The organism is candidate division TA06 bacterium (assembly GCA_016235665.1).
Lineage (GTDB): Bacteria > Edwardsbacteria > AC1 > AC1 > EtOH8 > UBA5202.
This window is the reverse complement of sequence record JACRJI010000012.1, coordinates 115,344-173,014: the sequence shown is the minus strand read 5'-3', so window position 1 is coordinate 173,014 and position 57,671 is coordinate 115,344. Positions and strand designations below refer to the sequence as shown.

Genomic DNA, 57,671 nt, shown 5'->3' with positions numbered 1-57,671 from the left:
ACGCCCAGCACATCGCCCTTGGCCAGCTGGTTATCGGCGATCAGCTTCAGTGTGGCCGGCTTCATTTTTACCTGCCCGCAAGCCCGGGCCATCCGGTCAGTCTTGGCCTTTTCTGTGACATCGACCATTCGGACCCGGCCCTTGGCATTCACATGGGACAAACTTGGCGAATTTTTAATTTTTAATTTTTCATTTTTCATTTGGCGTTCACCCTCCCACTTCCGCCATATGCCGCGCGATGTCCACGCCCCCCTGGTCCATCTTGTGGCAGGCCGGCTTCAAACGGAGAGCCTCGTAGAACACCCTCCGCAGCTCCGTCCCGGCCAGCCCGCTGCGCACCGGCACCCGGATGTTGACCTCGCTCTTGGAGCCCAGGCAGGGTTTGAGGAACCCGTCGGAGGTCAGCCGCAAGCGGTTGCACTTTTTGCAGAATTTACCTGAGAGCGGCGAGATGAACCCCACCGTGGCCGGAGAACCTTCGATCTGAAACTCTTCGGCTATGCTGTTTTTGTTATTCACCGGAACAAGCTTTACGCTTTCAGCTATAAGCTTCTTTATCTCTTCTGTGCCCAGCATTTTGGAACTTTCCCAGAAAGCATTGCCCACCGGCATGAACTCGATGAACCTTAGTCCTATGGGCTTGTCCTTGACGAAGGTCACGAAATCCGCGATCTCGTCCTGGTTGTATCCGGCAATGGCCACCACATTCATCTTGACCTGCTGAAAACCAGCTCCCAGCGCGGACAGTATCCCGTCATGAGCCTTCTGCCAGTCGCCGCTGCCGGTCATCTGCTTGAAGCGCTCCGGCTTCAGCGTGTCCAGGCTGACGTTCACCAGCATGATGCCGGCGGCTTTCAGGTCTTTGGCCATGGGGCCCAGCAGGACGCCGTTGGTGGTCAGGGCCAGGTCCTTGATGCCCGGAATGGCCGCCAGTTTTTTCACCAGGTCCAAAATACCCTTGCGCAGCAGGGGCTCGCCGCCGGTCAGCCGCACCTTCTCGATGCCCAGCTCCGCCCCGGCCCGCACGATGGTCTCGATCTCCTCGAAGGTCAGCAGGTCCTCGTGCTTCTTCAGCGGCACGCCCTGAAGCGGCATGCAGTAGCGGCAGCGCAGGTTGCAGCGGTCGGTGACCGAGACCCGCAGGTAATTTATTTTTCTTCCGTATTGGTCAGCTAACATTGTTGCACTAACTTTTATACATTTACAACTTAATGACTATCTAACTTGCTCAGAAAAGTAGAATGAAGATGGTGGATTTGGTTTAAAAAGTAACTTTAACCCGGTTATGTTCTTTTTCTTTTTTGTGCCGCCAACTAAGAAAAAGAACCAAAAAGAAAAAAGCTCGTCGCTTAAAACTCTCCGGGCGTTGCGCTTCTCGTTGCTGACTGGCTTGTCTGAACTCGGGCTTTGGCAAAGCCCTCAAACAGGCCAGACAAGCTTTTTCCGCCATCAACTGCGATGCTCGCTGATCGTTTTAACGCGACATACCGGGGTTGGCACCAATTGTTCAACTAGTTTTCTGAAGTTGATGGATAAGCATTTACAACTTCTACAACATTTACTCCATTTAAACTTCGGGCCTCACCCTCCCGTTATCAGATGTATCGCCTCCACATTGTCCCCGTCGCTGATCACGGTAGCCTGGTACTCCTCGGGCGGAACGAACTTCTCGTTTATCCGCACGATGATGGCGTGATAGACGTAATTCTTTTCCTTCAGCAACTCTGTTATATTCAGCCCCTGCCGCCAGGGATGCTCTTCACCATTGACTTTGATCATAGTGCCGCGATTCACGTATTACAATTCACGATTCACTTTGTTTGATGCGCGGATCCGGCCCCAGCAGTATCTCCAGCGCCTGGTTGGCCTGCATGCAGGCGGCCATCCCCACCCGGGGGGCCATCAGCCCGAAGCCCGGCCCGGCCTCGCTCCGCTCGTCCCCGCAGATGTAGAGGTTGCCTGTCCTTCTGGTCCTTAAAAGATCGTTGGCCCCGTAACCCGCCATGCCGCTGCCGATCACGATGGGCGTCTTGGGCAGCTTGGCCAGCACCGTCTCCACCAGCATCTGCTTCTGGTCGGCCATGTCGAAGGCCTCGATGACGGCGTCGCATTTGCCGAACAGTGTTTCCACGTTCTCGGGCACGATCCGCAGGTGGTGGGATTCCACCTTGGTGAAGGGGTTGGCCTTCTTGATCACTTCCTTCAAGGCCTCCACCTTGGGCAGGCCGATGTGCGAGACAAAATACTGCTGACGGTTCAAATTGGAAGGCTCCACCACGTCGTAATCGGCGATGACCAGCCGGCCCACCCCGGCCCGGGCCAGAGCGATGGCTGCGGTCGAACCCAGGCCCCCGCAGCCGGCGATCCCCACGCAGGACTTTTTAAGCTTGTCGGCGATGCCCGGGGTGTGGCGGGCGGACAGCAGGTGCTCCAGGTCGTTCTTGGAAGGCACCTCGCCCTTTTTGATCAGCACCAGGCGGTCGCCCTCCTCCACAGTATGCTCCATGAGGCATGGGAAACCGTTAAGCACGCAGACCTCGGCCCCTGGCTTGTGCTGCTTGACCAGGTCGGCCACCTTGGCCCCCTTCTCGGTCTTGATGTGCTTTTCGTTGAGGTAGATCTTCATATTTCTCCTAACATTCCCTCTCCGCATCGGGGAGGGTAGGGAGGGGTCAAATAAGCTCGACCTTTTTCTTTCCCTTAACCACTTGCCCTATCACATAAGCCTTGGGCGAAAACCCGTTCAAACCTTTTAACCCCCTTAAACACTTCAGCGCTGCGGCGGCATCGGGCTGGGCCACGACCAACACAAACCCTATCCCCATGTTGAAGGTGCGGTACATGTCATCCTGCGGCACTTTTCCCTTTTTCTGCATCAACTCAAAGACCGGCAGCACCGGCCAGGAGCCCAGTTTGATCTCCACATTGCAGTCCTTGGGCAGCACCCGTGGGATGTTATCCAGGAACCCGCCCCCGGTGATGTGGGCCATGCCCTTGACAAGATTTTTGTCCAGCAGCGGAGTGACGGGTTTTAAGAACGAAGGATGCACTTTGAGCAGGGCTTCTCCGACCGTGGATCCAAACTCCGGCAGGTATGTAATTACTTTGTAATTACATTTTTCGAACAGAATCTTCCGGGCCAGCGAATAGCCGTTGGTCTGCAGGCCATTGGTGGAGAGTCCTATCACCACGTCCCCGGGCCTGATGGTCTTTCCGGTGATAAGTTTCTTCTTGTCCACTGCGCCTACTATGAACCCGGCCAGGTCGTAGTCGCCGACGGCGTACATTCCCGGCATCTCGGCGGTCTCGCCGCCGATCAGGGAACAGCCGTTCTCCCGGCAGGCCTTGGCGAACCCGGTGACGATGGCTTCCAGTATCTTTGGCTCAAGGCGTCCGAAAGCGGCATAGTCCATGAAGAACAGGGGCTTGGCCCCCTGGACCAGAATGTCGTTGACGCAGTGGTTGACCAGGTCCTGGCCCACCGTGCCGTGTTGCTTGGCCATTAAGGCCACCTTGAGCTTGGTGCCCACCCCGTCGCAGGAGGAGACCAGCACCGGCTGTTGGTAGCCTTTTAGCGTCCCGTCGTACAGGGCGCCGAAGCCGCCGATGTCCGTCAGCACGTTCTTGGTGAAGGTGGAGCGAACCACTTTTTTAATTCTTTGGACCGATTCGGTCCCGGCGTCTATGTTGACGCCAGCGTCCTTGTAGCGCATAGGTTATCTTTCTGCTTGTCCCGTGTTAATGATTAGTCAATCCCTGAAAAGCATATACTTATTTTTATTGTTAGCTTCAAACTTTGCGACAGCTTCCTGTGCCTGCAGCGTCCTGATTCTTTTCAGGGCGCGATATGCACGATACGCAGGTTCTTCCCAGTCCCTGTATAGCAAATTTATCAAATAGTCAACTGTTTTAGTATATATTGGGCGTGCTTCCGACAAAACCTCAATGCAAAATATTTTTGTCTCAGGGTTCCCATTTTCAATCGCAGCTAAATAATTGTCGATGCAGTAATCATCTAACTGCTGGAATAGTAACCCTTGCTTTCCAATTTCTATTGTAAGTGGGGTTACTAAACCAACTACGGGATAACCCCTCATAAAAAGATGATCACCAGAGACATACATTGAAGACAAAGCTTGGAAAGCCATAAGCGATTGACGTTTATTGCCATATTTGGCTTTTTGCATCAAGTCTCGTGATATCTCTATTAGTTTTTGTGTATTCCAAATGGTATCGAGATCAGCGCGAGCCTTTACAACAACACCATCATTCTCACTAAGCAATCTTTTTTCAAGACGAGGCAATGAAGCACAGCCTATAACAGCTGCTGATATGCAAACTGCAAAAAGAAATATCTTTGGTTTCATGTCGTCTTTTACAAACGAAATTTATTTTTCTGCAAGCACGATCAAATCGTCTTGCAATTCGTTATTATCCCGAACTTCGTGTCGTTTGATCTTAAAACCCGCTTTCTCTATCTCTTTGATGACATCTTCCGGCAAGCCGAAATACCTTCCCGCCACGCCTCCGTGTATCGTGCAACGTGATTCTGGATCATAATTCTTCAATACTTCCGGCTCCTTCGGATCTCCGCACATGCTGCTGACATAAAACGATCCTCCGGGTCTTAAGACCCGGCATGCCTCTTCCAGCATTTTGGCCCGGTCGTCACCTATGATGCAATGCAGGCAATGTCCGTCTATCACGATGTCAAAGTATCTGTCTTCCCACCTTCCGAGCTTTGTTACATCACCGATTTCAAATTCTGCCCTTATATTCGCTTTTAGGTTCTTCTCCCTGGCCCACTCTATGGCGCTCGGCGCAATGTCTATTCCATAGACCTGATATCCCTTTTCCGCAAACAGCAGGGCCACATCCCCGGCCCCGCAGCCCAACTCCAGCACTTTTCCCGATTTGGGGAAATCGGTTGAAGCGATCAGGGCAAGGATTTCCGCCTTCCATGCCTGCCAGGTTTCGTCGTCGTTCCAGCCGTTCAGTCCCTCGGCTTTGAAACGCTTGTACTGGGAGTCGTGGGCTATGTAATTGGTTTTTAAGCTCATGGTTTCGACCTCACCCCTGCCCCTCTCCAGGTAAACCTGGCGAGGGAGGCCGTAGTTCACCAATACGTTTGGCCACAGTATCAAACTGGTCTACGACCAGCTCGTTGGGAAACCGGATAACTTTAATATCATTCCGGCTGATTATCCTGTCGCGGAGTTTATCATAATCCTTCTGGGTCTCGTGAACCCCGCCGTCTATCTCAACTATCAGCCTTAGCTCGTTACAATAGAAATCTGCTATAAACCCGTCAATGATCTGCTGGCGGCGGAACTTCAAGCCATGCAGTTTGCGGCCCCTGACCCCGTTCCAGAAGCATCGCTCGGCATAGGTCATCTCCCTCCGCATTTGCTTTGCCATTTCAAGTTTCTCGTTCTTGATCCGGCGCCCGGTGCTAACACCAAAATTCTTTGCACTTGACATAAATGCTTTTACTCATTACAACCTCCCTCTCCAAATGCGTTTGGAGAGGGGCAGGGGTGAGGTCGAAACAGGTTTACATCTTCTCCGGTGCGCTTACCCCCAAAAGCCCCAGCCCGTTGGCGATCACGGTGCGGGTGGCCTGGCACAAATCCAGCCGGGCGTTGGACAGCGCCTGGTCCTCGGTGACCACCCGGTGCTGGTGGTAAAAGTTGTGAAAAATCCCGGCCAGCTCCTGCAGGTAGGTCGGTATGCGGTGCGGTTCCCGCGACTGGGCCGCTCCCTGCACCAGCTCCGGGAATTCAAGCAGGGATTTTATCAGCTTTATCTCCTCCGGTTCTTTCAAAAGCAGCAGGTCCCCGGCGGCCCGCACCACGCCTTTCTCCTTGGCGTGCTCCAGGATCGAGCAGATCCGGGCATGGGCGTACTGCACATAGAAGACCGGGTTCTCGTCGGATTTCTTCTTGGCCAGGTCCAGGTCAAAGTCCAGGTGCGACTCCATCCGCCGCATCAAAAAGAAGTAGCGGGCAGCGTCAGCCCCCACCTCGTCAAATAGCTCGTCCAGGGTGACGAAGTTGGCCTTGCGGGTGGACATCTTTACCTGCTCGCCGCCCCGCATCAAAGTCACGAACTGGTGGATCCGGACATCGATCCGCGAAGGATCGAAGCCCAGCGCGCCCAACGCGGCCAGCACGTCGGGGAAGGTGGCCTGGTGGTCCGACCCGAATACATCTATCACCAGGTCGAAGCCCCGTTTAAATTTGGTGAGGTGGTAGGCGATGTCCGGCAGGCGGTAGGTGGGCTCGCCGGTGGAACGCACCAGCACCCGGTCCTTCTCGGCCCCGAACTGGGTGGCCTTGAACCAGACAGCGCCCTCGCTCTCGTAGGTCAGCCCCTGGCCCTTGAGGGCCTGCAGGGTGCTTTCGATCTCGCCTCTCTGGTAAAGGTCGCTTTCGTTGTAGAAAACATCGAAGACGATGCCCATCCGTTTAAGGGTGGCCTTGATCTCCTCGAAGATCACCGCCACCGCGCTCTGCTTGAAGTACTCCAGGTCGGCCTCGGTCAGCGAATCGCCCTTCTCCCGGCGGCAGTTCCCGGCGATCTCCTTGATGTATTCGCCCTGGTATAGGTCCTCGGGAAAATCGATCTTTTTGCCTAATATTTCCTGGTAACGCAGGAAGACCGACTGTGCCAGTTTCTTCATCTGCAGACCGGCGTTGTTGAAATAATATTCCCGGGTCACCTGGTAGCCGGTGGCCTCCAGCAGCCGGCACAGTGAGTCCCCGATGGCCGCCTGCCGGCCGTGGCCCACGTTCAGCGGCCCGGTGGGGTTGGATGAGACGAATTCGACCTGAGCTTTTTTGGGGACCCCGAGCAAAGTCGAGGGGCCCATTTGGGATTGCCCGTATTTGGAGCCTTGTGATAATAGTCCCGTCAGTTCCTTGTACAGCCAATCCGAGGTCAGGGTAAAATTAATGAACCCCGGCCCGGCGATCTCGGTCTTGGCAACAAGAGAGGCATCGAGTTCCAGAGAATCGACGATATTCTGGGCGATGTCCCGGGGCTTGGCCTTAAGCTCCTTGGCCAGCGACAGGGCGATGCTGGTGGCCCAGTCGCCGTGGGCGGCCTGCTTGGGCTTTTCCAGCGTCAGGTTTTTTGCTTCTATTTTGATCCCGGTGGCTTTTTCCGCCGCCAGCAGTATCTGGTCTTGCAGGTATTGTTTTGACATAATGCTTATAACGTCATTACGAGTCTACTCCGTGCCTTACAGACGAAGTAATCCGACTAATGACCACTATGTGTCCTTTTGTAAAAAGTTGCTGAATAATTTATGGATTGCGTCGTCCGTAACAAAACCTATCAACCTCGCAATGACGCTAACGCGTCAGGTCAGTATCACGAACTCCATCGGCTTCAGTTCCAGTTGGACGAACACCGACCCGTTGCCGGGGTCGGGATGCTTGCAGACCGTGATCTCTCCCTCTTGTCCATACAGGTATTTCATCTTATCCCCGGCTTTGTGAAGCATGGCGTCCACGATCACGAAATCCTTCCTGGCCTCGGCAACCGAGGTGTTGTAGACCACAAGTATCTCGTCGTCGGCCAGGATGCGCGAGAAGGCCAGGGTGCATGGCTGGTTTTGCGGCAGGCCGAAATCACGTCCGTTGCCCGAGATCTCCCTAAAGTACATCCGGCCGAAGCGGAGCGCCGGGTGCTGCTGGTTTACTTTGGCGATCTTGGCGATTTCCTGGTAGATCCTGGTATTTGTATTCAGCAGATCACGGGACGGATCGTCCAGATCAAACATCGGCTCGCGGATGAACTCGTCGCCGTCGCCCTCTCCGCAAAAGCCCTGCTCGGTGCCGTAGTAGATGCAGGGCGTGCCCAGGGCGCAGATCAGGTAGCCCATGGCCGCGATCACCTGCTGGTCCGGACATCCGGCCGCGAACCGCCGCTTGCGGTTCTGCCCGATCTGGTCGTGGTTGTCGATGAAGGTCACCAGATAGCGGCCCAGCTCTCCCCGGTTCAGGGCCCGCTCCCGCAAGGACTCGTAGCGGTCTATCAGCTGGGACGGCGCCGAGAAGCCCTTGATCACACCGGGCAGGGACCAGTAAAGCGGGAAATCCAGCACCGAGGACAGGCCGTAGAATATTGTCTTGTTGCCCAGCTTGCCAGCGGTGTTGGGCCCGGTGTAGCGGTTGATGGCGTCGTCGCCGCCCACCAACTCGCCGAACAAAAAGAAATTCTTCTTGCCCAGTTCGTAGGCGTATTCCCGCATCCCCTGGCAGAAGCGAGCGATGGCGGTCTCGCCCATGTGCTTCACCGCGTCCATCCGGTATCCGTCAATGTCGGCCTCGCGCATCCAGTAGCGGTGGCAGTCGATGATCAGCCGCTGCAGCTCCAACCCGGCCGGGTCGTCCTCGTTGTTGAAGCCCTTGAGGGAGAAGAAGTCGCCCCACTGGGTCTCGGGCAGGTTGTCCCAGCCGCAGTCCCGGATCTGCCCCCGCCGGTGAAAATACTCCGGGTTGCGCAGTTCTGACGGGACCGGGTAATCCGGGCTTCTCCACCCGCCCAGCGGGTACTGCCGATGGTCGTCGGAATACTGGTATGGCTTGTCATCGGGATAATACCAGACGTCGCCGCAGTGGTTGGCCACAGCGTCCAAAAAGACCCGCATGCCCAGGCCGTGGGCTTTTTCGACCAGTTCTATCAGGTCCTGCTTGGTGCCGAAGCGGGGATCGATGTTCAGGTAATTGCGGATGGCATAGCCGTGGTAGCTGTAGGAATTTTTGTCCGGCGCGCCGTCGTTCTCAAAGATGGGCGACAGCCACAGCGCGGTGCAGCCCAGGTCCTGGATGTAATCCAGATGCTTGGCAATGCCATGCAGTGTGCCGCCGCAGAATTTTTTCAGCCTTTCCGAGGGATACCTTGTGGGCGCTTGTGCTGAGCTTGTCGAAGCACGTTCTTTTCCGTCATGGAACCTGTCCACCATTAGGAAATAGATGAACTCCTCGCGCCATTCCCGGTCTATGCTCCAGTACTTCTTGCCGGGGATGGGCGCCAGGTCTATGTCCTTTATGCTTTGGGGATGGATCATTGTTAAGAGTCCATTGCGCTTATTGACCCGAATCCCCTTCCCGCATCGGGAAGGGGCAGGGGTTAGGTCCGTCAGTCCTTTACTTCCTCCTTGGGAGCGTCGGCCCACAGTTCTTCCAGGGCATAGTAATCGCGGGCCCGGGGCTGCATGATGTGCACCACCACGTCCACGTAATCCAGCAGCACCCAGGTGGCCCCGGCCATTCCCTCCACGTGGTGAGGCTTGACGCCCTTGGCCCTTAGGCCGTCCTCGATGGCGTGGCAGATGGCCCGCACCTGGATGTCGGTGGCTCCGGAGGCCAGCACAAAGTAATCGGCCACGGACGACAGGTCCTTGATCTCCAGCACGCTGACGTCGAAGGCTTTCTTGCTCAATGCCAGCTGGGAGATCTCGTGGGCCAGCGCCTTGACCTGGTCCGGTGCCTGCACCGAGCCGCGTCGAGGTGTCGCCTGGGAGCGGACCGTCTTCTTCTGAACCGGCGCTGTTTTCTTGATCACCAATTTTCTGACCGGAACGGTCTTCCTGGCCGCCGGTTTCCGGACGGCGGCCTTTCTCCTGGCCAAGGATACTTTTTTGGGCCTCCTCAAGGCTTTAGAACCGGCCGAGGAAACCTTTCTTTTGGGGACGGATGTAGTCTTTGCCAATTATTACTGTTACCTCCAAATATGATCTTGATTCTAATTGCGGGATTATGTTTTTGCATTTTAAGGCCTCGGCCACATAAGCGGCGTTGCCGGTGCTGTTGTCGGCCCGGTCCACTACCACCGTCTCGGGGAAACTGTCGTTCTCGGCGTTGGCGATGTCCACCACGTCAAAGCCCCAGCGGCGCAGTTCGTCGGCCATCTTCTGGGCCAGGCCCGATTCCTTTGTGCCATTGAGCACCTGCACCCTGATCTGGGCGATGCGCCGTTTCTTCTCGATCTCGTGGTTCTCCTTCCAGCGCCAGTAGAGGGAAAGACCCACGGCCCCGCAGACGATGACCAGCGCTAAGACCGCGGCGAATATGATTTTCTTCCGGCCTTTCCCGGCCGGGCGTTTTTTCAGGTCAACTGGCGACATTTTCACCCTTTATCACATTTACACATTTGGTACATTTACTGCCTTTGTGACAAGTATCTCTCGCACTCGGCCAGTTCCTCCGGGGTATTGATCCCCAGCACTTCCCGGCTGTCTTCGACAACCTGGGCCGCGATCCTTTTCCCCTGCTGCTTGAATATTCCGATCACGTCGGTCAGGTAATATTCGCCCTGCTTGTTGTTGGGTTGTAAAAGCCCCAGCGCTTCCACCAGTTTTTGGTTCTCGAAAACGTAGATGGCCGGGTTGATCTCATTGACCGCCAGTTCTTCCGGTGACGCGTCTTTGGCCTCCACGATCTTGGTGACATAGCCTCCTGCATCCCGGATCACCCGGCCGTAGCCTCCCGGCTGGCCGATGATAGTGGTCAGCATGGTGCAGGCGTTGCGCTCCTCCCGGTGCTTTTTGAGCAGGGAGACAATGGTGGCCGGTTTTATCAGCGGCACGTCGCCATAGAGCACCAGCAGTTCGCCGGCGAATTTTTCGATTAGGGGCAGGGACTGCATCACCGCATGGCCGGTGCCCTTCTGTTCGGCCTGAAGCACGAACTCAACCTCCAGGCCCTTCAGTGATTCCCTGACCTTCTCGGCCTGGTGGCCGACGATGACCACGGTCCGGGCCACCCCGGCCGCTTGGGCCGAGCGGACCACATGCTCCACCAGCGGCTTCCCGCACAAAGGATGCAGGACCTTGGCCAGGTCCGACTTCATCCTTGTCCCCTGGCCCGCCGCCAGTATCAGGCAGATGCAGTCCCTGGTCATAGCTTGGTCTTCTTGGCGATGCGGTTCTTGTCGTCCACGCAGACGATCTTGGGCTGGTGCTTTCTGGCCTCGGCGTCCTCCTTGTAGCAGGAGGAGATGATGATCACCTTGTCGCCGGCCAGGCCCAGCCGCGCCGCCGCCCCGTTCAGGGTGATGGTGCCCGACCTCTTGGGGGCCTTGATGACATAGGTCTCAAAGCGGTTCCCGTTGTTGATGTTCACCACCTGCACGATCTCGTTGGGCAGGATGTCGGCGGCTTCCATCAGAGTCTCGTCAACGGCGATGGAGCCGGAGTAGTGCAGGTTGGCCCCGGTCAGGGTGGCGCGGTGGATCTTGGATTTGCAGAGTATACGAAACATGGGTGCCTTTCTATATGATTCAAACACAGATTTCAAACCGATTATTTTCCTTTTTTAAGAACATATTCGGAATTCTCTATGATTCCTTGTCGGCCAAAAGTCATAGGGTAATCTTCATAATCGAATACTAATAATTCTTCTTCGGTTCGTGATGCAATCTTAACAATTCTTCCAGAGGGGTTTATTATGGCCGTCGGCCCCAATTGATACCTTGAGATATCGTTCGCCGAAACAACAAAAATTGAATTTTCCAAAGCCCTGGTTCGCAAATGCCCCTTGGTCAAATCATACTTGTCGAGATCGTCCTCATGGCCCGTATAGGCATAACTGATAAGTGCGATTGGTATTTTTTCGTTGAACAGTTCCCTGAAGTATTCTGGAAATTCCGTTTCGTAGCATATCCTTGTGGCATATCTGATATTCCCGACATTAAAAAAACCTTTTTCAGTACCTCTGGAAAAATTATTTTTATCCCATCCCCATAATGCCCTTTTAGCATAATATGAGCAGTTTTTGTTTTTATGCAAAATTGCTACTGCGTTATAAATTTGGTGTTCCCATTTCTGTACTCTGCCAAATATCAGGGTAATATTCGTTTTGTCGATCGCTTGTTGTATTTTTTCTTGATATGTATCCTGCTTCTTAAGGTCATAGATGCTTTCGTCCTTTATCATTTGCTCATAATACCCGCATAAAGCGCATTCTTGCATCAACAACACTTCCACATTCTGTTCAACGGCTTTATTTATTCCGCGAATGATAGCTAAGTAGTTGTTTTCAATATTATGACTGCCCGCAAATTGAAATGTACCAATTTTCATTTTATTTATACCTTGAGCTAATTTCTTTTATCATTTACATCAAACGATAATATTATCTATCAACCTTGCATTTGGGAATATCACCGCCAAAGCAATAAATACATTCTTCTTAATTATTTTTACAGGCTTCAAAGTCTCATTATCCACTATCTCAATGTAATCAATTTCCCCCAGCGGGGCATCGCGCTTCAGCAACTTGATCATCTCCGCCTTTATTACCTTTACATCCTTTACTCCGTTTCTAACTTTTAGCCCCGCCAGCTTCAGCGCCCGGTTCAAAGCCACAGCCTGCTTGCGTTCCTCCGGGGTCAGATACGCATTGCGCGAGCTCATGGCCAGACCGTCCCCTTCCCGCACTATCGGCGCTCCTATGATCTTGACCGGCAGGTCCAGGTCCGCCGTCATTCGCCTGATCACTGCCAGCTGCTGGGCGTCCTTCTGCCCGAAGACCGCTGTGTCAGGTTGGACGATGTTAAACAGCTTGCTGACTACCGTGGCCACGCCCCGGAAATGCCCGGGCCTGGAGGCCCCGCACAGCCCCTCGGTCAGGTGCTCTACGTTGACGTAGGTGGAAAAGTTCTTGGGATATATCTCTTCCGGCGCGGGCGCGAATATAAGGTCCGCCCCTGCGGTCTGGCAGAGCGCCGCATCCTTTTTAAGGTCCCGGGGATATTTCTTGAAATCTTCCTTCGGTCCGAACTGGGTTGGGTTCACAAAAATGGATACCACGACGAAGTCGGAATTCTTCCTGGCCAGCCGTATCAATGACAGGTGCCCTTCGTGCAACGCTCCCATGGTGGGCACAAAGCCGACCCGCTTGTCCTGCTTCTTCTGAAAAGCAATGATCTGCCTGACTTGTTTTATGGTCTTAACTACTTTCATTCGGAACTATACTGAATACTGTATAGTGAATACAGACTACAGGTAATGAGTTCTTGGTGTCTTAGTGTCTTGGTGGCAGCGGTCACTCCTCCGAGAAACTCTCCTCCATGTTCGGAAAACTCTTCCCTTTCACATCCCCGATGTACCCCTTGAAGGCCTGCCTCATGTCCTTGGCTATGTGGGCATATTGCCTCACGAACTTGGGCACGAAGTCCTCGAACCTCCCGTCCATGTCGTCCACCACCAGGATCTGCCCGTCGCAGTGCGGCCCGGCCCCGATGCCGATGGTGGGGATGGTCAGGCTCTCCGAGACCCGCTTGGCCACCTGGTGCGGTATCTTCTCCAGCACGATGGCAAAACAACCGGCGTTCTCCAGGGCCTTGGCCGCCGCCAGCAGGCGCTCGGCCGACTCCTTGTCCTTGGCCTGCAGCTGGTAGCCCCCGAACTTGTGGATGGACTGGGGGGTGAGGCCCAGGTGGCCCATCACCGGGATGCCGCGCTCCACCAGGTTCTTGACGATGGGGGCCGCCACCCGGCCGCCCTCGATCTTGACCGCCTCGGCTCCCGATTCCTTGAGGAACCTCCCGGCGTTGTAGGCCGCGTCGGCGATGGAGGTCTGGTAGGACAGGAACGGCATGTCGGCCACCACCATGGCTCGCTTGACCCCGCGCTTGACAGCGGCGGTGTGGTAGAGCATGTTTTCCATGGTGATCGGCAACGTGTTCTCGTAGCCGGCGAAGACCATGGCCGCCGAGTCGCCCACCAGGATCAGATCTATCCCGCACTCGTCCAGCAGCCGGGCGGTGAGAAAATCGTAGGCCGTCAGACTGGCGATCTTCTCTCCCTTTTGCTTCATTTTAAGCAGGGTCCGGGTAGTGATCTTTTCGTTCATAATTCTATTCCTGATAATGTATTGAACAGATAATCATACACCAAAAAACACAGGATATCAAGGAAAAATACAGTAGGGACATAGCATGCTATGTCCCTACTGTGCCTCATGATAATAATCCGGAATATTTCATGGATATCTCTCCCCCGACACCCGGAAAAATTGTTATTTATAGCTCATCCCCTTGTATCTGATCTCCGTAACGTAGAACACCTCGCAGGAGCCTCCGCCCTCATCCTCCCGGCTGAGCGAGCTGTTCCAGGTGAATTCCTCGCCCTCGGCCTGGCGGACATACACCAGGTAGCCGGAAAGCCCTATGCTCTGGCCTTCCCTCACCAGCCCCAGCGCCGCCCGGAGATTGCGGTTGGCCGGGATGATGTGGTTGTTGGCGGAATAACGGGCCACGAAGGCATTGTCGAAGGGAAAATCCTGGTCGTAGCGCCACAGATACCAGCGCCCCTCCTGGGACCACTTGAGCTGTTTGTAAAGTTTGGTGATCACCAGTTTGCTCCAGGCGATGGCCAGGTCGTAAGGGGCGAGGTCGGCCCCCCGGTCGTAAACATATCTTTCCTTGCCCAGCACCACTCCGTCCAAGAAATACTCGGCCTTGGGTTTTATCAGGTATTTTTTCTTGTTGGGCTGGAACACGAATTCCGGAACGCCGTCGGCCGGGTACTGCTCCGGTTCCAGGTTTATCTCGATGGCCTGGGAACTGGGCGTGCCCTGGGGCCTGGGTCCGCAGCCGAAAAAGGCCAGCAGCAAGATGGCCGGCAGCAGAGCCGGCCATCTTATTTTTTGTGCGAGGATCAAGGGTATATCTTCTCCAGCATCCGGGCGAACGGTATGGCCTCGCGGATGTGCGACAGTCCGCACATCCAGCAGACCGTGCGCTCGATGCCGATCCCGAATCCGGAGTGGGGCACGCTGCCGTAGCGTCTCAGGTCCACGTACCATTTATAAGGCTCGTAGGGCACCTTGTGCTCCTCCATCTTCTTCAGCAGCAGGTCAAGGTCGTGGATGCGCTGGCTGCCGCCGATGATCTCGCCGTAGCCCTCCGGAGCGTAGAGGTCGGAACCCAGCACTACCGAAGGATCCTGGGGGTCCGGCTGCATGTAAAAGGATTTGATGACCGCAGGGAAGCGGTCCACGAACACCGGCTTGTCGAAGGAGCCGGCAATGGCGGTGTCGTGCGGAGCCCCAAAATCCTCGCCGTATTCTATGTGTACCCCGGCCTTGTTGCACAACTCCACCGCCTCTTTGTATGATATCCTGGGGAAGGGGCCCTTGATCTTCTCCAGCGGGGCGGTGTCGCGCTCCAGTGTCTTCAGTTCGCTCTGGCATTCGCTCAACACCCTTTCCACCACGGCGCAGATCATTCCCTCCTGGCACTGCATGTTCTCGGCGTGCTCAAAATAGCTGGCCTCGGCGTCCATCATCCACAGTTCGGTCAGGTGCCTTCTGGTCTTGGACTTCTCGGCCCTAAAGGCCGGGGTGAAGGTGTAGACCTTGCCGAAGGCGGCGGCCGTGGCCTCGATGTACATCTGGCCGGACTGGGACAGGAAGGCCGGCTCGCCGAAGTAGTCGGTCTGGAACAAAGTGGTGGTGCCCTCGCAGGAGGTGGGGGTCAAAATGGGGGCCGGGGTGTGGATGAACCCTTCCTTATGCATGTAGGCGTGGATGGCCTGCTCGATGGTGTCGCGGACCCTTAAGGTGGCGTGCTGCTTGGACGAGCGCATCCACAGGTGGCGGTGCTCCATCAGGAAAGCCGGCCCGTGCTCCTTGGGGGTGATGGGATAGTCCTGGGTCAGCTGAACTATCTTGAGATCGGTGACCCCCAGCTCAAAACCAGAGGGCGAGCGCTTGTCCTCCTTGACCAAACCCTTGACGATGATGGAGGATTCCTGGGTGACCTTGTCGCCCAGGTCAAAGACCGGGTCGCCCACCTCGCTCTTGACCATCACCCCCTGGATCACGCCCGAGCCGTCCCGGATCTGAAGGAAGTGGATCTTGCCCGAGGAGCGCTTGTTGTACAGCCAGCCCTTGAGAGTGACCTCCTGCCCCAGGTGTTTCCCGATTTCAGAAATATAAACCCAGTCCAGTTTCATAGATCCTCCGTAAATTCACACCGCAGTCCGGCCTGGATATGGGCGGACTCAGATAATGTTTTTGTTGAAGTCTTCAAAGACTGTAGAACTGTAAATTTACCAAACTTCAAGCATATAGTCAAGAAAAAAGGCCCGCCATCGGCGGGCCTTTTTGAATGGCCATGTCTGTCGTTACTTGAGGATCACCAGTTTCTTAAATGACGCGCTTTTCCCGTCGACCTGAAGATCGGCAAAATAAACACCCTGTGGCAGGGCGGAACCAAGGTCCCAATTTAGTTTCACCGTTCCGGGATTTATTTTCCCCAAGTCTTTCTGGGCGGCCTTCTGCCCCAGCAGGTTGTAAACGATGATGCGGGTTGAGCCTGCCTTGGGTGAATAGATTGAGAACTCTGCCTTGCGGTAAAGTGGATTGGGGAAGATGTTAAGCCGGGCCGGGCCGGTGATGGCCGTTGACGGTTTTTCCGTTTCGATCCCTAAGGGGTCATCCACCCAGAAACCATTGCTGACACCGGCGATAACTTTACCGTTATAATATGAGATGAAGATGCTGTCGGAATTGCTTCCCGCGCCAACGTTGACGTTTCCGCTCCAGACCCCGGCAGTAAACGCCCCGGTGGAATCCGGGGTCAGGGTTCCGGTCTTGTCCCACAGGTCCGCTTTGCCGGTGAAACTGGCGACCGTGTCGTCGAAAAAGTCACGGGCCGAAAGACTGATGGGGAAAGGAATGTTTTTGATCTGCATCCCGATGGGATCCGCCGCAAAGTGATGCAGCCCGGAGTTGACCACATCGAACAATCCGCTGGTATCGTTGGCTGCTCCGTCGTCAATGACTATGAAATCGTTGCGCAGGGTGTCGCTGATGGTGACGCTGGCCGCGGCCAGCCCGCCGGTGAAATTGGCTATGAACGGACTGATGGTCCCGGTCTGGTCGCTGATCAGAACCGATCCGTTATAACTGGTTAAAAGGCTTCCCAGCGAATCCAGTACGCTGATCCCCAGCGGAAAGGCCACCCCCACTGTATCCGGCGTGGCGACGGGGTCGAAAGCAAACCTATGGCTGGCCTGGGCCGCCGTAGTATCGATGCTAGTCACCACGGTGAAGATATGATTGGCGTAATAGGTTTTGGCGGTCTTCGGTTTGAATTGAACGCTAAGGCTCTTTATATCCTCCCACAACCATTGGGCCTTCTGGACGGTGATGTCAAAGGATCTTGTTATCTCCGTGCCGCTCAGCCCCAAAGGAGCGGAAGCAGTGCCCTGAACCTCGTTATAGAATGGTATTAACTGAAGCTTGCCTTTGGAACCGGCCAGGTAACATTTGACGTAGATCACTACGCCCGTGATCCTCTGGTTAACGGTATCTGCCGGGTCGGCCAGCCCCACCCTGAAGTTCTTGCTGCCGTTGGCCGCGCCGATCCCGACGGTATAAAGCATGTCATCAACATAGCTGTATGGAACATCGGCCCAGGCCCCGGCTGCGGCCAGTGAATCATTGGCATTAAGCACCATCACTCCAGCCTGTGCGGTCAAAACCATCCCTATCATTAACACAAAGATACATGATGCTGTTTTTTTCACGGCATTGTCTCCTTCTTTTTAACCACCAAGAGAATCAATATACACTATTGATAATACACCCGATTTTATGCAAAATCAAGTGATAGCCGGGGGATTTATCTTGCTTTATGGATAAAATAATCTCCCCTTTATTCTATTTGACGGAGGTATTGCAGATGATGCTGTGTCAGGTTGCTCACGTTCCTGTTTCATACAGGAACCGCCCCGTCACTTCTTGTACCATGCCCCGGCACTCTATCTAAGCAACACCTGCTTAACTGTGATATTGGTGCGTTCTCCCGCCAATTTTATTACATAGATCCCCGGAGCGACTTTATTTCCCGCTTGGTCTTTACCATCCCAAAGGAAAGAGTGTTTTCCCACTGTAAGGGTCTGGTCCAGCAGGGTTCTAACTAAAGCCCCGGTTATGCTGTATACTTTGAGGGCCGTTTTTTGCTCTTGCCCGATATTGAAATCCAGGCTTATGCTCCCCCCGCGGGCAGGGTTGGGAAAACTCCTCAAAAAGCCCGGAACCTCTTCTGTTACCCCTTTCCAGTATGCCGAGACCGGACCGAAATAACTTACTGTGCCGGAGGTCGAGACCTGGGCCAGGCGGTAATAATAACTTCCCGCTTTGGGAACCTGTGCATCGCTAAAACTGTAATCGCTGGGCGCATTGGTATTGCCTCTTCCGTTGACCCGGCCAACCTCCTGATAACCCGTTTCCGGGGTTGATGACCTTTCTATTTTCCAATAAGCGCAACCGCGTTCGCACTGGGTCTGCCAGGTTACCGTCACCGCCTTTGGGCCAACCTCGGCCGTCATCCCGGTCATCTCCAACCCCAAAGGACTGGCCAGCAAAAAGGCATTGCTCTTCCCCCGGCTGGAGTGTGAGGTCTTGGTGTACTCGGCCCATAAAGTATCGTAGATTCCCGCGCCCCCGTTGATGGTTATGTTCCCGTTCCAGACCCCGGAGGTGAAACTGCCGGTGGAGTCCTGTATCAACGCTCCAGTGATTTCAACCAGGTCTGCTTTTCCGTTAAAGGTGGTCAATGTGTCGCCGTTGAAATCGCAGGCCGAGATGCTAACCGGGAATGGTGATCCGACGGTTTGGGGGGAAGCGACTGGGCTTATCCAGAAGTGATGCAGTCCGCTCACCACCGAAAATCCGTTGCTTACGGCAGAGGTGTCCCCGTCATCCACCGTAATGGAAGTAAGGGCGGTGTTTTCGCCGATCATCACCGGCAGGTTGCAGACGCCGGAAATAAACTGGGCATTTATGGGCGTGATGGTTCCGGTGAGATCGGAGATCGAGGCATTTCCGTTATAGCTTTTGGCGGTATCTCCCAGGCTGTCCCGGACTATGATCCTGACGGGAAAATAATAGCCCAAAGTCTCAGGTGAGGCTATGGTTGAAAATTCAAAACTGTAGTCGCCCAAAATGGTGCTGTCGGTATAGGTCACTACCACAAAAACATGATTGAGGTAAAAATACGATCCGGTCCTGGGGGTAACGCGGACGCTGAGGTCCTTAAGTTCCTGCCAGGTCCAGGCCCGCTGTGAGGTTATGTCATAGGATCTGAGAACTTCGGATGTGCCCAGATTGACGCCGGGGGATTCAAGACCGGCAACATTATTGAAATACGGCTGCAGACGGATCTTGGATTTGGAATAGTTGCTGTATGCCTTTGCATATATGGTAACCCCGGTTATCATGATATTGGTTGTATCAATGGACGGGTCTTCCAGCCCGACCCTTAAATACCTGCCTCCATTGGCCGTACCCAAAACCCAGGCTGACAAAGCATCATCCTGATAAGTATAGCCGGGATCGGTCCAATAACCGCCGTTGTTTTCCAGAACCTGGTTGGCATTCATCACCAATGAGAAAGACCAGGCTTGGTGGGAGATTAGCATTAAAGCGGCAATCAACGATAGTTTTATTATACAATGTTTTTTCATGTTTTTCCTCCAGCTATAATTCCTTGGTCTGAATAACTTGAAAACCATATATTATAGCGTTTTATATTCATAGTATTGCATAAACCGTGCCAACATATTATATGTTTTTAATTGTTGTCTGGCATAGCATTACAATCGTTGATGTCTGGGAAACTATTATCATATTTGATAATTTATTGCATTTTTAATGCAATAAAAAACCCCCGCCTATATATTAGACGGGGGTTCAGAGAAAAGGATTCTTAGTTGCCGTTGACCACGATGCAGGTAACGGTCCTGCCGACGCCCTTGGTGCCCTGGATCTTGGCGATGATCAGCTTGGTCAGCTCGCCCAGGTTCGGGGATTCCACATAGGCCACGATATCATGCAAACCGGTCACTACGTGAGCCTGTTTCACTCCCTTGATCTTGCGCAGAGAGCGGACCACCGCCTCGGCCTTGCCGGAATCGCAGTTGATGAATTCATAAGCAGCAAACATCAGTATTCTTGCACCTCCTTTCGGAATATAATATGAAGTTTTGTTGTCTATAAGATATCATAAATCGTCGCTTTTGTCAACCCGCTCAAACTTTCCCCCGGTCTTTAAAAAGGCAAATATGAACTTGTCCAGGTCGCCGTTCATCACCGCCTGAACGTCCCCGTCCTGCTGGCCGGTGCGGTGGTCCTTGACCATGGTGTAGGGCTGGAAGACGTAGGAGCGGATCTGGCTGCCCCAGGCGATGTCGGCCTTGCCGGCCTCCAGGTGCTGCCTTTTCTTGTCCTCCTCGGCCTTGTAGTGCTGGTAGAGCCTGGCCCTTAAGACCTTCATGGCGTTGATCCGGTTCTGGTACTGGGAGCGTTCGTTCTGGCTGCAGACCACGATCCCGGTGGGGATGTGCACCATCCGGATGGCCGTCTCCACCTTGTTGACGTTCTGGCCCCCGGCCGACCCGGCCCGGTAGACATCCACCCGCAGGTCGGACTCCGCTATGTCCACCTTGATCTCGTCGTCGATCTCGGGATAGACGAAGATGGAGGCGAAGGAGGTGTGCCGCCTCTTGTTGGCGTCAAATGGGGAGATCCTCACCAGCCGGTGCACCCCGATCTCGGCCTTGAGGTAGCCGAAGGCGTATTTCCCGGTCACCTCCAGGGTGGCGCTTTTGATCCCGGCCTCGTCCCCCGGCTGGAGATCGATCATCTTGTATGCGTAACCGTTTCGCTCCATCCACCGGGTGTACATCCGCAGCAGCATTTCGGCCCAGTCCTGGCTCTCTGTGCCGCCGGCCCCGGGATGGATGGTCATGATGGCGTCCCGGGCGTCGTCCTCGCCCCGCAGCATGTGTCGGTATTCCAGGGTCTCCACCCCAGTATCCAGGGACCTCAGGTCGTTCTCTATCTCCGTCAGCGAAGCGCTGTCACCTTCCTCTACCATTTCCAAAAGGTCGGCGGCATCGGCGCATTTTTTGTCCAGCTGCCGCCAGGCCTCCACCCAGTCCTTGCGCAGGTTGGCCTGGGCTATCACTTCCTTGGCCTTGAGGTTGTTGTTCCAAAAGCCCGGCCCGGCCATCTGTTCTTCGTATTGGGCCAGTTCTTTCTCTAATCTATCGAGGTCAAAGATACCTCCGGAGATGGGCCAGTTTCTCCCGGGCCGCCTTGCAGCCCTGCTTCAATTCGGGGATCGTCATTTTGTCTCTTGCCTTTTATATTATGATTTTGTTGTCAGTAGTATGATTTTAAACCAATCATTGTTTAAAATCAAGTTGAACTTTGGTCCAACAGATAGCGGTGGATCATATTCACTTTTTTCTTCAGACCGGACAGGCTGCCGTCATTGACGAGAATTATGTCCGCTTCCCGTTTGAGTTTTGAAACCGGAAGCTGGGATGCCATTATTCTCCGGGCCTGAGCCGGGGAAATTCCCTTGGCCGCAAGACGCTCCAGCCTGGTCTTTACCGGAGTGTCCACCACTATCAGAATATCCAGCTTCTTCTGCAGGCCCCAGGGCACGATCAGCGCGGCGTCCACTATCACCAGACCCTTGAACCCGCCATTTTTTATTTTTTCTATTTTATTTTTTATATCGGTTAGAATACAAGGATGAACGATCCTGTTCAGTTTTCTCATTTCCCTTTTGTTGCCAAAGACGACCTTGCCCAGAGCTTTCCGGTTTATCCTGCCCCCGGCCGCTATGCCAGGGCCGAAAGCCTTGATGACCTTGTCATGGCAGGGCGAGCCGGCTTTCAGCAGGCCGTGCCCGATCCGGTCGGCATCGATGACCTTTGCCCCCAAGCCGCGGAAATATCCGGCCGCCGTGCTTTTGCCCGAGCCGGCCCCGCCGGTCAGGCCGGCCAGCACGATTTTTCTTTTGATGATCATTGACATATTGATCTATTCATGTTTGGAGGAAGCGGCCTTCAATCTCTGCCATCCTGTTCCTGCTCCCTTTCCCTTTGGTCCGGCGGGTCATAATCCCGGTCGGGGTCAAGCTCCAGCCAAAAAGGCATGGAATCATCTGACTCCCTGTTCTCCATGGAATCCATTTCCTCTTCGTCTCCAATGGGGTCGTAGCCCAGAACGTTCATTGCATGATCTGCAGGAACACCGGCCGGTTTGGCGGCGCTCACCGCCTGGCTCTCGCTTTGGACCGGGTCTTTCCCGGCCGGTAAAGTATCGCTGATTTGCTGGGCCAAGCCCGTTACCGGAATAGCGGCCATCATTAACAATAGATGTATCCTGCTTAGTTTCATTGGTCATATCCTATGCTATTGTATTTTCTCTGTGTCTCAGTGCCTTTGTGGCTATTCTCCCCGATGCGATCAGTGCGCCTGGAACCAGTTCTCCCCCTCGCCCATCTCCACTACTATTGGCACCTCAAGATTCACCGCCTGCTCCATCTCCTGCTTGACCAGTTTCTTCACTTTGGCCAGCTCATCCTTCTGCACCTCGAACAGCAGTTCGTCGTGGACCTGGAGTATCATCTTGCTTCTTAACTTCTCAACTTCCAATCTTCTGGAAATATTGACCATGGCCAGCTTGATCAGATCGGCCGCCGTGCCCTGGATGGGGGTGTTGACCGCGGTCCGCTCGGAAAAGGCCCGGCGCTGGCCGTTCTCGGAGTTGATCTCCGGCAGGTAGCGCCTTCTGCCCAGCATGGTGCAGACGAAGCCGTCCTTCTTGGCCCGGGCGGTGGTCAGCGCTATCCAGGCCTGCACCTGGGGGAACTGGTTGAAGTAGTGCTCGATGAAATGCGAGGCCTCCTCCACCCCTATCCCCAGCTGCTGGGAGAGCCCGTAGGGCCCCATGCCGTAGACGATGCCGAAGTTGATGGCCTTGGCCTTGCGCCGCATATCGGGCTCTACCTGGTCGGGCTTGACCCCGAACACCGCCGAAGCGGTCTCGCTGTGGATGTCCCGGCCCGACTTGAAGGCCTGCCTTAAATGCTGGTCACCGGAAAGGTGAGCCACCAGGCGCAGTTCGACTTGCGAATAGTCCGCCGACAATAGCAGCTGGCCCTTGGGCGCGATGAAGCCCTTGCGGATCTCCCGCCCCACCCCTTCCCTCATCGGGATGTTCTGGAGATTGGGGTCCGAGGAGGAAAGCCGGCCGGTCTCGGTGAGAGCCTGGTTGAAGGTGGTGTGCAGCCTGTGACTTTTTGGATCGGCGGCCAGCGGCAGGGCGTCGCTGTAGGTGGATTTCAGCTTGTAGAGTTGGCGGTAATCCAGGATCAATTTCGGCAGGTCGTGGTGCAGGGCCAGCTTGGTCAAAACGTCCACGTCGGTGGAAAAGCCGGTCTTGGTCTTCTTGCCCTTGCCGATCTTCAGCTTCTCGAAAAGGATAGTCCCCAGCTGTTTGGGCGAGTTCAGGTTGAACTCCTCGCCGGCAATCCGGTAGATCTCCTTTTCCAGTTTGTTGACCTGGCGCTCCAGCTCCTTGGACATCTGGCTGAAGACCGGGATGTCCAGCAGGATCCCCTCGGTTTCCATCTGCGATAGGACCTTCACCAGCGGCATCTCGATCTCTTGGAACAGCTGGATCAGTTCCTTGTCCTTAAGCTCCGGCTCGAATTTTGATCTCAGCGAAGACACCGCGTCGGCCCGCCTGGCCATCAGCTCGTCGGTCAGGCCGGACTCGGCCGAAAAGTCAAGCTCGGTCTGCTTCTTGGCGGGCCCGCCCGGCTGGGCCAGGCTGATCCCCAGGTGCTCCTCGGCCAGGGCTTCCAGCGACTGGTGGTTGCGCTTGGATGGGTCCAGCAGGTACGAGGCGATCATGGTGTCGAACATCGTCCCGTTCAGTTGAATGTCCGATGCGGCCAAAGCTTTGATGGCCTTCTTCAGGTCATGTCCGGTCTTTAAGATATCAGCGTCTTCAAATGACTTCTTTAGTTTCCCGATATCCAGGCCGCCGATGATATGGGCCTGGCCCCGGCAGAACAGGCACAGTTTTGAGGGCAGGCCGTCAGCTGTCTCCAATTCCAGGCACATCTCGCCCTCGCGCTTCAGCCGCCCGGCCAGCAGTTCCAACTCGGCCTTGCCGGTGACCGCCTGGGGCGCCACTTTCTTGATCTGCCCGGAGACGAACTCGTGGTATAGGGAATTGAATTCCAGTTCCTTGAAAAGCTTGGCCAGAATTTCCTGGTCCGGCTGGTGGGTCTTAAGCGAAGACAGCGAAATGTCGGGAAGCTGATCCAGGTGCAGGGTCACCAGCTCCTTGCAGAGCCGGGCCTGGTCCTGGTGCTCTTCCAGAAGATTTTTTATCCGGGGCTTCTTGACCTGATCCAGGTTATTGTAAAGGTCGTCGAACGAGCCGAACTGGATTATCAGCTCGGTGGCGGTCTTGGGGCCGATTCCCGGCACCCCGGGCACGTTGTCGGCCGAGTCGCCCGACAGGGCGAAGATGTCCTTGATCCTGTCCGGGGTCACCCCGTATTCCTTGAGGACATCCTCCGGGCCGTAGATGGATTCGTCGCTCTTGCCCAGCCGGGGCTTGATCACTTTGATCCGCTCTGTCACCACCTGTAAAAGATCCTTGTCCCCGGTGGCGATGTAGGACATCCAGCCCTTGGCCTCGGCCTGCTTGGCCAGCCCGGCCAGCACGTCGTCGGCTTCAAAGCCGTCCTGCTGCAGCACCGCTATGTTCAGGGCCTTCAGGATCTCCTTGATCCGGGGCAGCTGGGAGCGCAGTTCCTCTGGCATGCCGGGGCGCTGGGCCTTGTACTCGGCGTACTTCTTGTCGCGGAAAGTGGGGGCCGAGGTGTCGAAGGCCACCCCGATGTAGTCAGGCTGGTGCTCCTTGATCATCCGCATCAGCATGTTGGTGAAACCGAAGGAGGCGCTGGTGTTCTCCCCCTTGGAGTTGATCAGGGGGTTGCGGATGAACCCGAAGTGGGCCCGGTAGGCCAGGGCGGTGCCGTCGACCAGGATCAGTTTAGGCATACCCCTCCCTTTTCTCCCTCCCCTAAAGCTTTAGGGGAGGGCAGGGTGGGGTCGTACCCCAAAATTGTTTCCAATACCCACTCTATCCTATTTATCACGTCTTCGTTCTTAAATCTTAACACTTTGATCCCACGTTGGTTGATTATTTGGTCTCTCAACTTATCATAATCCTTCTGTTTCTCATGTATCCCTCCGTCAATTTCAATAACCATTCTTAATTCGTTGCAATAAAAATCGGCGATAAAACCATCAATCACCTGTTGTCTTCTAAACCGTAATCCTGGGAACCTTCTTTTTCTTACCTCATTCCAAAAACATTTCTCAGCAACTGTCATATGCTGGCGCATATGTTTTGCCATTTCCCGTTTATCTCTACTGATAAATTGACCGGTAGAAACGCCTGGGGTTCGTTTATCATTATTATCCATTTTCTCAATAAGTTACTTGCCCCATACCTGAAAGGCAAGAATTAATGCATTGAGCAACCCAACAACTACAAGTAAAAAAGTCATGAGATTAAGTCGTGATGCTGTTTTACTTTGCTGTTGAGCCAATATTATTTGTAATCGGAGTTCTGCGTTTCGTCTCGCCTCTGGATCACCAAATCCACTATCATCAGCAAACATTGCAATAATACTTTGTAATTCGTTTTTCACGATAATCCTCCTGCTTCAACCATATTATTTCTTCTTCATTTCATATTTTATAGGAACTAATCCTTGAATCCTTCATCCTATGTCGGCCTCTATTGGTCATAAGGTAATATTCCCGCTTTTGCTTGATAGATGCGTGAATTGTATGATGTCAATCATACCTTTAAACCCAACCAAAATCAAGCATTTTTTAATTTCATATAGAAAATTAGAAATATTATGAAACTTTCCCGATTTTTACCTCGTAATCATACATTTTAAGGGGTTTATGTTTTTTTAACATGTCGAGATCGCCGCCAAAGTGCATCAAACAGCCGTTTCGAGACCATTGCCCCTTGACAAAAAAAAATATGTTTTTTATAATATAGGATTGTATCCCCCGGACCAGAGAAGTCAGTAATTAAAGGAGAATATAAGCCATGGAACAATTCAACAACGACGACATCAAGAAGCTCAACGAAGAGATCGAAAAGAAGAGCGTCATCGTTCAGACCATCACCGCCGAGATCTCCAAGGCCATTGTGGGCCAGAACTACCTGGTCAGCCGGATGCTGGTGGGCCTGCTGGCCAACGGCCACATCCTGATAGAGGGCGTGCCCGGCCTGGCCAAGACCTACGCGGTGCGGACGGTGGCGGCGGCCGTCAAGGCAAAATACCAGCGGATCCAGTTCACACCGGACCTGCTGCCCTCGGACATAGTGGGGACGCTGATCTACAACCAGAAGACCGGGGAATTCATCACCAGCAAGGGACCCATCTTCGCCAACTTCATTTTGGCCGACGAGATCAACCGCACGCCCCCGAAAGTGCAGAGCGCTTTGCTGGAGGCCATGCAGGAGCGCCAGGTGACCATCGGCGAGCAGACCTATAAGCTTGATGACCCCTTCCTGGTGCTGGCCACCCAAAACCCCATCGAGCAGGAGGGCACCTATCCCCTGCCCGAGGCCCAGCTGGACCGCTTTCTGCTGAAGATCAAGATCACCTACCCCAGCAAGGAGGAGGAAAAGGAGATCGTAGAGCGGATCGCCGGAGTTGGCGAGCCCAAGATCAAGGCGGTGATAGACACCTCGGACATCATCAAGGCCCGGGAGCTGTGCAAGAGCATCTACATCGACAAGAAGATCAAGGATTACATCGTGGATCTGGTGTTCGCCACCCGGGAGCCGGAGAAATACGGATTGAAGGACCTGAAAGGGCTGGTCCGCTTCGGGGCTTCGCCCCGGGCCTCCATCAACCTGACCACCGCCGCCCGGGCTTTAGCCTTTTTAAAGCGCCGCGGCTTCGTGATACCAGAGGACGTCAAGGAGCTGGCCGGGGACATCCTGAGGCACCGGATAATCCTGTCCTACGAGGCCGAGGCCGAGGAAGTGACCACCGACGATGTGATCCAGAAGATCCTGGCCGGGGTCGAGGTTCCCTGATACACTTGGTTAATGGTTATTCTTTATTCTAAAATCGTCAGTCCCGAAGGACCATGAACCCAGTAGCCAGTGTATATTGAAATAAAATATTTCGCGTTGTTTCGCGTTTTTAGCGGGGAAAGAAGTGCCTATAAGTCATGCTGACGCCTGAATTCATAAAAAAGATCCGCCAGATCGAGCTTCACACCCGGAAGATCGTCAACACCACCTTTGCCGGCGAGTACAAGTCCACCTTCAAGGGCACCGGCATGGAGTTCGTGGACGTGCGGGAATACCAGCCCGGTGACGACGTCCGGTCCATAGACTGGAAGGTCACCGCCCGGATGGGGCACCCCTATGTCAAGAAATTCGTGGAGGAGCGGGAGCTGACCGTGATCCTGTGCGTGGACGCCTCGGGCTCCGGCTACTTCGGCACCCGGGGCCGCTTCAAGGTGGAGCAGGCCGCCCAGGTGGCGGCCACCCTGGCCTTCTCGGCGGTCAAGAACAACGACAAGGTGGGCCTGCTGTTCTTCACCGACCGGGTGGAGAAGTACATCCCTCCTAAGAAGGGCCGGCTCCATGTGATGCGGCTGATCCGGGACATCCTGTATTTTAAGCCGGAGCACAAGGGCACCAGCCCTTCCTCTGCCCTGGAATTTTTGATGCACATCCTTAAGCACCGGGCCATCGTGTTCTTCATCGGCGACTTTTTGGGCCAGGGGTACCGGCCCCAGAATTTCAAGACGGCCCTGGGCATCGCCTCCCGCCGCCACGACCTGGTGGCCGTGTCCATCAGCGACCCGGCCGAGCAGAGTCTGCCCCCGGCCGGCTTGGTGGACGTCGAGGATGCTGAAAGCGGAAAGATATACACTGTCAATTTCTCCGACAAGAAAATCGCCCAGGGCTTTTACAACTATACCCAGAGCGCCCGCCAGGAAAAGGACCGGCTGTTCAAACAGCTCAGTGTGGACCAGATAGACATCTCCACTACCGAGGATTTCACCCCCAAGCTGCACAAGTTCTTCAAACAGCGAGCCAAGAGATTCCACTGAAGCAAGACACAGGTTAATCTATAAGGAATCCAGGAAAACAGGAAACACGGATTGATCAACCGGTTCCAATCCCGGTTGTCGCGTTAAAACGATCAGTGAGCATCGCAGTTGATGGCGGAAAAAGCTTGTCTGGCCTGTTTGAGGGCTTGGCCAAAGCCCAAGTTCAGACAAGCCCGCCGGCAACGAGAAGCGCAACGCCCGGAGAGTTTTAAGCGACGGGCTTTTTCTTTTGGTTATTCTCTTTTTGGCGACACAAAAAGAAAAGAACATAATGGAAATTTGCGTCCCATATAAGAAACTAAAATAATCATACCGAACATAATGACCCATCTGCTTCTGACATTGCTGCTTTTAACCCAGCTGCCCTCCGGTCCCACTCTTTCCACCAAATGCTCACCTAAAAAGCTGACGGTGGGCGATCCCTTTTACGTCGAACTGAAGCTGACCTGCTCCAACAGCACCAAGATAACCGGCCCCCTGGCCGACAGCCTGGGACCGTTCCTGATCCTGGACCAGCAGCTGAAGACCAAAAGCCGCCAGGGTTACAACGAGAACCTGTACCGCCTGAAGATGGCCGGGTTCAAGGCCGGCGAGCAGGCCCTGCCCCGGCTGTTCTTTCTGCTGTCTTCCGGGGACAGGACCGACACCCTGCGCAGCGACAGCCTGACGGTGAAGATCACCAGCGTCCTGTCCCCAAAGATGCAGGACATCAATGAACTTAAGCCCGAGGCAAAATTCCCCAACTACTGGCTGTGGCTGATCCCGGCCCTGGTCCTGGTCCTGGCCGCCTTGGTTTACTTGAGTTTGCAGTTGTACAAAAAGCTTAAGAAGATCAGGGAACTGGCCCTGGCCCCGCTGCCGCCCTGGGAGGAAGCGTTGAAGGCCTTGGACAATCTGCCCAAGGACGAATGGCTGGCCAAGGGTTTTGTCAGCAAATATTATTACGCCTTGTCCGAAATTCTCAAACGCTATATCGAAAGGCGTTTTGAGTTCAACGCGGTGGAGCAGACCACCACCGAGATCGTTTTGAATTTAAAAATATACAAAACGCCCCTGCGGCAGGAATTCTCAGACTTTTTGAACCGGGCCGACCTGGTCAAGTACGCCAAGGCCGTGCCCCCGGAACAGGAGACCGCCCAAGCCATGGAAACCGTCAGGGACCTGATCACCCGGACCATCCCCCTCCCTCCGGAACCCGCCGGGAAGGCTAAAAGCGAAAAGCCGGCAACGGAGGCCGTATAGATATGCGCTTCGCTTCACCATTATATCTGCTGCTGCTGCTACCCATCGCCCTTCTATTGTGGCTGGAGTTGAAGAAGAGGACCGGAGCGGTGATATTCTCCGACACTTCGTTCTTCGCCGGCTATAAGAAGAGATCGGACATTCTGAAATACCTGCTGCTGGCCCTGAACCTCCTGGCTTTGGTTTTCATGACCCTGGCCCTGGCCCGCCCCCAGCGGGGAAGGGTTTACGAGGAGGTGGAGGTCAAGGGCGTGGACATCATGCTTTGCCTGGATGTCTCGGAGACCATGAAATACGAGGATTTCAGCCCCAGGAACCGGCTGTACGTGGCCAAGGAACGGGCCAAGGAATTCATCGCCAAGCGGGCGGGCGACCGGATAGGACTGGTGGCCTTCGCCAACGGCTCCATGGCCCAGTGCCCGCTGACCATCAACCGCACCATCCTGGGCGGTATCATCGACCGGCTGCAGGTGGGAACCATAGACCCCACCCGCACCGCCATCGGCATGGGACTGGCCTCGGCCGTCTCCCGGCTCAAGGACTCCAAGTCAAAAGACAAGCTGATAATCCTACTGACCGACGGCCTCAACAACGCCGGGGATATCGACCCCCTGACCGCCGCCCGGCTGGCCCAGAGCTTCGGCATCAAGGTCTACTGCATCGGCATCGGGACCAACGGCCCGGTGACGATCATGGTCAACGACCCCTTCTGGGGACCGCGGCCCCAGACCGTGAACATGGAGTTCGACATGAAGCCCTTGGACGAGATCGCCAAGATAACCGGGGGACGGGCCTTCCTGGCCACCGATGACGAGGCGCTGAAGATCATCTACGACGAGATCAACAAACTGGAACCCACCACTTATAAAGTCAACCGCCATACCGTGTATTCCGAAAAAGCCTACCTCTTCCTGTTCCCGGCCCTGTTCCTGATGCTTTTGGGAATGGCCTTGGCGCTGACCGTGGCCAGGAGGCTGCCATGATCAAGTGGGCCCAACCGCAATATCTTTATCTGCTGCTGGCCCTGCCCCTGATGGTGCTGGCCCTGCTGTGGGGCCGCTGGCTTAAGTCCCGGGCCGGGCAAAAGCTGGCCGAGCGGGAGCTGCTGGCCAGGATCAGCGCCAATTACAGCGGCAGGCTGGCCTTGGCCAAGGCAACGCTGCTGCTTTTAGGCTTCTTCTTTTTGATCCTGGCCGCCGCCCGGCCCCAGTGGGGCGAGAAACTGCAGAGCTACAAGGGCCGGGGAATCGACGTGGTCATCGCCCTGGACGCCTCAAAAAGCATGCTGGCCGGGGACATCCAACCCAGCCGGTTGGAGAGGGCCAAGGTGGAAGTGTCCTCGCTTTTGGACAACCTCAGTGCCAACCAGGTAGGCATCACCGCCTTTGCCGGCGACTGCTACGTGATGTGCCCGCTGACAACGGATGTGGACGCCGCCAAGATGTTCCTGGACATCATCGAGCCCGGGAACATTCCCAAACCCGGCACCAATATCCAGCGGGCCATCGAGGTCTCCTCCACCCTGTTTGACGCCAAGGAAGGCGCCTCCAAAGCCCTGGTGCTGATCACCGACGGCGATAACCTGGAGGGAGACCCCATGCAGGCGGCCAAGCTGGCGGCCGAGCAGGGCATCCGGATCTACGCGGTGGGCGTGGGTACTTTGGAAGGCTCCACCATACCGGAGAGCGACCAGAGCGGCTACGGTGTGTCTTACAAGAAGGACCAGAAGGACCAGGTGGTGGTCTCCCGGCTGGCCGAGCGCCTGCTGCTGGTGATGGCCAAGGCCGCAGACGGACGCTATTTCCGGAGCCAGGCCCTTAACCTGGACGCCCTGCTGTTGTCATTGGACCAGCTGAAGAAGAAGGACATCGGCGGAGGAGATTTTGTGCAGTATCAGGAGCGCTACCAGTACTTTTTGCTGGCGGCCTTTATCTTCATAATGACCGGGATATTCATCAGCGACCGGCGGGGAAAATGGTTCCCGGAACTGAAGCTTTCCCGTTTCAAATTGGTGATCCTAATTTCTGCCTTTTGCCTTCTGCCTTCGACCGCGGTCCAAGCTGGTGTCGGCTCCGACATGCGCTCCGGCAACCAGGCCTACAAAAAGGGCAATTACGAGGAAGCCCTTAAAAAGTACCAGGAGGCCTTGGTTTTTGAACCGGATAATGTTAAGATACACTACAACATCGGCCGGGCGCTGTATAAACTGAGCAAATATCCCGAGGCCGTTTCCGAGTTCCAGCTGTCCCTGCTGACCAAGGACAAGAAACTGCAGGCCCGGACCCTGTACAACATTGGCAACTGCCAGTTCAAGGCGCAGAAGCTGGACGAGGCCATAGGCTCATACACCGCCGCCCTGGTGCTGGACCCCGGCGACCAGCAGGCCAAGCAGAACCTGGAATTTTGCTGGAAGAAGAAGGAGGAATCCAAAAGCGATTCCACCAAGCAGGACCAGCAACAAAAGCAACAGCAGCAAAAACAACAGAATCAACAGCAGCAACAGCAGCCCAAGCCCCAGCCCCAAAAGGGGCAGATCAACAAGGATGACGCCAACCGCATGCTTCAGGCCCTGCAGAACAAGGAAAAGGAGAACATGAAGAAGCAGAAGGAACGCCAGCCCCAGAAGGAGAACGCGGAGAAGGACTGGTGATAACATACAAGGGCGTAGGATCGAATATCTGGAAGATATACGGATATTTATTCTTTCACACTTTGATCTTCGCTTATGTTATCGAGCGTCTGTTCGCTTTGGAGCGCGGCCTTTCCATCCAGCAAATGGTCTATTTGGAGGTCATTTACCTGACCATAGTCAGCCTGCTGGAAATACCCACCGGAGCATTGGCCGACAAATGGGACCGGAAGAAGGTCATGGTACTGAGCGCTTTTTTTACTTTCTTTGAATTCTTCATACTGATCTTCGCTTATAATTTCTGGATATTTTCACTGTCAATGGTCTCGGCGGCGATAGCCGGGGCCTTAGCCAGCGGGACCCTCAATTCAATTCTGTACGATACCCTGAAGGAGCAAGGACAGGAATCCTTCTTTGAAAACAAACTGGCCCGGATCAATATTTTAGATTTCGCCGCCGCCGCTTCCGCCGCCCTGTTAGGAGGGTATATGGCCTCCAGAAAAGGCTATACCTTCAACTACTGGATGTCGGTGATAAGCGTCACGGCTTCATTTTTCTTTGCCCTCAGCCTTAAAAACCCGAAAGTAGTCACCAGTGAAGATAACGGCGAGGGTTCGTACTGGAAACATATGCAGGAGGCATTCCAGTTCCTAAGAAAATCCCATTCCTTGTTGTTTGTTATTTTTTACGGCGTCATTATCGGCTCCATAGTGAATTATTTCTGGGAGTACTACCAGGTCTACAATAAGGAAGTAGGCATACCATTGGTATATTTCGGCATCATCAGCGCCGGTTTCGGTTTTTTGTATAATGCTTCCGGCTACCTGGCCGTTAAATACAAGGATCGGATACCACTGAAAATGGTACTGTCTGCCATATTGGTCGTTTTGTCGGTATGCTTCATCGTTTCCAGCCGTATCCGCTCTCCTTGGGGTCTCGTCCCGTTCATGGCAGCCTTTTCGCTGGTCGGCGCAGCCCAGCCTTTGTCGCTGGGATATCTCCATCACCGCATAGACTCCTCTCATCGCGCCACGATCGAATCATTTCAATCTCTGGCTTTGAGGATCGGCTCCATTGTAGTGGGTCTCTTGTTCGGGTTTTTCAGCACCCGTTTCGATATCTTTGCAGGTTTCGGCTTTTTAGGGGCGGTTGCTTTAGCATATACCTTTTACTACCTTTCATTTCAAAATAAATACTTGGATACCCAGAGAAAATAACGAATATTCTATGACTACCTTTGTAAAAATATTTTCTGCCGTCCTGGTGACTTTTGCCCTCGTTACCAGTGTATGTGCCGCCGGCATCGATTTCAACGCCTCGGTGGACCAAAGCACGGTGGGCCTGGGCGAACAATTCACTTTGAACGTCACCGTCCAGGGCGAGGGCATGGCCACGGTCCCCAAGCCCCAGCTGCCGGACCTGCCCGATTTCAACCTGCTGGGCAGCTCCTCCTCCCAGTCCACCAGCATCTCGATCATCAACGGCAGCATGAAGAAGCAGGCCACCGTCAACTTCGTCTACTACCTCAGCGCCAAGAAGACCGGCCAGCTGACCATCGGCCCTTGCAAAATAAACTACGAAGGCCAGGAGTACCAAAGCCAGCCCATCAGCATCGAGGTGACCAAGACCGCCCAGGCCCAGCCCAGACAGCAGGGACAAAACTCCCAAACCTCGCAATCCAGGGTGCCTATTGACGGCAATCTCTTCCTTTCGGCCAACGCCAGCAGAAAGACGGTTTACCAGGGCGAGCAGGTCAACGTGGAGTTCTCCCTTTACAACCGTTTTCAGATAAGCGGCGTCGGAGATGTCCAGATGCCTTCATTCAGCGGTTTCTGGCCGGAGAAGATATATGACGCGGATAAGCTTAATTTCCAGCGCAAGGTGGTCGACGGCAAGCAATTTGAGGTGGCCCTGCTTAAAAAGACCGCCCTGTTCCCGGTCACATCCGGAGAGGTCGAGATAGGCCCCCTGTCCATGAACGTCGGCGTGGTGCAGGGTTCCCGTGATATATTTGACATGTTCGGCACTACCCAGGCCGTCAAGGTGGAATCCAAACCCCTGCGCTTGACGGTGCTGCCCCTGCCGGAGAGCGGCAAGCCGGCGGAATTCACCGGCGGGGTGGGCAGGTTCACCATGACCGCGGAACTGGACAGAACCTCCACCACCGACAGCGAGCCCATCAACTTGACCATCAAGGTCTCCGGCACCGGGAACATCAGGCTGATCGAAAAGCCCGTCATTCCTCCAGCCACGGGCCTTAAGATACTGGACCCCGAGATCAAGGACCAGATCCAGGCCTCGGGCGATGTCATCAAAGGCTCCAAGACCTTCCGCTACCCGGTCATCCCCCAGGCCGACGGCAAGTACGTCCTGCCGGCCATCAAGATGGCCTATTTTGATCCCGGCGACAAAAGCTACCACACCCTCCAGTCAAAGGTTTTGGAATGCACCGCCACCGGCTGCACCCCCAATGCCCCGCTGGTGGAAGCCACCGGCCTGAAGGTGCTGGGCACCGACATTAATTACATCAAGCCGGACCGAACGGAGATCAAACCTTTAAAACAGCCGCCGTGGTGGCTATTGGGATTTGGTTATCTGCTGTCGTTCGCCCTGCTGGGTCTATCGTTCCTCTATCGCGCTCACCGCAACAAATTGGACAGCGACCGGGGTTATGCCCGCAAACACAGATCAGGGGCCCTGGTCAAAAAGAGGCTGAAGGCCGCCGAAAAGCTGCTGCAGAACGATCCCCGCCAGGAATTTTACGCCGTGCTTTTCCAGGCGGTGCTGGGATATGTAGGCGACCGCTACAATTTGGACACCCACGCCCTTTCCAAGGACCAACTCAAGGCCGGGCTTCTGCAGCTGAACCTGGCGCCAGGACTGGTGGAGAAGATCATCGAGATAATCGAGCAATGCGACATCGCCCGGTTCTCGCCGGGACAGGCCGCATACAAAACGCCCCGGGAGCTGTTCGAAAGGTCCCGGGAGATACTGAGCCAACTGTAGCTCTAATGTTCAATAACAATTATCCAGATAGCACCAGAAATGTACTGATCTACCGGTGCCACCCCGTATGTCGCGTTAAATTCTATCAGTGAGCATCGCAGTTTATGGCGGAAAAAGCTTGTCTGGCCTGTTTGAGGGCTGGGCCAAAGCCCGAGTTCAGACAAGCCCGCCATCAACGAGAAGCGCAGCGCGGGCCCGCTGAAGCCTTGGCGTAAGCGTGGCCCGGATAGTATTTTGCGACGAGCTTTTTTCTTTTTGGTTCTTTTTCTTATTTGGCGGCACAAAAAAGAAAAAGAACATGATCAAATTAGATAAACATTATCCAATAACTAATGTTATGCTGACCCATCTATTACTCTATATCGCCATCGCCTTAAGCCCGGCTGAATTCTACAACCTGGGCAACAAGTGTTACAGCCAGAACGACTACGCCGGAGCCGTGGCCGCCTATCAGCAGGCCCTGCAGGCCGGGCCGGATGCCTCGGTGCTGTATAACCTGGGTAATGCCTATTTCAAGAACGGACAGGCCGGACAGGCCTTGGCCAGCTACCGCCGGGCCCAGTACTTAAGCCCCCGGGACCGGGACATCCGGGCCAACCTTGAATTCGTCCGCAGTTACCGGGCCGACAAGATACTGACAGTGCCCGACCCTTTTTCCAGGCTCCTTTACGACCTGTTCCACTTTTTTTCGGAGCGCGAAGCCGCCCTGATGGCCCTGATCTGCTTTGGGCTTGGTTCTTTGATGCTGGCCCTGTTCGTGATCTACCGTAAAAAGGCTTATGCTTACATTTCCATTTTCTGGGTTTTGGTCTTCCTCTTTTTCCTGGCTGACCTTTTAACCTGGAGGAACGAGCGGCAGCAGTTCCCGGTGGTGATCACTGCCGCCGAGGTCAGCGCCTTGAGCGGCCCCGGCCCGGAGTACAAGCAGATCATCCTGGTCCACGACGGCACCGAGGGACAGATCAAGGAGACCCGGGGCGAGTACCTGCTGATCCAGATGCCCGGGGGCATCGGGGGATGGGTCAGGAGAGATGAAGTGGAAAGAGTGTTTTAGTCCCCGAAGGGAACTCATCCCCCGTCCCCTTCTCTTTAAAAGAGAAGGGGAGTAAGGCTTGCGCTGAGCAGAGCCGAAGTGGGTTGAGTTAATAATTGACAAAAACAAAATAGCCCAGGCATTAATGCCTGGGCTATTTTTTGTCTTCCGTTTATTTCACCGCTGCCTGAGCTACCGGCTGTTTCTTCTTTCGCATCAGGAACAAGATCCCTCCGGCCACCAGCGCCAGCACGATCACCAGAGCGATGATATTATGGGCTATCATGGAGACGATGATGGTTACCAGAGACAGCACCAGGGCAATGGGAAAGGTCATCAGCCCCACCACAAAGCGGCTGGCGGTGCCCAGGAACGGCAGGACATCCAGCACGGTGTGCAGCGGACCAAGCAGCATCAGCATCCCGATCCACATCATCAAAAAGCCGATGATCCGGCCGATCCAACCGGTCATCTTGTACTCCGCCTTAAGCTGGGCTATGGCCTCGTCCCTGGTGCCGGCCATGGCCCGGTAGAACTTGGTCTCGCCCTTGATCATATACGGCTCAATGGCCCCGCCGATCAGCTTGCCGAAGACCGTCACCTTTTTGCCGGAAGCGATGGCCCCGAAGCTCAAACGGATATCGCCCACTTCCGGTTCGCTTAAGGTCCCCTTCCCCTTGAACAAATAACCTTGTGAAAGCTTGAAGCTGTCGGGCATCTCCGGCGACAGGTCGTTCTGTCCTATCTCTAATTTCGGGGCGTCCGGCAGCTGCATGTTCTGGATATCCAGCTCATAGGCCCCCAGTTTGGCCTGGCTGGCATAGAATTCCTTTTCCGCAATATCCAAGCCGGGATTGGCGTGGCCCTCGGGCTTCTTGAACTCGGCTGAGTTCTCCGGGTTGGAGGTCCATTCTTTTTCGTAGGTGTAAGTAGTGGTGGTGGTCTCGCTGCCGCCCATCTTTTTCTCGGACTTTGAACTGGAGCGCTCCCTCCAGGCGTACATCTCCACCGTCCGCTGCAGCATAATGTAGCTGCCGGGCCGCAGGAACTCCGGATCGCCCACCGAATCTGGAGTTTCCAGGGCTCCGGTGGCCGAGACCAGCTGGTCCTGGCCGTTCTGGTCCACGGACTGCGTGGACAGGGCCACCGCCTTGCCGGCGATCTTTGCATAATTGGTGCGGCCCTCGGTCTTCCACAGGACCACGAAGGAGAAGAAGAACAGCAGGATGCCTATCAGCACTCCCATGAAGGAGTTCATGATCCTTTTGCCCCACCCGGTGGTGACGGTTTCGGTGAACTGGTCCGCCATGGTCCATCCTCCTTATATCTGTTTCAGTTTATTAGGAGTATTTCTGTAAACAATTAGTTTCGTCCATTAGCCCAGCCCTTACGGACTGGGCTAATGACAGACATCATGCCATAGTAATAGAGATCAGTACTTGGCCGCCACCGGCATTCTGCGTCCTGACCCGAAGGCCTTGCTGGTCACCTTCAACCCCGGCGCGGCCTGCCGCCGCTTGTACTCGCTGTTCCTTACGGCTTTGATCACCCAGTCCACCACCGCAGGTTTGTAGCCGCGCTTGATGATCTCTTCCCGCGACCTGCCGTCTTCCAGATGATACTCAAGGATCGCATCCAGCACCGGGTAGGGCGGCAGGGTGTCCTGGTCCTTTTGATTGGGCCGCAGTTCGGCCGAGGGCGCTTTCTTGATCGTGGCCCCGGGGACCATCTCCCCCTTCCGGTTGACATATCCGGCGATCTTGTAGACCAGGGTCTTGGGAACGTCCGAGATCACCGACAGCCCGCCGCTCATGTCGCCGTACAGCGTGCAGTAGCCCACCGCCATCTCGCTCTTGTTGCCGGTGGAAAGCACGATGTGCCCGAACTTGTTGGAGAAAGCCATCAAAATATTTCCCCGGATGCGGGCCTGGATATTCTCCTCGGCCAGCCCGGATCTTGTGCCTTTGAAGGTATTTTTAAGCGAAGCCAGGTATTTTTGGTACAGTCCGGAGATGGGAATGACCTTAAAACCTATCCCCAGGTTCTCGGCCAGCTTTCTGGAATCGTCCACGCTGCCTTTGGAAGAATAGGGCGAGGGCATGGAGATTCCCGTCACGTTTTTGGGACCCAGCGCCTCGGCCGCGATTGCTGCCACCAGGGCCGAGTCAATCCCGCCGGAAAGCCCTATCACTGCCTGGTGAAAACCGGTCTTTTTAATGTAATCCCGCAGGCCCAAAACCAGGGCTTGATAAACATCAACGGCCGGGTCAGCCTTGAACCATTTTGCGGAGAGCGCAATGTCCTCTGTGTCAAATATCGTCAGTTCTTCCAGGAAGGCCTTCATCGTCAGGACCGGCTGTCCGGCTTCGTTCACTGCAAAACTGCGGCCGTCGAAGACCAACTCGTCGTTTCCGCCTATCTGGTTGACATAGATGAACGGCCTGCGGTATTTCTTGGCCAGCCTTGTAAAGAGGCCGGACCTGAGGGAAGCTTTTCCCATTTCGAACGGCGAGGCTGAAAGGTTGATGAATATTTCCGCCCCTGCCTTGGCTAACGTTTTTACTGGATCCTGATTGTACGGTCTCCCTTTTGGCCACAAGGCGGCATCGTTCCATGCATCCTCGCAGATGGATATTCCCAGTTTCCGGCCTTTGAAGTTCACCACCGAGACTTTTTCCGCCGGTTTGAAGTAACGGGTCTCATCAAAGACATCGTAGGTTGGCAGCAAAGTTTTGTGCTGGGTGAAGATGACCTTGCCACAGTGGATCAACAGTGCCGAGTTATGCAAACGCATGGAAGTTTTTTCCACGACCAATGTCGGCGCCCCAATTAGTATCCCAGTGTCGGGATATTTTCGGGACAGTTTAGTAATGTCCTTTATGGCCTGCTCAATCTTCCGCAGGAACCAGTCCTTTTCCAGCAGATCGCGGGGCGGATAGCCGGTCAGAAACAGCTCGGGAAAGACCAGCAGGTCGGGCTTTTGCCTGGCGCAGGATTTTAAAGCCGAAGCGACCTTGGCCAGATTCCCTTCTAAGTCTCCCACCACCGGGTTATATTGGCAAATGGCGATTTTCACCTATTTTAGAACCTCAGTAAATTATTGTTAGGATAAATTAAGATAACGTAAATCGGAGCTAAAGTCAAGAAAAAAAGGACGGCCAGCAATGGCCGTCCTTTGATATTTTTCCCGAATCCGTCTAATCCTGATTTTGGCTCTGATTCTTGGTCAGCAGCTGGGCCGTCTCGGCCAGTTTGATGAACTCGGCCCGGTAGCCCTCCTTGTCCTGCCCCTTGGCCCCGCGGGCCAGCGCCAAAGCCTGCCCGTACGATGCCTTGCCCTTGAACTCGGAGTCCCTGATCAGCAGGCCGAACTCGGCCACCGCCGCGGCAAATCTGAAATCTTCAGAAGCTTCCGCCATCTCGCCGTTGCGGTCCATGATCACTTTGGAGATCAGCTTGCTTTCGCTCTCGGCCGGCAGCTTGTAGCGCAGTTTCACCGTCATCATCTCGGAACTCTTGGAAGCATTGGGGGAGACCTTGGTCTCCTGGTACTTTAAGGGATCCACCCCCGGGACCTCTTCCTGTGAACCGGCCGGGATGATCTCGTACAGAGCGGTCACGGTGTGGCCGGAGCCCAGCTCGCCTGCGTCCTTCCTGTCGTTGTTGAAGTCTTCCTTGTTCAGCAGCCGGTTCTCGTAACCGATCAGCTTGTAGGCCTTCACCTTGGCCGGGTTGAATTCCACCTGGATCTTGACGTCCTTGGCGATGGTGAACAGGGTGCCTCCCATCTGGCTGACCAGCACCTTGCGGGCCTCGGTGATGTTGTCGATGTAGGCGTAGTTGCCATTGCCCTTGTCGGCCAGCTGTTCCATCCTGGAGTCCTTGAGATTTCCGGTGCCGAAGCCCAGCACCGAAAGGTAAATCCCCTCTTCCCTCTTCTGCTCGATCATCCGGATCAGTTCCGAAGTGGAGGAGACTCCCACATTGAAATCCCCGTCGGTGGCCAATATCACCCGGTTGTTGCCGTGCTTGATGAAATTCTCCCTGGCTGTCCTGTATGCCAGCTGGATCCCGGCCGCCCCGGCGGTGCAGCCCCCGGCCTCCAGTTTGTCCAGCATTTCCAGGATGGTCTTCTTGTCGCTGCCCGGAGTGGAGGGCAGGACCAGACCCTCGGCGCTGGCGTAGACCGCGATGGCCACCCTGTCCTGAGGCCGCAGCTGGTTGACCAGCAGTTTGAAGGCTGATTTCAAAAGGGGAAGTTTGTCAGGGCTTTGCATTGAGCCGGAGACGTCCAACAAAAAGACCAGATTGGCCGGGGGAAGCTTGTCCAGAGGTATTTCTTTTCCCTTCAGGCCTATCCGCACCAGGCGGTGGCCCTGGTTCCATGGGCATTCGGCCACCTCGGTATGCACCGCAAAGGGGCGGCCATCGCCGGGCTGGGCGTAGGTATAGTCGAAATAGTTGATCAGTTCTTCTATCCTGATAGCATCCTTGGGCGGCAGCTGCCCGGAGCTAATGAACCGCCGCATATTGGCATAGCTGGCCGGGTCCACGTCGATGGAGAAGGTGGAAAGCGGGTCGGCTTTGACCTGCTTAAAGGCGTTCTCTTCTATCTTGGAGTATTCCTCGGTGTTGAAGTCCTGGGGCTGTCCCCGGTAGACCATTCCGGAGCCTATTGGCATGCAGGCCGGGGCCGATTGTTCACAGCATTTTGCCGCCACATCAGGAAACAGCCGGTTCTTCTCGTCCTTGGCCGGGATCGGGGGGTTTAGTTTGAAGTCAACAGTCACTGTCGAACCGGCTTTGACCGTGATATTTTTTCTGACCTGGGCATCGTACCCGGCGGCTGAGGCTTGGATGGAATATTTTCCGGCCGGGACATTGTTTATGAGATACTTCCCCTGGTTATCGGTCAGGGCGCTGAATTGCGTGTTCAAAATATTGACCGCGGCCCCGGAAACGGCCCGGCCGGTCCTGGCGTCGGTGACCGTCCCGGCCAGGCTGCCGGTCTGCTGGGACTGGAGATAGCTGAAGCAGCTCAGGATCAAAGCCGCCGTCAGGGCTATCAGGGTAAGCTTTTTCATTTTTCCTCTCCCTTAAAGTAATTTGGTTTTTGGTTGGCTGTTTAATATACGTTGGAAGAGGTGGGATTATTCCCGGTCCGGATAAATTTATAGCCCCGGCCTTAAGGCCGGGGCTATAATAACAGATCAATTACTGTAACTTTACTACTCTTTTAACAACCCCTCTTTCTTCTTCAGCTCCCAAACCATCTTCTCCAGCAGGTCGCTGGAGAACCCTTCCTTGGCCGGCTTGGTCTTCTTGATCTCCGGCGCCAGGAACATTTTGGCCCCCTTCTTCTCGGCCGGCATGCCGGGCAGGGCCGTCCCGCCCAGCTCGGAGAGGATCTGCTTGGAGGTCATGCCGCAAACCGGCGGAATAGCCTGCTTAAAGTGCTGCAGCCGTCCCTCGGAATTGATGAAACTACCGTCCTGCTCGGCAAAGGCGCAGGCGGGGAGCACAAAGTCTGCTGTTTTTCCGGTTTCGGTCAGGAACAGGTCGGCCGCCACCAGCTTCTCCAGCTTGGAGAGAGCCTGGCCCAGCTTCTTGCCGCCGGGTAGGGAGCCTAAGGGGTCCTCGTTCCAAAGCACCGCCGCCTTGATGACGCCCTTCTCCATTTGTTTGACGATCTCGGCCGCAGGAACGGTGACGAACCGGTCCACCCCGTTCAGGTTGGCCTTGGCCCTTAAGGCTATGAAGTTCTCCGGAGTCTCATTCAACAGCAGGAAGTTGCCGATGGCCTTGGCGGTCTCGCCGTCTATCGCCTCGGCGTTGAAGGCTATCAACATATTTTTGTTCTGCGATAAGACCTGGGCCAGCTGCTCCAGCTCGGCCTTCTTCAGCCCGCTGTCTTTGAGGGCCGCCGCCCCGGTGATCTTGGCCAGGCCTTTTTTGTATTCAGTGAAACCCGCCAGGTTGGAAGAGGCTGTCAGTGCCTTCAGCGCCCCGTTCAGCGCCGAAGAGATGCCGCCCGCTTTGACCGTGAACTGCCCGGAGGCGATCTCGGCCAACGGTCCTGATTTTTCTGCCAAGATGTAGACCGGTACGCCCTTTTTGGCCGCCTGTCTTAAGATCTGCCCGAACACCGGATGCTGGCTGTAGGGGTCTGATCCCACCAGCAGTATGGCCTGGGCCTTTTCCAGGTCGGCGTAGCTCTTGCCGTTCAGTCCGCCCAGTATCTTTTCCAGTTGGTCCAGGGCCCGGCCTTCTGAATAAACCAGGCTGGAGAATTTGGTCACGCCTTTCTTGGCCGCCCATGAGCGCAGGCCCTCGGCCTCTTCCAATGAGGTCCGGCCCGAGGCCAGCACCCCCACCGCTTCCGGCCCGTGCTTCTTGACAATGGCGTCGATGTCCCCGTTAATCAGATTGAAAACCTTCTTCCATTCCACCGGGACATGGGATCTGCCCTGTTTCACCAGGGGTGCGGCCAGCCTTTCCCGGCTGTGGATCAGTTCAAAGCCGAACTTGCCCTTGAAGCAAAGCGACCCCTGGCTGGCCGGGCTTTCCTGGTTGCCGGTCAGCTTGACCGCCTGGCCGTCCTTGGAATGGATCTCGGTGCCGCAGCCCACCCCGCAGAAGGTGCAGACCGAGTTGGTCTTGGGCATCTCCCAGGGGGCCGGCTTCAGATGACGGGGACGCTCGGTCAGCGCGCCCACCGGGCAGGTCTCGATGCAGGCCCCGCAGGACACGCAGCTGGATTCGGGGAAGGGTTTTTCCAGCGACGGGGCCACGATGGTGCCGAAGCCCCGGTAGACGAAGCCCAGGGCCGAGGCCCCCACCACCTCCAGGCACATCCGGACGCAGCGGCCGCACAGGATGCACTTGCTCTGGTCCCGCACCAGGAAGGGATGGCTCTCGTCGATGGGGTGTATCTTGACCTCGCCCATGAAGCGCTTGACCGAAGCCTGGTACTGGGTGGCGTAGTCCCGCAGTTTGCATTCCACCACGTCGGCGCAGCCGCATTCCAGACAGCGCCGGGCCTCGTCCGTGGCCACGGTGGAGACGAAGCCTTTTTCCACTTCCTCAAAGTTCCGGCGCTGGGCGATGGGCAGCATCGGCATCTGGGCCTTGGCCGCCTTGGGGATGTGGGCGAAAAGCTCCTTGGGCACTTCGTTGATCTTGCCCTTGGTGATGTTGAAGTTCTTGACAGGCTTGGCCGCCTGCCCGGTTATCAGATAGGAGTGGATGGCTTCGGCCGCCCGGTGGGCCCCGCCGATGGCCTCCACCACCGTGGCGGCGCCGGTCACCAGGTCTCCGGCCGCGAACAGTCCCGGCACATTGGTGGCCCCGGTCTGCTCGTCGGTCTTGATGGTGGACCACTTGGTGGTCTCCACCCCGTGGTTCTGTCCCAGCACGGAGAGGTCCGGGGCCTGGCCGATGGCCGCGATGATGGTCTCAGCCTCCACCTTGTAATCAGAGCCGGCCTGGGGCACCGGGCGGCGACGCCCCGAGGCGTCGGGCTCGCCCAGTTCCATCTTCTGGCAGATCAACCCGCCGCCCTCTGTTTGGGTGCAGGCGATCACCCGGGTGGGCGCGGTCAGGAATCTGAACTTGACACCCTCGTGCTTGGCCTCCTCGATCTCGAAGGGGTTGGCCGGCATCTCCTTTTCCGAGCGGCGGTAGACTATGCTTACCTCCTCGGCCCCCAGCCGCAGCGAGGTCCGGGCCGCGTCGATTGCGGTGTTGCCGCCGCCGATCACCGCCACGGTCCTGCCGATCTTGATCTCCTGGCCCATGGCCAGTTTCTTAAGGAAGCCGATCCCGTCCCAGACCCCGTCCGACTGCTCGCCCTCCACCCCCATCTTGGTGGAGGCGTGGGCCCCGAAGCCCAGGAATACAGCGTCGTATGATTTTCTTAAGGAATCAATGGTGAAATCCTGGTTCAGGGTCTGCTCGCATTTTATCTCTATCCCCAGGTCGGTGATGGTCTTGATCTCCTGGTCCAAAACCTCCTTGGGCAGACGGTACTGGGGAATTCCATAGCGCAGCCAGCCGCCCGGTTTGGGCAGGGCCTCGAAGATGGTGACCTGGTGGCCTTTTTGCCTCAGGTAGTAGGCCGCGCTCAATCCGGCCGGCCCGGCCCCTACTACCGCCACTTTCTTGCCGGTCTCGGGGGCGATCTTGGGAAGATACGGCTTTCCGGAGTTGAGGTCAAAATCGGCGGCCCGGCGCTTAAGGTAGCAGATGGACACCGGCTCCTCCACCAGGTTGCGGCGGCACTCGGTCTCGCAGGGGTGGGGGCAGACCCGGCCCAAGCTGGCGGGAAGCGGCAGGGTGTCCTTGATCAGCTTGATGGCCTCGGCCTCCATCCCGTTGGCGATCAGCGCGGTGTATCCCTGGACGTCGCAGCCGGCCGGGCAGGTGGCCTGGCAGGGGGCGATGCAGTCGCCGGAGTGGTTGGAGAGCAGCAGCTCCAGGGCCAGCTGGCGGGCGGCCCGGATCTTCTGGTTGTCTATGTCCACCACCATCCCGTCGTAGACCTTGGTGGCGCAGGAGGGCACGAAGCCCCGGGCCCCTTTCACCTCCACCAGGCAGACCCAGCAGGAGCCGAACGGCTCCAGCTTCTGATCGTGGCACATGTTGGGAATGTCCAGGCCCTGCTTTTCGGCTACTTGCAGGATGGTCTGGCTGGAATCGCAGATGACTTCTTTGCCGTTGAGCTGTATCTTTATCTCGGACATCTTTATGCTTCCTTGTTATATTCTTGTGATTGAGCTATTATCCGTTTACCGGGCCTCCCTCTCCTAATGCTTTAGGAGAGGGGCAGGGGTGAGGTCAGCTGACCCTGATGGCGTCGAACTTGCACTTGGCCACGCAGCTGCCGCACTTGACGCACTTGGCCTGGTCTATGGTGTGGGGCTTCTTGACCGCGCCCGCAATACAGGATGACGGGCAGACCCGGGCGCAGGCGGTACAGCCCACGCATTTCTCGGCGATGATCTCGTAGGTCAGCAGTTCCTTGCAGCTGTGGGCCGGGCATTTTTTCTGCTTGATGTGGGCCTCGTACTCATCCCGGAAATACTTGATGGTGGTCAGCACCGGGTTGGGGGCGGTCTGCCCCAGCCCGCACAGGGAGGAGACCTTGATCTTGTCGGCCAGCTCTAAAAGAAGCTCTATGTCGCCCTCCACGCCTTTCCCCTTGGTGATCCGGTCCAGTATCTCCAGCATCCGCTTGGTGCCCACCCGGCAGAAGGTGCACTTGCCGCAGGATTCCTTCTGGGTGAAGTCCAAAAAGAACCGGGCGATGTCCACCATGCAGGTGGTGTCGTCCATCACCACCATGCCGCCCGAGCCCATGATGGCCCCGGTCTGGGTCACCGAGTCGTAGTCGATCACGGTGTCGGCCAGGGCCGCCGGGATGCAGCCGCCCGAAGGCCCGCCCATCTGCACCGCCTTGAACTGACGCCCCCCCTTGATGCCGCCGCCCACCTCGTAGATGATCTCCCGGACCGTGATGCCCATGGGGACCTCCACCAGGCCGCCCCGCACGATCTGACCGGCCAGGGCGAAAACTTTTGAGCCCTTGCTCTTCTCCGTTCCCAGGGCCGCGAAGGCCGCCCCGCCGTTCAATATGATCCAGGGCACGTTGGCGTATGTTTCCACGTTGTTGATGTTGGTGGGCTTTCCCCACAGGCCGGAGACCGCCGGGAACGGCGGCCGCAGCTTGGGCATTCCCCGCTTTCCTTCTATCGAGGCCATCAGGGCCGTCTCCTCGCCGCAGACGAAGGCCCCGGCCCCTTCCTTGATCTTCATTTCAAAATTGAATCCGGTACCCATGATGTTCTTGCCCAACAGGCCCTTCTTCTTGGCCTCGGTGATGGCCAGCTTCAGCCGCTGCACCGCCAGCGGGTATTCGGCCCGGACGTAGAGGTAACCTTCCTGGGCCCCGATGGCATAGGCCGCGATCAGCATCCCCTCCATCACGTTGTGGGGGTCGCCCTCCAGCACCGAGCGGTCCATGAAGGCCCCGGGGTCGCCCTCGTCCCCGTTGCAGATGATGTATTTCTTGTCGTTCTTGCTGTCCCGGGCGAACTGCCACTTGCGGCCTGTGGGAAAGCCGGCCCCGCCCCGGCCCCTTAAGCCCGAATCCAGCACTTCCTTGATCACCTGCTCCGGGGTCATGGTCTTGAGCGCCTTCTCCAGCGCCTGGTAACCCTGGTGATCCATGTAATCCTGGATGCTCTCGGGGTTGAACACCCCGCAGTTGCGGAGCACTATCCTCTTCTGTTTGGCGTAGAAGCTGTCGTCGGGAAGCGATTGATTGTGGGCCCGCACCAGCCAGTCCGTCACCGGCTGATGCTTTGCCAGATGCTCGTCAACAAACCGGGGCAGGCGTTCCGGCGTCATGTTGCCGTAGGTAAAAAGATTGCCGCCCTTGTCGTAGACGTCCAGCAGCACCTCGCGGTAGCACATCCCCACGCAGCCGGTCTCGGCCAGGGCCACGTTAAGCTTTCTTTTTTTGATCTCGTCCTTAAGGGCCGCCATCACCTTGTGGCCGCCAGCCGCGATCCCGCAGCTGCCCAGCCCCACCACCACCCGGTAGTCGGGGCTTTTTAAGGATCTTTTCTTGGTTTCAGCAGCAGTTCTCAAGAGGCTTTCCCTCCGTTATATATTGATTTGATTGAAGACTTCAGGTATATGTACATTACCTACCACGGAAACACGGAATCGGGAAACCACGGAATATTCCGGAACATTTTAAATATGGGGTTGCGCAAAGTTGAAATTTATAATTTTCAGTATTTCCGTGGTAAAGGAAATTCTCTTTATTCCCCTGACTTCCAGACATACTTCCCGGTCCGGTCGATGTAGCCCCAGGTGCCGCCCTCGGTGTTGCCGTAGGAGTTCATCTTTCCGCCCATGTTGACCATGGCCAGGCCGTGCTTGAAGTCCCAGGCGTAGTCGAACCGGGGCTTGATCACCGTCTGCCCGGCCTTGTTGATGTACCCCCATTTGCCGCCCTGGATGATGCCATTCTCGTTCATTCTGCCGCCCAGGTTCACCAGGGCCAGCCCTTCGGAGAAGTCCATGGCGCCGTCGAAGCGCGGGGCGATGGCCATCCGGCCGGCCCGGTTGATGTATCCCCGCTTGCCGCCGATGCGGATGCAGGCCAGGCCTTCGCAGAAACCCGAGGCCGCGGCGTACTTGGGGGTAATTATCCTCTGTCCGGCGGTGTCCACATAGCCCCAGCGGCCGTTGAGCTTGACCGCCGCCAGCCCCTGGTAAAAGTTGCCTGCATCATCGTAATGCTGGGCCACCACCACCCGGCCTAGTGAGTCTATGAACCCGAACTTGCCCTCGGTCTGGACGATGGCGAACCCGTTGACGAAACTGCGGGCCCCGTGGTAGACCGGCGGGATCACGGCCTCGCCGTTCTTATTGATGAATCCCCAGCGGTCTCCCAGCTTCACCAAAGCCCGGCCGCCGGAAAAGCTCATGGCGTCCTGGTACTGGAACGGCACGATCACTTTGCCGCTCTGGTCTATGAAACCGTACTTGTCGTTCTGCCGCACCAGGGCCAGCCCTTCGGAAAAACTGCGGGCGTCCTCGTAAACCGGCTCGATCACTGTTTTTCCGGTCTTGTCTATGAATCCCCGCTTGCCCCCGGAGATCATCCCGGTTTCGATGGTCTTGCCGCCGACGTTCACCAGGGCCAACCCTTCGGAAAAATTCTTGGCGTCGTCGTACTGCGGGGTGACGGCCATCTCGCCATCGGGGCTGAGGTATCCCCACTTGCCCCCCACCACGAACCCGTATTCGTTCTTGGTTCCGCTGATGTTGACCAGGGCCAGGCCCTCTGAAAGATCAAAGGCCCAGTCGTAATTGGGCTCAATTACAACCCGGCCTTGCTGGTCGATATATCCGAACTTGCCCTGCTGGTTGACTGGGAAAAGCGCCTTTGGGCCAGCCTGGGGCTGCGCCCACAGCAGACTGCCCATAGACAGCAGGGATAATCCTCCCCATAATGTTCTTTTCAACCCGGTCATGATTTTACTCCTTTTGGTGGAGTTTATTGACCAATGCTTACCTATCCACAGATTTCGCAGATTTTCACAGATTATTTACTTAATATTTAAGCATCATCTGCGTTAATCTGCGGATTAAATAGTCCCCGGGTAAATCAACGTTCGCTAAAAATCCTTGGCCGCCTTGCGGGCGCTGTCCGGGGTCAGCCGGCCGTAGGTCTCGCTGTCTATCATCATCACCGGGGCCAGGCTGCAGCAGCCCAGGCAGGCCACCGTCTCCAGGGTGAATTTTCCGTCCTCGGTGGTTTCGCCGTCTCCCACCTTCAGTTCGTCCTCCAAAGCCTGGCTGATCTTGACCGCCCCGCTGACATGGCAGGCGGTACCGTGGCAGACCCTCATCAAATGCTTTCCCACCGGCTTCAGCCGGAACTGGGTGTAAAAAGTGGCCACGCCGTAGACCTGGCTGGCCGGAAGATCCATGGCTTGGCTGATCTGCTCGATGGTCTGTCCCGACAGGTAACCCAGCTCGGCCTGGACCTCCTGTAATACCGTGATCAAAGCCCCCTTGTTGCCGGCGTGCCGGGCCACGGCCTTTTTCACCGCTGGGTCCGCTGCGCCCTTGACCGCCTTGGGAGCTGGCTTGGCCTTTTTCATAAGACTCCTGCTGATAGCATTACTGGATGGTTTTCCCTTGAATGCAAAATTTATTCTATCACATAAAAACAAACCTTTGCAAGACCCAAATCAACTATTTTCAGCATATTTTTCCCTGCTTGAAATTTGGCCGTAAAAGCTATTGATTTTATCCAGGCATCGGGTTATATTTGAAAGGAACTGAAATAACCCTTTTCCACTGAAACACTGAAGGGCGGAATCAAAACAACTACTGGCCTATAGTGAATAATTTTCCAGAATATTCGGCTTTCCGTGTTTCTGTGGTTGAATAATCGTTAGATCCCATACATCAACCCTCATTGCATCATTACAAAAGGGGGACAGCATGGCCGAAAACAAAAAGGCAAAAAAACTCTTCGTGCTGGACACCAACGTGATCCTGTACGACCACACCTGCATCGAGAATTTTGAGGAACACGACATCGTCATCCCCATCGTGGTGCTGGAGGAGCTGGACAAGTTCAAAAAAGGCAGCGACCTGATCAACTTCGAGGCCCGGGAGTTCATCCGCAACCTGGACAAGCTGGCCGGGGAGCATCTTCTCACCAAGGGCATCTCCCTGGGCAAGGGCCGGGGCAAGCTTCACATCCTGGTAGGCGACCCCCATTCGGAGCGGGTTTACCATTCCTTCGCCGCCGACAAGGCCGACCACCGGATCCTGGCCATGGCCGAGGAGCTGACCCGGAAGCATGCCGACCGCCAGGTGGTGATAGTGACCAAGGACATCAACTTAAGGATGAAGGCCAAGTCGCTGGGGCTGCAGGCCGACGATTACCTGACCGGCAAGATCCGGCAGATGGACCAGCTGAATGTCACCACCCGGGTGGTCGAGGACATGGACAAGGATTTCATCTCCCAGTTCTACCAGGAGCCCTACCTGGTGCCGCGGGCCGCCTTCCCCCTGAAGGAGGAGCTGCTGCCCCACCAGTATTTCGTCTTCAAGAACCACAGCTCCAGCGTGCTGGCCCATTTCAACCCGGAGAAGGACGGCCTGGAACGGCTGGTCAAGCGCCCGGCCTACGGCATCGAGCCCCGCAACGCCGAGCAGATCTTTGCCCTGGACGCCCTGCTCCGCCCCGAGATCCAGCTGGCGGCATTGACCGGCAAGGCCGGCACCGGCAAGACCCTTTTAGCCTTGGCCGCGGCTTTGGAACAGCGCCGCAATTATCACCAGATATTTTTGGCCCGGCCGGTGGTGCCCCTGGCCAACCGGGACATCGGCTTTTTGCCCGGCGACATCAAGTCCAAGATCGACCCCTACATGGAGCCGCTGTGGGACAACCTGGCCGTGATCCGGCACCGCTTTGCCCCTGAAAGCAAGGAGCACAACAAGATCAACGAGATGATCCAGAACGAGAAGTTGGTGATCTCGGCCCTGGCCTTCATCCGGGGGCGCAGTTTATCCAACATCTTCTTCATCGTGGACGAGGCCCAGAACCTGACCCCGCTGGAGGTCAAGACCATCATCACCCGGGCCGGCGAGGGAGCCAAGATCGTCTTCACCGGGGACGTTTACCAGATCGACTCCCCTTATCTGGATGCCCAGTCGAACGGCCTGAGCTACCTGGTGGACCGGATGAAGGGGCAGAGCCTGTTCGCCCATGTCAATCTGCTGAAGGGCGAGCGCAGCCCCCTGGCCGAGCTGGCCAGCAATTTGCTGTGAGTTGTCAAGTTTAAGACACAGGATATTTCGATAGAAAAGAAAAAGACTGCGGTTTTAGCCGCAGTCTTTTTCTTTATGGCTGAATATCGTCCTGCAGGTCCGAACAGCAATCTGTGAATACAAAGGCTACATCTACATTCCAGACCTACGGGTAAAGAACAATATTCAATTAATGGAAAAGTGATTTCACCCCCTGCCCCGCTCACAGCCCCCAGTCTCCTAACCGAGATTGGGGGTTTTTTGCGTTTCCGGGCCTTCCAACCACGGAGGGCCTTATTTATTAACCCCAACAAAGGAGGAATTATGTCAAAGGAACAATGGGAATTTATCCAGGCATGCCAGAGAGCGCAGGACGAGGCTTTTGGCATTGGAGACTTTGCGCTGGCCGTCAGTTGGTCAGAACACATCCTGGAAGCACTGAGGTAACCAAACATTAACTTTATTTGGAGGAAACCATGTCTACCAAGCTACAGATCAACCAGTGGCCGGACAGTCAGACTTGCATTGGGTGTAAGTTTGCGGTGTTCATTAATGCCGGGTACAACGTGTCGGCCTATGGATGTCCCAAGGAGCTCAAGGCTAAGGACAAGTGCAAGGGCCGTAAAGAGGCTACCCCGAAACAATGGATGGAAAAGTTCTAAGCCTGTCAAATAGGCAGGTCGTAACATAACACAAAGGAGAAAGCCATGATTAGTAGAACCAAGGCCTTTAAACCTGATGTTGCCGCCATTGTAACCGATCAGATCCTGGAAGCGATGGAAAAGGGCGTCATACCCTGGCAAAAGCCCTGGAAGACCCACTTACCGATGAATATGGTGTCCAGGAGGCGGTATCACGGGATTAATTTGCTGATCCTGTCCTTGTCAGAGTATTCATCACCATTCTATTTGACTTTTAATCAGGTGACGGAATTGGGCGGGACGGTCAAGCCGGGGTCTAAGGCCATGAGGATCGTATATTGGAGGCTGTTGGAACACATTAATGCTCAGTCCGGGGAAATTACCGAAGTTCCGATGATGAGGTACTACTGTGTATTCAACCAGGAGCAGACTTTGGGGATAGCGGCAGACGAGATCCCGCAGATAGGGTCAGAGATCAACCCAATAGAAGCTTGCGAAGAGGTTTTTAACAGCATGCCCAATAAGCCGGGGTTGATAGGGTCCAGGGAAGCGTATTACGACCGGAACGAGGATCTGATAGGAATGCCAGCCAGGGAGTGGTTTGATAGCCCGGAGGAATACTATTCTACCCTTTGGCACGAGGCGATCCATTCCACCGGCCACCAGAAAAGGCTTAACCGGGATAACAGCTACGACAAGGCCAAGTTCAGGGAGGCTTACAGCAACGAAGAACTGATCGCGGAGCTGGGATCGTCATTTCTGTGTGCTTATGCCGGGATATCGCCTTTGACCATTCAGAATCAGGCCGGGTACATTGACTATTGGTGCAAACGGCTTAAGGGAGACCGGAGGCTGATCATCTTTGCGGCATCGGCGGCACAGAAGGCGGCCAACTACATCATGAACGAACCTGGGGAAATTAACTATAACGCCTGTACATGGATGGGCGACTACTACAACATTTAAAAGGAGGAATCATGAATACTGCAACCATCACGCACAAGAGGGAGCGTAAAAAGTACACCGAAAGGCTGGAAGTCAGGGCTGCATGTCCGCTTTGTGGTCATACGGCGATTATTGTCTTTAGCGGAGGAGAACAGGAGGTTTACTGTCCGGATAAGTTCTGCCCCAACTGCAAAGACCGCCATGAAGAATAACAACCGCACAATTTGAGCCGCTTGGAATTAACCAGGCGGTTTTTTTGTGCCTAAAAAGGAGGAGAGTATGAAACGATATCCGACCTACCCCTTGGAGCTTTTAAAGGTATCAGAGGCCATTACCCAGTGCCAGATATGCCGGCCGCAGGCAGTCTATGAATACATGAAGGAAGAATCTATGGCCGACCGGGAGATCTTCTGGGTATTGCATCTTAATACCAAGAACCGGATAGTCAAGAAGGAGATGACAGCCATGGGAGCGGTGGACAGTTGCCGGGTGGTTCCTGCCTTGGCTTTGAGGGGAATTGTGGCAAGCGGAGCACCAAGCATGATGACAGTTCACAACCACCCCAGCGGAGATCCCACCCCGTCAACAGAGGACCGGCAGCTTTGGGGAACTTTGAGAGACGTTTGTAAGATGTTGGGCATCCGGGTCCTGGATAATATGATTATAGGGGCCAATGGGTATTATTCCGAGGAAGAGAATAAGTAGGCTTTGAATTGGGACGGGGTGTAGGTAAAAGCTTGCCAGGGTTCGGGGGTAAATTCATACAATAATAATGTAATGAATACGGCTAACAGAGCAATGGTGTAGGGGGACTGGACCAGGCACGTTTTATCCAATTAATTACTAAGGGCACGGATTAGGGGTTTAAAGTGCAACTTTGATTGTTATACTCAGGTTTGTATGAGATAATATGCAAATCATGGGTGGTCTTTATAATTGACCCTTCCCGATTAATATCAGACTTGAAAATGTCTTCATTATCGCATACAATATGTTTACGGCATTAACTATATACACCTAATGAAAGGGCTTTACATTGAAATGGATTACTCGTGCTCATGTCCACGTTGACCGTGTGGCCTGCCCCTGGTTGATTAAGCGATTCGTCGATGCTGATGCGGAGTTCGTCTTTGTCGCCAAGGATCTGGTTGACGCTGAAGCCAAACGGTTGAATGCGATTCCGTTTGATGCACCAGGTGTCGAATTGGGCCACCAGGACGGCCATTGCAGTTTCGTGTCCATCGTCAAGAAGTACAACCTGAAGGACCCGGCATTATTGAAGCTGGCTGATGTGGTCAACGCCGCCGACACCGGTACGATGGACAAGAACCCGTTCGCCACCGGCCTGGAAGCCATCGCCGTTGGCTATTCACTGCTCTATTCGGATGACCACCAGAACATCGAACACCAGTTCCGCGTGTATGATGCTCTTTACAATTATTTCAGGATGCAGGGATCGAAATGACTGACCAAAGGGGAAATATCTGGTATTCCAGGATCGTCGAGTTCCTTGGTTTAAAACGCTCGATGGTAGCCCTGATGTCCATGGTGATCCTGGTCGGTCTGGGCGAGAAGATGGCCGAGCGGTTCCTGCCGATCTACCTGCTGGCATTGGGCGGCGGGTTCCTGTCGGTGGGCTTCCTTAATGGAATGGACAACCTGCTATCGGCGCTGTATTCTTTCCCTGGCGGGTATCTGTCGGACAGACTGGGGCACAAGAAAGCCCTGCTGGTGTTCAACCTGATTGCGCTGTTTGGCTACGCTATAGTCATTCTTTTCCCGTATTGGCCAGCGGTTTTCGTCGGGGCTGTGTTCTTCCTGTCGTGGACCGCCATTTCATTACCGGCGATCATGGGCCTGGTCTCCAAGGTACTGCCGCAGAACAAACGCACCATGGGCGTGTCCATGCATTCACTGGTACGGAGGATACCGATGGCCGTAGGTCCCTTGATCGGGGGCCTGTTGATCGGCATCTATGGGGACAAAACTGGCGTGCGGTTGGCGTTCGTGGCGGCATTCGTCCTGGGCCTGGTGTCGCTGTTGATCCAGCAGGTAATGATAGAGGATGATAAACCCACCCAGGTCATAGCTGAGAAAAACCCGCTGAAGCTTTGGCGGTTCATGGGTGCGGATCTCAAACGGTTGCTGGTTTCGGACATCCTGATCCGTTACGCCGAGCAGATACCCTACGCCTTTGTGGTGGTGTGGTGCCTTAAGAATAATAGTATTTCCGCGTTCCAGTTCGGCATCCTGACCGCTATCGAAATGGCCGTCGCCATGCTGGTCTACATCCCGGTGGCGTATCTGGCGGACAAGTCCACCAAGAAGCCGTTCGTGGTGATCACGTTCTTCAATTTCACCGTATTTCCGCTGTTCCTGCTGTTCTCCCACTCTTTCCCGATGATGGTGCTGGCCTTCGTCATCCGGGGCTTGAAGGAGTTCGGGGAACCTACCCGGAAAGCTATGATCATGGACTTGGCCCCGGAGGACAAGAAGGCCGGGATGTTCGGGTTGTATTACCTGGTGCGCGATGTGATCGTATCGCTGGCTGCCTTCGGCGGAGCGTTCCTGTGGCAAGTGTCCCCGGCCGCCAATCTGCTGACAGCGACCGGTTTCGGCATACTTGGAACGTTGTACTTTTGGGTGTTCGGACGTGATCTGAAAAGTGTTTAAATGCAATTAGAGTAATATGGACAGCAAATATTCATTCGTTCAAGCATTGCTGGCGGCGACCCTGTTCGGCCTTAGTGCGCCCCTGGCGAAGTTGTTATTGGGCGAGATCGAGCCTGTAATGCTGGCGGCATTGCTTTATTTGGGGTGTGGCTTTGGGCTTTTGACTTTGAAACTGGTTTCACGATTGGCAGGTTCCCGGTTAACGGTAGAGGCCCTTCCGTCACAAAATGATTTTGGATGGCTGGCGGGCGCAACCCTGGTCGGAGGTGTGGCCGCTCCTATAGTGATGATGCTCAGCCTGAAACAGACTACGGCCGCCACTGCTTCCTTGCTGTTGAATTTTGAGAGTATAGCCACCGTATTGATAGCAGTGTTGTTGTTCAAGGAGGCCGTTGGCAGGAGGATCTGGATAGCAGTGGCATTTGTCGCTCTGGCAGGGATGGTTTTGTCAATCGAACCGGGCAGTAAGTGGATCGTTTCGGCAGGGTCACTGGGTGTATTGATGGCTTGTGTCTTGTGGGGCCTGGACAATAATTTCACACAGCGTATATCGGCGAAAGATCCGTTGGTAATAGCCATGGTCAAGGGAATAGTGGCCGGATGTGCATCACTCTTTATTTCGTGGCTATCGGGCGGACATTTACCGGGGTTATTGCCTATCCTTGGCGCGTTGGGGCTGGGATTTGTGAGTTATGGATTAAGCATCTATATGTTTATCTTATCCTTGCGTGGGTTGGGGACCGCCAGGACCGGAGCTCTGTTTGGTATCGCTCCGTTTTTAGGTGTCGTCGGGTCGATTATTCTATTTGGCTTGACGTTGACTTGGCAGTTTCTGGCGGCGTTGCCATTAATGATCTTTGGCGCATATTTGTTGTTGACGGAACAGCACCGGCATTATCATACACATGAAAAATGCGAGCATACCCACGCCCATAAACACGATGAGCATCATCAGCATGATCATACCGGGATGCTTTTGGCAGGGGTCACGCATTCGCATATGCACAAACACTCCACCCAGCCACACGAACATGACCATACACCGGATATACATCATCGCCATAGCCACGATAGCCACGGATAAGGTATCCCCAGCCCTGCCGTCTGCCTCTGCCCTAAATAATGATGGCTACAGCATCCGGGCCAGACCTTCCCCTGCCGAGCCTTCCCATCTCTGGACTCTCCCATCCTGGCAACCCCATCCAAATTCTGTATCCCAAAGAGGGAAGGCTGCTCTGGCGCAATTTAAACTGAGCGCCTAAGGGGAAGGGTTCTGCCGAGACCGACCCGTCTTGTCCCTTTCAGGGGCTGCACTTCGTGCTACGGGCTGTGGTCTATCTGATCGACCGTTGTTTAACCAGCAACGGTCTTTTGTATTTGCCGGCAAATATATCAAGATATATGTGGTGGAAGGGCGTGGGGTATTATTTCGCTTGCATTTTATTGGTCTTAGATGTATGCTTATTATGATAATTATTATTTTACTATGACGGAGGGTATCCACATGCTGAAGAGATATTATGTCGTATTAGTTATCACGTTGATCATCATTTCCGGCTGTAGCAAAAAGAATCCGGTTGAGTCTTCTACTAACATAACCGTGAAAGTGGTGACAGATGGCGGAATACCTGTAGCCGGGGCCTGGATTGAAGGCGGCATAGATTGGGATGCTTACTCTGTATCCACCGACAATTATGGTCAGGCCATTCTGCCTGGGTCGGCTCTGGGTAACACGGCGGGTATCTATTGTACTAATTATTTTCCCAAATCTATCGATAAGATAGATACGGTGCAATATTATTTACAGCCCACCAGTCAAAATCTTTTGGAACTGGGGCCGGTGCTTGGTTCGCCGGTAAAATTCGGGGCAGGTCAGCTGGCTACAATAGATTATTGGGGCTGGTACCGGGTATATTCCCATAATACCCAATCGGCCAGTCTAATTTATTCCCAGCAATTACAGGATTCGTCGCTATGCATTAAACATATTAAGCTTTCCAACGATACGATGTGGTTCTCAACCCATGACCGGGGTATCTATGCCTATTCAGTGGCGACGATGGCTTCACCCCAGCTTCTCTTCCATTTGGACATCCCCGGACATAGAAATGTATTCGCCATCAAGGATTCTATTCTGGCCATCGGTTCACCCTGGGACCCTGACAGCATTTGTTTTATAGTATGGCATGGCGACGGGACCTGGCACAAGATAGGCGGGGTACAAAAGTATCTTGTTAATGAGATGGCTTTCGTCGGCAGCAATCTGGCGGTGCTGGGGTACCAAGGTCTTCCGGATATCATTGACGCCAGCAATCCCGCTGATCCATATCTGGGTTATCATGGCTTGGTGCCGAATTGGGAGCCAGGCTTCATCTATGGTCAATATGCCGTGTTGATTGAGTCTTTTATTAACTTTGTAAATTTTACAACCCAATTCCAAGTAATAGACGCGAGCAACGCTACCAGTCCAATAGTGGTCGGAACATTTCCATCCGATGGTTACCCGTTGGGCGCGGTCTCGTCACAATACGGTTATGGCTGGATGGGAAGCCATACTTACTGTGTCCTATCCGGTAGCATTTTGTCAGGCTACAGCGCTGTGGCAACGATGGCTGAGCCAGGGAATTACCCTGCCAATACATCTGTCGGCGGCAGTCATCCTTATTATATCTTTGGCAATAAACTATGGATGATGAATGCAAAAAAGAAATAGGCGAAACCCGGTCTATAATCCTTGTTCCGAATTGATAAACTATATTTTTTCTACCCCCCCAGTGCCCATGTATATAGTATAGGTATATTCCCCGATGGTGTGGAATGATTTTATTTGATATTTAAGAATGCAATATAATTAATACACAAAAGGAATCGTTATGAAAAACCAAAAAGGTTTCTCGTTACTGGAATTCCTGGCAGCAATGGTCATTGTTTTTGCGCTGGCGACCATTGGATATTCACAGTATGTAACCTCCGCTGAAAATGCCAAGCAAGCGGCAATAATTGCCAATATGTACAGCATACAACTTAGCGCCGAAGATTTTTCCACTCAAGCAGATGGTGTTTATGCGGGGGGCATAAATACTGAGGTTGCCCAAGTATGTCCTGCCAATCCCACCAACCATAACGTAATGGCTGGTGCCACCAAGCAACCAT

At 55.0% G+C, this 57,671-nt stretch carries 54 protein-coding genes (2 of these 54 cut by a window edge); 18 read left to right on the top strand and 36 right to left on the bottom strand.

Annotated elements, in window-relative coordinates:
- The 29 genes from moaC to HZA73_07360 form a co-directional block, all read right to left on the bottom strand.
- Window positions 1-200, bottom strand: partial view of a cyclic pyranopterin monophosphate synthase MoaC gene (gene moaC, locus HZA73_07500; GenBank protein MBI5805876.1) — the 5' end (the start) only. The gene continues 313 nt to the left of window position 1, outside the view; the window shows 200 of its 513 coding nt (coding positions 1-200); its start codon is at window positions 198-200; the stop codon falls past the left edge of the window.
- A 7-nt stretch (window positions 201-207) separates the two neighbouring features.
- On the bottom strand, window positions 208-1,179 hold the full coding sequence (gene moaA, locus HZA73_07495) for a GTP 3',8-cyclase MoaA (GenBank protein ID MBI5805875.1): 972 nt from the start codon (window positions 1,177-1,179) through the stop codon (window positions 208-210).
- Window positions 1,180-1,261: 82 nt separating this feature from the next.
- On the bottom strand, window positions 1,262-1,450 hold the full coding sequence (locus HZA73_07490; protein ID MBI5805874.1) for a hypothetical protein: 189 nt from the start codon (window positions 1,448-1,450) through the stop codon (window positions 1,262-1,264).
- A 131-nt stretch (window positions 1,451-1,581) separates the two neighbouring features.
- Window positions 1,582-1,779, bottom strand: coding sequence for a sulfur carrier protein ThiS (thiS, locus tag HZA73_07485; protein MBI5805873.1), 198 nt, complete (start codon window positions 1,777-1,779; stop codon window positions 1,582-1,584).
- Window positions 1,780-1,804: 25 nt separating this feature from the next.
- Window positions 1,805-2,626 carry a sulfur carrier protein ThiS adenylyltransferase ThiF gene (gene thiF / locus HZA73_07480; protein MBI5805872.1) on the bottom strand — a complete coding sequence of 274 codons (822 nt, stop codon included), beginning with the start codon at window positions 2,624-2,626 and terminating at the stop codon, window positions 1,805-1,807.
- A gap of 46 nt (window positions 2,627-2,672) precedes the next feature.
- Window positions 2,673-3,713, bottom strand: a complete 1,041-nt coding sequence (locus HZA73_07475; protein ID MBI5805871.1) for a phosphoribosylformylglycinamidine cyclo-ligase — start codon at window positions 3,711-3,713, stop codon at window positions 2,673-2,675.
- A gap of 36 nt (window positions 3,714-3,749) precedes the next feature.
- Window positions 3,750-4,367 carry a hypothetical protein gene (locus HZA73_07470; protein MBI5805870.1) on the bottom strand — a complete coding sequence of 206 codons (618 nt, stop codon included), beginning with the start codon at window positions 4,365-4,367 and terminating at the stop codon, window positions 3,750-3,752.
- Between the two features lie 21 nt (window positions 4,368-4,388).
- The gene (locus HZA73_07465; GenBank protein MBI5805869.1) at window positions 4,389-5,060 is read right to left on the bottom strand and encodes a class I SAM-dependent methyltransferase; all 672 of its coding nucleotides are present in this window, start codon (window positions 5,058-5,060) and stop codon (window positions 4,389-4,391) included.
- A gap of 10 nt (window positions 5,061-5,070) precedes the next feature.
- Window positions 5,071-5,481, bottom strand: coding sequence for an endonuclease domain-containing protein (locus tag HZA73_07460; GenBank protein MBI5805868.1), 411 nt, complete (start codon window positions 5,479-5,481; stop codon window positions 5,071-5,073).
- A gap of 73 nt (window positions 5,482-5,554) precedes the next feature.
- Window positions 5,555-7,207, bottom strand: a complete 1,653-nt coding sequence (locus HZA73_07455) for an arginine--tRNA ligase (protein ID MBI5805867.1) — start codon at window positions 7,205-7,207, stop codon at window positions 5,555-5,557.
- A 156-nt stretch (window positions 7,208-7,363) separates the two neighbouring features.
- Entirely contained in the window at window positions 7,364-9,076 is a 1,713-nt protein-coding gene (locus tag HZA73_07450) for an alpha-amylase (protein MBI5805866.1), read from the bottom strand.
- 71 nt (window positions 9,077-9,147) lie between these two features.
- Complete coding sequence (rsfS, locus tag HZA73_07445) at window positions 9,148-9,720, bottom strand: ribosome silencing factor (protein MBI5805865.1); 573 nt, start codon at window positions 9,718-9,720, stop codon at window positions 9,148-9,150.
- A complete protein-coding gene (locus HZA73_07440; GenBank protein ID MBI5805864.1) occupies window positions 9,668-10,135 on the bottom strand; it encodes a LytR C-terminal domain-containing protein in 468 nt (155 codons plus the stop codon). Before HZA73_07440 ends, rsfS begins: the two co-directional genes overlap by 53 nt.
- A 35-nt stretch (window positions 10,136-10,170) precedes the next feature.
- A complete protein-coding gene (locus HZA73_07435; GenBank protein ID MBI5805863.1) occupies window positions 10,171-10,911 on the bottom strand; it encodes an NTP transferase domain-containing protein in 741 nt (246 codons plus the stop codon).
- On the bottom strand, window positions 10,908-11,270 hold the full coding sequence (locus HZA73_07430) for an aspartate 1-decarboxylase (protein MBI5805862.1): 363 nt from the start codon (window positions 11,268-11,270) through the stop codon (window positions 10,908-10,910). The genes HZA73_07435 and HZA73_07430 overlap by 4 nt, the downstream gene beginning before the upstream one ends.
- Window positions 11,271-11,311: 41 nt before the next feature.
- The gene (locus HZA73_07425) at window positions 11,312-12,091 is read right to left on the bottom strand and encodes a carbon-nitrogen hydrolase family protein (protein MBI5805861.1); all 780 of its coding nucleotides are present in this window, start codon (window positions 12,089-12,091) and stop codon (window positions 11,312-11,314) included.
- A gap of 39 nt (window positions 12,092-12,130) precedes the next feature.
- The gene (locus HZA73_07420) at window positions 12,131-12,973 is read right to left on the bottom strand and encodes a pantoate--beta-alanine ligase (GenBank protein MBI5805860.1); all 843 of its coding nucleotides are present in this window, start codon (window positions 12,971-12,973) and stop codon (window positions 12,131-12,133) included.
- Between the two features lie 82 nt (window positions 12,974-13,055).
- Window positions 13,056-13,865 (bottom strand): 3-methyl-2-oxobutanoate hydroxymethyltransferase, encoded by an 810-nt coding sequence (panB, locus tag HZA73_07415; GenBank protein MBI5805859.1) that lies wholly within the window; start codon window positions 13,863-13,865, stop codon window positions 13,056-13,058.
- A gap of 165 nt (window positions 13,866-14,030) precedes the next feature.
- Entirely contained in the window at window positions 14,031-14,675 is a 645-nt protein-coding gene (locus tag HZA73_07410; GenBank protein ID MBI5805858.1) for a hypothetical protein, read from the bottom strand.
- A complete protein-coding gene (gene asnS / locus HZA73_07405; protein MBI5805857.1) occupies window positions 14,672-15,970 on the bottom strand; it encodes an asparagine--tRNA ligase in 1,299 nt (432 codons plus the stop codon). The genes HZA73_07410 and asnS overlap by 4 nt, the downstream gene beginning before the upstream one ends.
- 171 nt (window positions 15,971-16,141) lie before the next feature.
- Window positions 16,142-17,548, bottom strand: coding sequence for a T9SS type A sorting domain-containing protein (locus HZA73_07400; GenBank protein ID MBI5805856.1), 1,407 nt, complete (start codon window positions 17,546-17,548; stop codon window positions 16,142-16,144).
- Window positions 17,549-17,782: 234 nt separating this feature from the next.
- Complete coding sequence (locus HZA73_07395) at window positions 17,783-19,489, bottom strand: T9SS type A sorting domain-containing protein (GenBank protein MBI5805855.1); 1,707 nt, start codon at window positions 19,487-19,489, stop codon at window positions 17,783-17,785.
- A 242-nt stretch (window positions 19,490-19,731) separates the two neighbouring features.
- Window positions 19,732-19,968, bottom strand: coding sequence for an Lrp/AsnC ligand binding domain-containing protein (locus HZA73_07390; protein ID MBI5805854.1), 237 nt, complete (start codon window positions 19,966-19,968; stop codon window positions 19,732-19,734).
- Window positions 19,969-20,025: 57 nt separating this feature from the next.
- Window positions 20,026-21,154 (bottom strand): peptide chain release factor 2 gene (gene prfB, locus HZA73_07385; GenBank protein MBI5805853.1). Its coding sequence is split into 2 segments (ribosomal slippage): window positions 20,026-21,090 and window positions 21,092-21,154, totalling 1,128 coding nucleotides; the frame shifts between segments, so codons are not numbered across the junction.
- A 70-nt stretch (window positions 21,155-21,224) separates the two neighbouring features.
- The gene (locus HZA73_07380; GenBank protein MBI5805852.1) at window positions 21,225-21,851 is read right to left on the bottom strand and encodes a dephospho-CoA kinase; all 627 of its coding nucleotides are present in this window, start codon (window positions 21,849-21,851) and stop codon (window positions 21,225-21,227) included.
- A 32-nt stretch (window positions 21,852-21,883) separates the two neighbouring features.
- Window positions 21,884-22,216: a hypothetical protein gene (locus HZA73_07375; protein MBI5805851.1), complete on the bottom strand. Its 333-nt coding sequence runs from the start codon at window positions 22,214-22,216 to the stop codon at window positions 21,884-21,886.
- Window positions 22,217-22,285: 69 nt separating this feature from the next.
- Window positions 22,286-24,901: a DNA polymerase I gene (gene polA / locus HZA73_07370; protein MBI5805850.1), complete on the bottom strand. Its 2,616-nt coding sequence runs from the start codon at window positions 24,899-24,901 to the stop codon at window positions 22,286-22,288.
- The gene (locus HZA73_07365) at window positions 24,889-25,329 is read right to left on the bottom strand and encodes an endonuclease domain-containing protein (GenBank protein MBI5805849.1); all 441 of its coding nucleotides are present in this window, start codon (window positions 25,327-25,329) and stop codon (window positions 24,889-24,891) included. The genes polA and HZA73_07365 overlap by 13 nt, the downstream gene beginning before the upstream one ends.
- A 12-nt stretch (window positions 25,330-25,341) precedes the next feature.
- On the bottom strand, window positions 25,342-25,557 hold the full coding sequence (locus tag HZA73_07360) for a hypothetical protein (protein ID MBI5805848.1): 216 nt from the start codon (window positions 25,555-25,557) through the stop codon (window positions 25,342-25,344).
- 416 nt (window positions 25,558-25,973) lie between these two features.
- Here HZA73_07360 and HZA73_07355 point away from each other — a divergent pair, with 416 nt between their 5' ends.
- The 8 genes from HZA73_07355 to HZA73_07320 all read left to right on the top strand — a co-directional run bounded on the left by HZA73_07355 (window position 25,974) and on the right by HZA73_07320 (window position 35,937).
- A complete protein-coding gene (locus tag HZA73_07355; GenBank protein MBI5805847.1) occupies window positions 25,974-26,975 on the top strand; it encodes a MoxR family ATPase in 1,002 nt (333 codons plus the stop codon).
- Window positions 26,976-27,112: 137 nt separating this feature from the next.
- Complete coding sequence (locus HZA73_07350; GenBank protein ID MBI5805846.1) at window positions 27,113-28,006, top strand: DUF58 domain-containing protein; 894 nt, start codon at window positions 27,113-27,115, stop codon at window positions 28,004-28,006.
- A gap of 321 nt (window positions 28,007-28,327) precedes the next feature.
- On the top strand, window positions 28,328-29,248 hold the full coding sequence (locus HZA73_07345; protein ID MBI5805845.1) for a hypothetical protein: 921 nt from the start codon (window positions 28,328-28,330) through the stop codon (window positions 29,246-29,248).
- A gap of 2 nt (window positions 29,249-29,250) precedes the next feature.
- Entirely contained in the window at window positions 29,251-30,231 is a 981-nt protein-coding gene (locus HZA73_07340; GenBank protein ID MBI5805844.1) for a VWA domain-containing protein, read from the top strand.
- Complete coding sequence (locus tag HZA73_07335; protein MBI5805843.1) at window positions 30,228-31,898, top strand: VWA domain-containing protein; 1,671 nt, start codon at window positions 30,228-30,230, stop codon at window positions 31,896-31,898. The genes HZA73_07340 and HZA73_07335 overlap by 4 nt, the downstream gene beginning before the upstream one ends.
- Window positions 31,895-33,094 carry an MFS transporter gene (locus HZA73_07330; protein ID MBI5805842.1) on the top strand — a complete coding sequence of 400 codons (1,200 nt, stop codon included), beginning with the start codon at window positions 31,895-31,897 and terminating at the stop codon, window positions 33,092-33,094. Before HZA73_07335 ends, HZA73_07330 begins: the two co-directional genes overlap by 4 nt.
- Window positions 33,095-33,104: 10 nt before the next feature.
- Complete coding sequence (locus HZA73_07325; GenBank protein MBI5805841.1) at window positions 33,105-34,883, top strand: protein BatD; 1,779 nt, start codon at window positions 33,105-33,107, stop codon at window positions 34,881-34,883.
- A 298-nt stretch (window positions 34,884-35,181) separates the two neighbouring features.
- A complete protein-coding gene (locus HZA73_07320) occupies window positions 35,182-35,937 on the top strand; it encodes a tetratricopeptide repeat protein (GenBank protein ID MBI5805840.1) in 756 nt (251 codons plus the stop codon).
- Between the two features lie 151 nt (window positions 35,938-36,088).
- Here HZA73_07320 and HZA73_07315 read toward each other — a convergent pair whose 3' ends face one another.
- The 7 genes from HZA73_07315 to nuoE form a co-directional block, all read right to left on the bottom strand.
- The gene (locus HZA73_07315; GenBank protein ID MBI5805839.1) at window positions 36,089-37,225 is read right to left on the bottom strand and encodes a TMEM43 family protein; all 1,137 of its coding nucleotides are present in this window, start codon (window positions 37,223-37,225) and stop codon (window positions 36,089-36,091) included.
- A gap of 123 nt (window positions 37,226-37,348) precedes the next feature.
- On the bottom strand, window positions 37,349-38,992 hold the full coding sequence (locus tag HZA73_07310) for an NAD+ synthase (protein ID MBI5805838.1): 1,644 nt from the start codon (window positions 38,990-38,992) through the stop codon (window positions 37,349-37,351).
- Between the two features lie 121 nt (window positions 38,993-39,113).
- A complete protein-coding gene (locus tag HZA73_07305; GenBank protein MBI5805837.1) occupies window positions 39,114-41,000 on the bottom strand; it encodes a von Willebrand factor type A domain-containing protein in 1,887 nt (628 codons plus the stop codon).
- Between the two features lie 144 nt (window positions 41,001-41,144).
- Window positions 41,145-44,657, bottom strand: coding sequence for an FAD-dependent oxidoreductase (locus tag HZA73_07300; protein ID MBI5805836.1), 3,513 nt, complete (start codon window positions 44,655-44,657; stop codon window positions 41,145-41,147).
- A gap of 94 nt (window positions 44,658-44,751) precedes the next feature.
- Window positions 44,752-46,461, bottom strand: a complete 1,710-nt coding sequence (nuoF, locus tag HZA73_07295; protein ID MBI5805835.1) for an NADH-quinone oxidoreductase subunit NuoF — start codon at window positions 46,459-46,461, stop codon at window positions 44,752-44,754.
- A 281-nt stretch (window positions 46,462-46,742) separates the two neighbouring features.
- Window positions 46,743-47,963: a WG repeat-containing protein gene (locus tag HZA73_07290; protein ID MBI5805834.1), complete on the bottom strand. Its 1,221-nt coding sequence runs from the start codon at window positions 47,961-47,963 to the stop codon at window positions 46,743-46,745.
- A 144-nt stretch (window positions 47,964-48,107) separates the two neighbouring features.
- The gene (nuoE, locus tag HZA73_07285) at window positions 48,108-48,596 is read right to left on the bottom strand and encodes an NADH-quinone oxidoreductase subunit NuoE (GenBank protein MBI5805833.1); all 489 of its coding nucleotides are present in this window, start codon (window positions 48,594-48,596) and stop codon (window positions 48,108-48,110) included.
- Between the two features lie 346 nt (window positions 48,597-48,942).
- Here nuoE and HZA73_07280 point away from each other — a divergent pair, with 346 nt between their 5' ends.
- The 10 genes from HZA73_07280 to HZA73_07235 all read left to right on the top strand — a co-directional run.
- Window positions 48,943-50,280, top strand: a complete 1,338-nt coding sequence (locus tag HZA73_07280; protein MBI5805832.1) for a PhoH family protein — start codon at window positions 48,943-48,945, stop codon at window positions 50,278-50,280.
- Between the two features lie 455 nt (window positions 50,281-50,735).
- On the top strand, window positions 50,736-50,921 hold the full coding sequence (locus HZA73_07275; protein ID MBI5805831.1) for a hypothetical protein: 186 nt from the start codon (window positions 50,736-50,738) through the stop codon (window positions 50,919-50,921).
- A 45-nt stretch (window positions 50,922-50,966) separates the two neighbouring features.
- Complete coding sequence (locus HZA73_07270) at window positions 50,967-51,866, top strand: DUF1738 domain-containing protein (protein ID MBI5805830.1); 900 nt, start codon at window positions 50,967-50,969, stop codon at window positions 51,864-51,866.
- Window positions 51,867-51,877: 11 nt separating this feature from the next.
- On the top strand, window positions 51,878-52,057 hold the full coding sequence (locus HZA73_07265; protein MBI5805829.1) for a hypothetical protein: 180 nt from the start codon (window positions 51,878-51,880) through the stop codon (window positions 52,055-52,057).
- A 67-nt stretch (window positions 52,058-52,124) separates the two neighbouring features.
- A complete protein-coding gene (locus HZA73_07260; GenBank protein MBI5805828.1) occupies window positions 52,125-52,550 on the top strand; it encodes a JAB domain-containing protein in 426 nt (141 codons plus the stop codon).
- Window positions 52,551-52,881: 331 nt separating this feature from the next.
- A complete protein-coding gene (locus tag HZA73_07255) occupies window positions 52,882-53,310 on the top strand; it encodes a chromate resistance protein (protein MBI5805827.1) in 429 nt (142 codons plus the stop codon).
- Window positions 53,307-54,518: an MFS transporter gene (locus tag HZA73_07250; GenBank protein ID MBI5805826.1), complete on the top strand. Its 1,212-nt coding sequence runs from the start codon at window positions 53,307-53,309 to the stop codon at window positions 54,516-54,518. The genes HZA73_07255 and HZA73_07250 overlap by 4 nt, the downstream gene beginning before the upstream one ends.
- Window positions 54,519-54,534: 16 nt before the next feature.
- Window positions 54,535-55,602: an EamA family transporter gene (locus tag HZA73_07245; protein MBI5805825.1), complete on the top strand. Its 1,068-nt coding sequence runs from the start codon at window positions 54,535-54,537 to the stop codon at window positions 55,600-55,602.
- 420 nt (window positions 55,603-56,022) lie between these two features.
- Window positions 56,023-57,231, top strand: a complete 1,209-nt coding sequence (locus HZA73_07240; GenBank protein ID MBI5805824.1) for a hypothetical protein — start codon at window positions 56,023-56,025, stop codon at window positions 57,229-57,231.
- A 160-nt stretch (window positions 57,232-57,391) separates the two neighbouring features.
- Window positions 57,392-57,671, top strand: partial view of a prepilin-type N-terminal cleavage/methylation domain-containing protein gene (locus tag HZA73_07235; GenBank protein ID MBI5805823.1) — the 5' portion only. The gene runs 248 nt beyond the window's last position; only the first 280 of its 528 coding nucleotides appear in the window; its start codon is at window positions 57,392-57,394; the stop codon falls past the right edge of the window.

Bases quoted from the DNA above. Each gene is read 5' to 3' on its own strand.
- thiS (MBI5805873.1), bottom strand. From the start codon at position 1,779: ATGATCAAAGTCAATGGTGAAGAGCATCCCTGGCGGCAGGGGCTGAAT.
- HZA73_07340 (MBI5805844.1), top strand. From the start codon at position 29,251: ATGCGCTTCGCTTCACCATTATATCTGCTGCTGCTGCTACCCATCGCC.
- HZA73_07260 (MBI5805828.1), top strand. From the start codon at position 52,125: ATGAAACGATATCCGACCTACCCCTTGGAGCTTTTAAAGGTATCAGAG.
- HZA73_07280 (MBI5805832.1), top strand. From the start codon at position 48,943: ATGGCCGAAAACAAAAAGGCAAAAAAACTCTTCGTGCTGGACACCAAC.
- HZA73_07325 (MBI5805841.1), top strand. From the start codon at position 33,105: ATGACTACCTTTGTAAAAATATTTTCTGCCGTCCTGGTGACTTTTGCC.
- HZA73_07245 (MBI5805825.1), top strand. From the start codon at position 54,535: ATGGACAGCAAATATTCATTCGTTCAAGCATTGCTGGCGGCGACCCTG.
- panB (MBI5805859.1), bottom strand. From the start codon at position 13,865: ATGAACGAAAAGATCACTACCCGGACCCTGCTTAAAATGAAGCAAAAG.
- HZA73_07275 (MBI5805831.1), top strand. From the start codon at position 50,736: ATGTCTACCAAGCTACAGATCAACCAGTGGCCGGACAGTCAGACTTGC.
- HZA73_07435 (MBI5805863.1), bottom strand. From the start codon at position 10,911: ATGACCAGGGACTGCATCTGCCTGATACTGGCGGCGGGCCAGGGGACA.
- HZA73_07365 (MBI5805849.1), bottom strand. From the start codon at position 25,329: ATGGATAATAATGATAAACGAACCCCAGGCGTTTCTACCGGTCAATTT.
- HZA73_07455 (MBI5805867.1), bottom strand. From the start codon at position 7,207: ATGTCAAAACAATACCTGCAAGACCAGATACTGCTGGCGGCGGAAAAA.
- HZA73_07450 (MBI5805866.1), bottom strand. From the start codon at position 9,076: ATGATCCATCCCCAAAGCATAAAGGACATAGACCTGGCGCCCATCCCC.
- HZA73_07265 (MBI5805829.1), top strand. From the start codon at position 51,878: ATGAATACTGCAACCATCACGCACAAGAGGGAGCGTAAAAAGTACACC.
- thiF (MBI5805872.1), bottom strand. From the start codon at position 2,626: ATGAAGATCTACCTCAACGAAAAGCACATCAAGACCGAGAAGGGGGCC.
- HZA73_07375 (MBI5805851.1), bottom strand. From the start codon at position 22,216: ATGAAACTAAGCAGGATACATCTATTGTTAATGATGGCCGCTATTCCG.
- HZA73_07430 (MBI5805862.1), bottom strand. From the start codon at position 11,270: ATGTTTCGTATACTCTGCAAATCCAAGATCCACCGCGCCACCCTGACC.
- HZA73_07335 (MBI5805843.1), top strand. From the start codon at position 30,228: ATGATCAAGTGGGCCCAACCGCAATATCTTTATCTGCTGCTGGCCCTG.
- HZA73_07420 (MBI5805860.1), bottom strand. From the start codon at position 12,973: ATGAAAGTAGTTAAGACCATAAAACAAGTCAGGCAGATCATTGCTTTT.
- HZA73_07240 (MBI5805824.1), top strand. From the start codon at position 56,023: ATGCTGAAGAGATATTATGTCGTATTAGTTATCACGTTGATCATCATT.
- HZA73_07380 (MBI5805852.1), bottom strand. From the start codon at position 21,851: ATGTCAATGATCATCAAAAGAAAAATCGTGCTGGCCGGCCTGACCGGC.
- HZA73_07390 (MBI5805854.1), bottom strand. From the start codon at position 19,968: ATGTTTGCTGCTTATGAATTCATCAACTGCGATTCCGGCAAGGCCGAG.
- HZA73_07305 (MBI5805837.1), bottom strand. From the start codon at position 41,000: ATGAAAAAGCTTACCCTGATAGCCCTGACGGCGGCTTTGATCCTGAGC.
- HZA73_07475 (MBI5805871.1), bottom strand. From the start codon at position 3,713: ATGCGCTACAAGGACGCTGGCGTCAACATAGACGCCGGGACCGAATCG.
- moaA (MBI5805875.1), bottom strand. From the start codon at position 1,179: ATGTTAGCTGACCAATACGGAAGAAAAATAAATTACCTGCGGGTCTCG.
- HZA73_07355 (MBI5805847.1), top strand. From the start codon at position 25,974: ATGGAACAATTCAACAACGACGACATCAAGAAGCTCAACGAAGAGATC.
- HZA73_07395 (MBI5805855.1), bottom strand. From the start codon at position 19,489: ATGAAAAAACATTGTATAATAAAACTATCGTTGATTGCCGCTTTAATG.
- HZA73_07490 (MBI5805874.1), bottom strand. From the start codon at position 1,450: ATGGCGGAAAAAGCTTGTCTGGCCTGTTTGAGGGCTTTGCCAAAGCCC.
- HZA73_07250 (MBI5805826.1), top strand. From the start codon at position 53,307: ATGACTGACCAAAGGGGAAATATCTGGTATTCCAGGATCGTCGAGTTC.
- asnS (MBI5805857.1), bottom strand. From the start codon at position 15,970: ATGAAACTGGACTGGGTTTATATTTCTGAAATCGGGAAACACCTGGGG.
- HZA73_07470 (MBI5805870.1), bottom strand. From the start codon at position 4,367: ATGAAACCAAAGATATTTCTTTTTGCAGTTTGCATATCAGCAGCTGTT.
- HZA73_07300 (MBI5805836.1), bottom strand. From the start codon at position 44,657: ATGTCCGAGATAAAGATACAGCTCAACGGCAAAGAAGTCATCTGCGAT.
- HZA73_07320 (MBI5805840.1), top strand. From the start codon at position 35,182: ATGATCAAATTAGATAAACATTATCCAATAACTAATGTTATGCTGACC.
- HZA73_07270 (MBI5805830.1), top strand. From the start codon at position 50,967: ATGATTAGTAGAACCAAGGCCTTTAAACCTGATGTTGCCGCCATTGTA.
- HZA73_07350 (MBI5805846.1), top strand. From the start codon at position 27,113: ATGCTGACGCCTGAATTCATAAAAAAGATCCGCCAGATCGAGCTTCAC.
- nuoE (MBI5805833.1), bottom strand. From the start codon at position 48,596: ATGAAAAAGGCCAAGCCAGCTCCCAAGGCGGTCAAGGGCGCAGCGGAC.
- nuoF (MBI5805835.1), bottom strand. From the start codon at position 46,461: ATGGCGGCCCTTAAGGACGAGATCAAAAAAAGAAAGCTTAACGTGGCC.
- HZA73_07345 (MBI5805845.1), top strand. From the start codon at position 28,328: ATGACCCATCTGCTTCTGACATTGCTGCTTTTAACCCAGCTGCCCTCC.
- HZA73_07425 (MBI5805861.1), bottom strand. From the start codon at position 12,091: ATGAAAATTGGTACATTTCAATTTGCGGGCAGTCATAATATTGAAAAC.
- HZA73_07290 (MBI5805834.1), bottom strand. From the start codon at position 47,963: ATGACCGGGTTGAAAAGAACATTATGGGGAGGATTATCCCTGCTGTCT.
- HZA73_07440 (MBI5805864.1), bottom strand. From the start codon at position 10,135: ATGTCGCCAGTTGACCTGAAAAAACGCCCGGCCGGGAAAGGCCGGAAG.
- polA (MBI5805850.1), bottom strand. From the start codon at position 24,901: ATGCCTAAACTGATCCTGGTCGACGGCACCGCCCTGGCCTACCGGGCC.
- HZA73_07465 (MBI5805869.1), bottom strand. From the start codon at position 5,060: ATGAGCTTAAAAACCAATTACATAGCCCACGACTCCCAGTACAAGCGT.
- HZA73_07315 (MBI5805839.1), bottom strand. From the start codon at position 37,225: ATGGCGGACCAGTTCACCGAAACCGTCACCACCGGGTGGGGCAAAAGG.
- HZA73_07460 (MBI5805868.1), bottom strand. From the start codon at position 5,481: ATGTCAAGTGCAAAGAATTTTGGTGTTAGCACCGGGCGCCGGATCAAG.